General features: G+C 65.7%; 52 protein-coding genes and 2 tRNA genes (1 of these 54 only partly in view). 39 read left to right on the top strand and 15 right to left on the bottom strand.

Annotation, left to right across the window (positions count from 1 at the left end):
* The 25 genes from Y887_RS18400 to Y887_RS00305 all read left to right on the top strand — a co-directional run.
* The coding region (locus Y887_RS18400) for a tRNA ligase subunit PheS family protein (RefSeq protein WP_441004737.1) at positions 1–121 on the top strand (121 nt) is incomplete at its 5' end.
* 115 nt (positions 122–236) lie between these two features.
* Complete coding sequence (pheT, locus tag Y887_RS00190) at positions 237–2,615, top strand: phenylalanine--tRNA ligase subunit beta (RefSeq protein ID WP_046962430.1); 2,379 nt, start codon at positions 237–239, stop codon at positions 2,613–2,615.
* A 21-nt stretch (positions 2,616–2,636) separates the two neighbouring features.
* The gene (locus Y887_RS00195; RefSeq protein WP_002811076.1) at positions 2,637–2,936 is read left to right on the top strand and encodes an integration host factor subunit alpha; all 300 of its coding nucleotides are present in this window, start codon (positions 2,637–2,639) and stop codon (positions 2,934–2,936) included.
* The gene (locus Y887_RS00200; RefSeq protein WP_005995911.1) at positions 2,917–3,273 is read left to right on the top strand and encodes a MerR family transcriptional regulator; all 357 of its coding nucleotides are present in this window, start codon (positions 2,917–2,919) and stop codon (positions 3,271–3,273) included. Before Y887_RS00195 ends, Y887_RS00200 begins: the two co-directional genes overlap by 20 nt.
* Positions 3,274–3,334: 61 nt before the next feature.
* Positions 3,335–3,411 (top strand) — tRNA-Pro (locus tag Y887_RS00205).
* Between the two features lie 470 nt (positions 3,412–3,881).
* Complete coding sequence (locus Y887_RS00210; RefSeq protein WP_046962431.1) at positions 3,882–4,580, top strand: polysaccharide biosynthesis/export family protein; 699 nt, start codon at positions 3,882–3,884, stop codon at positions 4,578–4,580.
* Complete coding sequence (locus tag Y887_RS00215; RefSeq protein WP_084725880.1) at positions 4,562–6,001, top strand: GumC family protein; 1,440 nt, start codon at positions 4,562–4,564, stop codon at positions 5,999–6,001. The genes Y887_RS00210 and Y887_RS00215 overlap by 19 nt, the downstream gene beginning before the upstream one ends.
* A 244-nt stretch (positions 6,002–6,245) precedes the next feature.
* The gene (locus Y887_RS00220; protein ID WP_005995917.1) at positions 6,246–7,700 is read left to right on the top strand and encodes an undecaprenyl-phosphate glucose phosphotransferase; all 1,455 of its coding nucleotides are present in this window, start codon (positions 6,246–6,248) and stop codon (positions 7,698–7,700) included.
* Positions 7,701–7,794: 94 nt separating this feature from the next.
* Positions 7,795–9,084, top strand: coding sequence for a hypothetical protein (locus tag Y887_RS00225; RefSeq protein ID WP_052764915.1), 1,290 nt, complete (start codon positions 7,795–7,797; stop codon positions 9,082–9,084).
* On the top strand, positions 9,081–10,169 hold the full coding sequence (locus Y887_RS00230) for an acyltransferase family protein (RefSeq protein ID WP_046962434.1): 1,089 nt from the start codon (positions 9,081–9,083) through the stop codon (positions 10,167–10,169). Before Y887_RS00225 ends, Y887_RS00230 begins: the two co-directional genes overlap by 4 nt.
* Before the next feature lie 13 nt (positions 10,170–10,182).
* The gene (locus Y887_RS00235; RefSeq protein WP_046962435.1) at positions 10,183–11,271 is read left to right on the top strand and encodes an acyltransferase family protein; all 1,089 of its coding nucleotides are present in this window, start codon (positions 10,183–10,185) and stop codon (positions 11,269–11,271) included.
* Between the two features lie 67 nt (positions 11,272–11,338).
* Positions 11,339–12,481: a glycosyltransferase family 4 protein gene (locus Y887_RS00240; RefSeq protein WP_046962436.1), complete on the top strand. Its 1,143-nt coding sequence runs from the start codon at positions 11,339–11,341 to the stop codon at positions 12,479–12,481.
* On the top strand, positions 12,478–13,527 hold the full coding sequence (locus Y887_RS00245) for a glycosyltransferase (protein WP_046962437.1): 1,050 nt from the start codon (positions 12,478–12,480) through the stop codon (positions 13,525–13,527). The genes Y887_RS00240 and Y887_RS00245 overlap by 4 nt, the downstream gene beginning before the upstream one ends.
* On the top strand, positions 13,524–15,029 hold the full coding sequence (locus tag Y887_RS00250; protein ID WP_046962438.1) for a lipopolysaccharide biosynthesis protein: 1,506 nt from the start codon (positions 13,524–13,526) through the stop codon (positions 15,027–15,029). Before Y887_RS00245 ends, Y887_RS00250 begins: the two co-directional genes overlap by 4 nt.
* A 64-nt stretch (positions 15,030–15,093) precedes the next feature.
* A complete protein-coding gene (locus Y887_RS00255) occupies positions 15,094–16,299 on the top strand; it encodes a GumK N-terminal domain-containing glycosyltransferase (RefSeq protein ID WP_046962439.1) in 1,206 nt (401 codons plus the stop codon).
* Positions 16,300–16,339: 40 nt separating this feature from the next.
* On the top strand, positions 16,340–17,134 hold the full coding sequence (locus Y887_RS00260; protein WP_046962440.1) for a polysaccharide pyruvyl transferase family protein: 795 nt from the start codon (positions 16,340–16,342) through the stop codon (positions 17,132–17,134).
* 4 nt (positions 17,135–17,138) lie between these two features.
* Positions 17,139–17,933 (top strand): WecB/TagA/CpsF family glycosyltransferase, encoded by a 795-nt coding sequence (locus Y887_RS00265; RefSeq protein WP_046962441.1) that lies wholly within the window; start codon positions 17,139–17,141, stop codon positions 17,931–17,933.
* A gap of 35 nt (positions 17,934–17,968) precedes the next feature.
* On the top strand, positions 17,969–18,430 hold the full coding sequence (locus Y887_RS00270) for a cupin domain-containing protein (RefSeq protein WP_046962442.1): 462 nt from the start codon (positions 17,969–17,971) through the stop codon (positions 18,428–18,430).
* Positions 18,431–18,510: 80 nt separating this feature from the next.
* Positions 18,511–19,524, top strand: coding sequence for a TraB/GumN family protein (locus Y887_RS00275; RefSeq protein WP_046962443.1), 1,014 nt, complete (start codon positions 18,511–18,513; stop codon positions 19,522–19,524).
* A gap of 190 nt (positions 19,525–19,714) precedes the next feature.
* On the top strand, positions 19,715–20,746 hold the full coding sequence (locus Y887_RS00280; RefSeq protein ID WP_046962444.1) for a 3-oxoacyl-[acyl-carrier-protein] synthase III C-terminal domain-containing protein: 1,032 nt from the start codon (positions 19,715–19,717) through the stop codon (positions 20,744–20,746).
* A complete protein-coding gene (locus Y887_RS00285) occupies positions 20,746–21,594 on the top strand; it encodes an MBL fold metallo-hydrolase (RefSeq protein WP_046962445.1) in 849 nt (282 codons plus the stop codon). Before Y887_RS00280 ends, Y887_RS00285 begins: the two co-directional genes overlap by 1 nt.
* On the top strand, positions 21,591–22,550 hold the full coding sequence (locus tag Y887_RS00290; RefSeq protein ID WP_046962446.1) for an NAD-dependent epimerase/dehydratase family protein: 960 nt from the start codon (positions 21,591–21,593) through the stop codon (positions 22,548–22,550). Before Y887_RS00285 ends, Y887_RS00290 begins: the two co-directional genes overlap by 4 nt.
* Positions 22,541–23,695, top strand: a complete 1,155-nt coding sequence (locus Y887_RS00295; RefSeq protein ID WP_046962447.1) for a glycosyltransferase — start codon at positions 22,541–22,543, stop codon at positions 23,693–23,695. Before Y887_RS00290 ends, Y887_RS00295 begins: the two co-directional genes overlap by 10 nt.
* A complete protein-coding gene (locus tag Y887_RS00300; RefSeq protein WP_084725881.1) occupies positions 23,685–24,305 on the top strand; it encodes a hypothetical protein in 621 nt (206 codons plus the stop codon). Before Y887_RS00295 ends, Y887_RS00300 begins: the two co-directional genes overlap by 11 nt.
* Positions 24,274–25,530: a glycosyltransferase gene (locus tag Y887_RS00305; protein ID WP_046962448.1), complete on the top strand. Its 1,257-nt coding sequence runs from the start codon at positions 24,274–24,276 to the stop codon at positions 25,528–25,530. Before Y887_RS00300 ends, Y887_RS00305 begins: the two co-directional genes overlap by 32 nt.
* A 135-nt stretch (positions 25,531–25,665) precedes the next feature.
* Here Y887_RS00305 and dxs read toward each other — a convergent pair whose 3' ends face one another.
* From dxs to Y887_RS00330, 5 genes are all read right to left on the bottom strand, one after another.
* Entirely contained in the window at positions 25,666–27,582 is a 1,917-nt protein-coding gene (gene dxs, locus Y887_RS00310; protein ID WP_046962476.1) for a 1-deoxy-D-xylulose-5-phosphate synthase, read from the bottom strand.
* A 481-nt stretch (positions 27,583–28,063) separates the two neighbouring features.
* The gene (locus tag Y887_RS00315) at positions 28,064–28,720 is read right to left on the bottom strand and encodes an HNH endonuclease (RefSeq protein WP_046962449.1); all 657 of its coding nucleotides are present in this window, start codon (positions 28,718–28,720) and stop codon (positions 28,064–28,066) included.
* Between the two features lie 557 nt (positions 28,721–29,277).
* Positions 29,278–31,071 (bottom strand): acyl-CoA dehydrogenase C-terminal domain-containing protein, encoded by a 1,794-nt coding sequence (locus Y887_RS00320; protein WP_046962450.1) that lies wholly within the window; start codon positions 31,069–31,071, stop codon positions 29,278–29,280.
* A 38-nt stretch (positions 31,072–31,109) separates the two neighbouring features.
* The gene (locus Y887_RS00325; RefSeq protein ID WP_046962451.1) at positions 31,110–31,583 is read right to left on the bottom strand and encodes an LEA/WHy family protein; all 474 of its coding nucleotides are present in this window, start codon (positions 31,581–31,583) and stop codon (positions 31,110–31,112) included.
* A 108-nt stretch (positions 31,584–31,691) separates the two neighbouring features.
* A complete protein-coding gene (locus Y887_RS00330; RefSeq protein ID WP_046962477.1) occupies positions 31,692–32,228 on the bottom strand; it encodes a lipocalin family protein in 537 nt (178 codons plus the stop codon).
* Positions 32,229–32,408: 180 nt separating this feature from the next.
* On the opposite strand from Y887_RS00330, the gene Y887_RS00335 reads away from it, so the two are divergent.
* The 3 genes from Y887_RS00335 to Y887_RS19980 all read left to right on the top strand — a co-directional run bounded on the left by Y887_RS00335 (position 32,409) and on the right by Y887_RS19980 (position 33,606).
* Positions 32,409–32,484, top strand: a tRNA-Phe gene (locus tag Y887_RS00335).
* Positions 32,485–32,755: 271 nt separating this feature from the next.
* On the top strand, positions 32,756–33,031 hold the full coding sequence (locus Y887_RS00340) for a hypothetical protein (RefSeq protein ID WP_046962452.1): 276 nt from the start codon (positions 32,756–32,758) through the stop codon (positions 33,029–33,031).
* Between the two features lie 347 nt (positions 33,032–33,378).
* Positions 33,379–33,606 carry a hypothetical protein gene (locus Y887_RS19980; protein ID WP_146093431.1) on the top strand — a complete coding sequence of 76 codons (228 nt, stop codon included), beginning with the start codon at positions 33,379–33,381 and terminating at the stop codon, positions 33,604–33,606.
* Positions 33,607–33,640: 34 nt separating this feature from the next.
* On the opposite strand, the gene Y887_RS00345 is transcribed toward Y887_RS19980, so the two are convergent.
* Complete coding sequence (locus Y887_RS00345) at positions 33,641–35,104, bottom strand: S41 family peptidase (RefSeq protein ID WP_084725882.1); 1,464 nt, start codon at positions 35,102–35,104, stop codon at positions 33,641–33,643.
* A gap of 411 nt (positions 35,105–35,515) precedes the next feature.
* Between Y887_RS00345 and Y887_RS00350 the strand changes: the two genes are divergently transcribed.
* Positions 35,516–36,082, top strand: a complete 567-nt coding sequence (locus Y887_RS00350) for a hypothetical protein (RefSeq protein WP_104612212.1) — start codon at positions 35,516–35,518, stop codon at positions 36,080–36,082.
* A gap of 27 nt (positions 36,083–36,109) precedes the next feature.
* On the opposite strand, the gene Y887_RS00355 is transcribed toward Y887_RS00350, so the two are convergent.
* Entirely contained in the window at positions 36,110–36,769 is a 660-nt protein-coding gene (locus Y887_RS00355; RefSeq protein WP_046962478.1) for a class I SAM-dependent methyltransferase, read from the bottom strand.
* Between the two features lie 343 nt (positions 36,770–37,112).
* On the opposite strand from Y887_RS00355, the gene Y887_RS00360 reads away from it, so the two are divergent.
* The gene (locus Y887_RS00360) at positions 37,113–38,738 is read left to right on the top strand and encodes a hybrid sensor histidine kinase/response regulator (protein WP_046962455.1); all 1,626 of its coding nucleotides are present in this window, start codon (positions 37,113–37,115) and stop codon (positions 38,736–38,738) included.
* 218 nt (positions 38,739–38,956) lie between these two features.
* On the opposite strand, the gene Y887_RS00365 is transcribed toward Y887_RS00360, so the two are convergent.
* The 8 genes from Y887_RS00365 to Y887_RS00405 all read right to left on the bottom strand — a co-directional run bounded on the left by Y887_RS00365 (position 38,957) and on the right by Y887_RS00405 (position 45,204).
* A complete protein-coding gene (locus tag Y887_RS00365) occupies positions 38,957–39,403 on the bottom strand; it encodes a DUF6691 family protein (RefSeq protein WP_046962456.1) in 447 nt (148 codons plus the stop codon).
* A complete protein-coding gene (locus Y887_RS00370; RefSeq protein WP_046962457.1) occupies positions 39,400–39,840 on the bottom strand; it encodes a YeeE/YedE family protein in 441 nt (146 codons plus the stop codon). The genes Y887_RS00365 and Y887_RS00370 overlap by 4 nt, the downstream gene beginning before the upstream one ends.
* Position 39,841: 1 nt before the next feature.
* Complete coding sequence (locus Y887_RS00375; RefSeq protein WP_084725883.1) at positions 39,842–40,198, bottom strand: ArsR/SmtB family transcription factor; 357 nt, start codon at positions 40,196–40,198, stop codon at positions 39,842–39,844.
* A 389-nt stretch (positions 40,199–40,587) separates the two neighbouring features.
* Positions 40,588–40,863 carry a DUF3658 domain-containing protein gene (locus Y887_RS00380; protein WP_046962458.1) on the bottom strand — a complete coding sequence of 92 codons (276 nt, stop codon included), beginning with the start codon at positions 40,861–40,863 and terminating at the stop codon, positions 40,588–40,590.
* Between the two features lie 120 nt (positions 40,864–40,983).
* Entirely contained in the window at positions 40,984–41,262 is a 279-nt protein-coding gene (locus Y887_RS00385; RefSeq protein ID WP_046962459.1) for an oxidative damage protection protein, read from the bottom strand.
* A gap of 21 nt (positions 41,263–41,283) precedes the next feature.
* Positions 41,284–42,357: an A/G-specific adenine glycosylase gene (gene mutY / locus Y887_RS00390; protein ID WP_046962460.1), complete on the bottom strand. Its 1,074-nt coding sequence runs from the start codon at positions 42,355–42,357 to the stop codon at positions 41,284–41,286.
* A 326-nt stretch (positions 42,358–42,683) separates the two neighbouring features.
* Entirely contained in the window at positions 42,684–44,303 is a 1,620-nt protein-coding gene (ftsY, locus tag Y887_RS00400) for a signal recognition particle-docking protein FtsY (protein ID WP_046962462.1), read from the bottom strand.
* A gap of 184 nt (positions 44,304–44,487) precedes the next feature.
* Positions 44,488–45,204: an AraC family transcriptional regulator gene (locus Y887_RS00405; protein ID WP_084725884.1), complete on the bottom strand. Its 717-nt coding sequence runs from the start codon at positions 45,202–45,204 to the stop codon at positions 44,488–44,490.
* Between the two features lie 159 nt (positions 45,205–45,363).
* On the opposite strand from Y887_RS00405, the gene Y887_RS00410 reads away from it, so the two are divergent.
* The 9 genes from Y887_RS00410 to Y887_RS00450 all read left to right on the top strand — a co-directional run.
* Complete coding sequence (locus Y887_RS00410; RefSeq protein WP_046962463.1) at positions 45,364–46,302, top strand: proline racemase family protein; 939 nt, start codon at positions 45,364–45,366, stop codon at positions 46,300–46,302.
* Positions 46,302–47,528, top strand: a complete 1,227-nt coding sequence (locus Y887_RS00415; RefSeq protein ID WP_084725885.1) for an NAD(P)/FAD-dependent oxidoreductase — start codon at positions 46,302–46,304, stop codon at positions 47,526–47,528. Before Y887_RS00410 ends, Y887_RS00415 begins: the two co-directional genes overlap by 1 nt.
* Positions 47,525–47,770, top strand: a complete 246-nt coding sequence (locus tag Y887_RS00420; protein ID WP_046962464.1) for a 2Fe-2S iron-sulfur cluster-binding protein — start codon at positions 47,525–47,527, stop codon at positions 47,768–47,770. Before Y887_RS00415 ends, Y887_RS00420 begins: the two co-directional genes overlap by 4 nt.
* The gene (locus tag Y887_RS00425; RefSeq protein ID WP_046962465.1) at positions 47,763–49,076 is read left to right on the top strand and encodes an NAD(P)/FAD-dependent oxidoreductase; all 1,314 of its coding nucleotides are present in this window, start codon (positions 47,763–47,765) and stop codon (positions 49,074–49,076) included. The genes Y887_RS00420 and Y887_RS00425 overlap by 8 nt, the downstream gene beginning before the upstream one ends.
* Positions 49,073–49,981 (top strand): dihydrodipicolinate synthase family protein, encoded by a 909-nt coding sequence (locus Y887_RS00430; RefSeq protein WP_046962466.1) that lies wholly within the window; start codon positions 49,073–49,075, stop codon positions 49,979–49,981. The genes Y887_RS00425 and Y887_RS00430 overlap by 4 nt, the downstream gene beginning before the upstream one ends.
* Positions 49,982–50,171: 190 nt before the next feature.
* A complete protein-coding gene (locus tag Y887_RS00435; RefSeq protein ID WP_046962467.1) occupies positions 50,172–51,767 on the top strand; it encodes an aldehyde dehydrogenase family protein in 1,596 nt (531 codons plus the stop codon).
* Positions 51,764–52,963, top strand: a complete 1,200-nt coding sequence (locus Y887_RS00440) for a M24 family metallopeptidase (RefSeq protein ID WP_046962468.1) — start codon at positions 51,764–51,766, stop codon at positions 52,961–52,963. Before Y887_RS00435 ends, Y887_RS00440 begins: the two co-directional genes overlap by 4 nt.
* A gap of 115 nt (positions 52,964–53,078) precedes the next feature.
* A complete protein-coding gene (locus Y887_RS00445; protein ID WP_046962469.1) occupies positions 53,079–54,896 on the top strand; it encodes a DUF885 domain-containing protein in 1,818 nt (605 codons plus the stop codon).
* On the top strand, positions 54,893–56,577 hold the 5' portion of the coding sequence (locus Y887_RS00450; protein WP_046962470.1) for a DUF885 domain-containing protein. 187 nt of this gene lie beyond the right edge of the window; 1,685 of the gene's 1,872 nt are visible here — the first part of the coding sequence; it begins with the start codon at positions 54,893–54,895; its stop codon lies beyond the right edge, outside the window. Before Y887_RS00445 ends, Y887_RS00450 begins: the two co-directional genes overlap by 4 nt.

Here is a 56,577-nt window from a genome sequence, read left to right on the forward strand (position 1 = left end):
GCGCTACACCGGCTTTGCCTTCGGTCTGGGCGTGGAGCGCTTTGCGATGCTGCGCTATGGCGTGAACGACCTGCGCGCCTTCTTCGAAAACGACGTGCGCTTTCTCAGGCAGTTCGCCTGACGGCGGGGATTGGGGATTCGGGATTGGGGATGCGCAACGTCGCCCCGGTCCGCCCCGGACTCCGTCGACGCGTTTTAGCTAATCCCCAATCCCGAATCCCCAATCCCGGCCCCTCATGAAATTCTCTGAAAATTGGCTGCGTAGCCACGTTCCGATCCAGGCCTCGCGCGAGGAACTGGCCGCCACGCTGACGGCGATCGGCCTGGAAGTCGAAGACGTCACGCCGTTGGGCGAGGCGCTTGGTCAGGTGGTGGTGGCGCGCATCGTCGAAGCCGTGCGACACCCGGAAGCCGATCGCCTGCAGGTCTGCAGTGTCGATGCCGGGCAGGGCGAGTTGCTGCAGATCGTGTGTGGCGCGCCCAATGCGCGTGCCGGTCTGTTGGCGCCGCTGGCGCTGGTTGGCGCGCAGATTGGTGAGCTGACGATCAAGGCCGCAACCCTGCGCGGCGTGCCGTCCAACGGCATGCTGTGTTCGGCCAAGGAGCTGGGCCTGGATGGCGATGCGTCCGGGCTGTTCGAGTTGCCCGACGATGCGCCGGTAGGGCAGGCCCTGGCGGACTACCTGGGCTTGCCGGATGCCAGCATCGAAATCAAGCTCACCCCCAATCGCGCCGACTGTTTCAGCGTGCGTGGCATCGCCTTCGACGTGGCCGCAGCGTGCGCCAGCGAAGTGGTGGCATTCGATGCCGGGGCCGTTGCGTCGGTGTCCACGCGCACGCTCGCGGTGGAATTGAATGCCGGCAAGGAAGCGCCGCGCTACTGCGGGCGGGTGATCGAAGGCATCGACCCGCTGGCGAAGACGCCGGTGTGGCTGGCCGAGCGGCTGCGTCGCAGCGGCGTGCGCCCGGTGTCGTTGCTGGTGGATATCACCCAGTACGTGATGCTGGAACTGGGCCAGCCGATGCATGCGTTCGATCTGGATACCTTGCAGGGACCGATCGGGGTGCGTCGTTCGCGCAGTGGCGAGCAGTTGGCGCTGCTGGATGGGCGCCAGGTCACGCTGGACGACAGCTTCCTGACCATCACCGATGCCGACCGCCCGGTGGCGTTGGCCGGGCTGATGGGCGGGCTGGACACGCGCGTCACCGACGTCACGCGCAATGTCTTTCTGGAGTCGGCGTATTTCGATCCGGCCGCCATCATGGGCCGCGGCCGCAAGTTCGGCCTGCATACCGATGCGGGCCATCGCTTCGAGCGCGGCGTGGACCCGGCGTTGCCCGTGCAGGCGATCGAGGTCGCCACGCGTCTGGTGCTGGAACTGGCTGGCGGCACGCCGGGCCCGGTGGTGCACGCGCAATTGCCGGAGCATCTGCCGCAGCCGGCACGCATTGTGCTGCGTCGCGCACGCATCGCGCGCGTGCTCGGCATCCACATCGACGACGCCGATGTCGTGCGGATTCTGAGCGCGCTCGGCATGCAGCTCGATGCGGTGTCCGAAGGCTGGCGGGTCGTCGCGCCGAGCCGCCGGTTCGACATCGCCATCGAGGAAGACCTGATCGAAGAGCTGGCGCGCATCCACGGCTACGACCGGGTGCCGACCACGCTACCGGGTGGCGCAAGCCGGATCGCGATGCCCAGCGAAACCCAACTGGACGAGTTGAGCGTGCGCCGTCAGCTGGTGGCGCGCGAGCTGCAGGAGACCATCAATTACGCCTTTGTCGATGCCACCTTGCTGGAGCGCTGGCAGTTGACCGACGGCCTGGTGCCGTTGGCCAATCCGCTCAGTGCCGAGCTGGCCATCATGCGCCCGCGCCTGTTGCCTGGCCTGGTCGCCACATTGGGCCGCAACGCTGCCCGTCAGGCAGGCCGAGTGCGGCTGTTCGAGCTGGGCAAGGTGTTCGCCGCCGCCGCGCAGGCAGGCGCTGCTCCTCGCGAATCCCAGCATGTCGCCGCCGCGGTCTGTGGCGATGCGCTGGCGCTGCAATGGGGCGAGCCGGCGCGCAAGGTGGACTTCCACGATGTGAAAGGCGACCTGATGGCACTGGCAGCAGCCAGCGGCGCGGTGCTGGAGTTCCAGCCGTCGACGCAGCCGTTCGGGCATCCAGGCCGGTCGGCCGATATCTATCGCGATGGCGTGTGCATCGGCTGGATCGGCCAGGTGCATCCGCGCCTGACCAAGGCGCTGGAGATCGACGTGGACGTGATCGCGTTCGAACTGCAGCTGGAGCCGCTGGTGCGGCGGGCGCTGCCGCGTGCCGGCGAGCTGTCGCGGTACCCGTCGGTGCGTCGCGATCTGGCCTTCCTGGTGCCGGAAGCGGTCAGCTGGGCGGCGCTGTCGACCAGCGTGCAGGCCACGGTCGGCCCCTTGCTGCGCGAGGTGCAGCTGTTCGATCGCTACGTCGGGCAGGGGGTCGAGCCAGGTTTCAAGAGTCTGGCTATGGGCTTGATTTTGCAGGATAACTCGCGCACTCTCACCGACCGGGACGTGGACGCGGTCGTGACCGATGTGGTGGCCGTGATCGAGCGCGAGCACCGCGCCCGGATCCGGAGTTGAGGCGGTAACCAGGGGATTGGCATGGCATTGACGAAAGCGGAGATGGCCGAGCGTCTGTTCGACGAGGTCGGTCTGAACAAGCGCGAGGCGAAGGAATTTGTCGACGCGTTTTTCGATGTGCTGCGCGATGCGCTGGAGCAGGGGCGTCAGGTCAAGTTGTCGGGTTTCGGCAACTTCGATTTGCGGCGCAAGAACCAACGGCCCGGTCGCAATCCCAAGACCGGCGAGGAAATTCCGATCTCGGCCCGGACGGTGGTGACCTTCCGCCCTGGCCAGAAGCTCAAGGAACGGGTGGAGGCTTATGCTGGATCCGGGCAGTAATCGCGAACTACCGCCGATTCCGGCCAAGCGCTATTTCACCATTGGTGAGGTCAGCGAGCTGTGCGACGTCAAGCCGCATGTGCTGCGGTACTGGGAAACGGAATTTCCGAGCCTGGAGCCGGTCAAGCGGCGCGGCAACCGCCGTTACTACCAGCGCCACGATGTGCTGATGGTGCGGCAGATCCGCGGCCTGCTCTACGAGCAGGGCTATACCATCGGCGGTGCGCGTCTGCGCTTGGAGGGCGATGGCGCCAAAAGCGAGTCGGCGCTGAGCAATCAGATCATCAAGCAGGTGCGCATGGAGCTGGAAGAAGTGCTGCAGCTGCTGCGCCGCTAGGAAAACGTTTCACAAAGCCGCTATAATCGCAGGCCGTCCTCGCGACGGAATGCAGCATCTTCGGGGTATAGCGCAGCCTGGTAGCGCACTAGTCTGGGGGACTAGTGGTCGTCGGTTCGAATCCGGCTACCCCGACCAAACATCAAGCCCATGTCGGTTCGACATGGGCTTTTTTGTTGCGTCGCAGCATTGCATTTTTGTGTCCTGGCAGCGTTCGCTCGATATGCAGATCGGCATATCGCAGTGCAGCATGAACCGAAGGCTAGCGCCTGCTTTTTTCGGTTCAGTTCGCTATGGACGACGGTCACACAACGATGCTAAGTATCCGGAAACGCTCCAAATCATTAGTGATGGACTAGAACGTGGATCACGGTTTGTTAACGCGGTAACGACGAACTTGAATCAATAGGCCAACGCCGTCAAAAAAATGGCGTGCCGCGTCTTGCGATGCGATCGTTCTGTGCCATAGTGCAGTGCAACACGTCATACCTGTCGTGATCCCGATGTTCCTGGGATGAATCCTCTGTCGTACGTTCGTGCTGGCGTGTTGGCCGGTTGAATGCTGCGCGAGCTCCTGTCCCACCCAACCGAGGCAGCCAGCCACACGCATGAAGAAACTGATCGGACGATTTTGCCAAGGCCTCAGCCTGGCGTTGATCTGCTCGATGGCCCTGGGTGCCTGCAGCACCGGGAAGGACATGGCATCGTCACTGCCGCTTCCCGACCCGCTGGCAATGTCCGCGGTGCAGCCCGAGTATCGACTCTCCCCAGGCGACCTGTTGCTGGTGAAGGTGTTTCAGGTCGACGATCTGGAACGGCAGGTCCGCATCGATCAGAACGGCCACATCTCGCTGCCGTTGATCGGCGACGTCAACGCCGCCGGCATGGGTGTCGGCGAGCTGGAAAAGATGGTTGCCGATCGCTACCGCAGCGGCTACCTGCAAAATCCGCAGGTGTCGGTGTTCGTGCAGGAATCCAATGGCCGTCGCGTGACCGTGACCGGCGCCGTCACCGAGCCCGGCATCTATCCGGTGATCGGTGCCAATCTGACGCTGCAGCAGGCCGTGGCGCAGGCCAAGGGCGTCAGCACCGTGGCAAGCCGCGGCAACGTCATCGTGTTCCGCATGGTCAACGGCCAGAAGATGATCGCGCGCTTCGACCTGACCGAGATCGAGAAGGGCGCCAATCCGGACCCTGAGATCTACGGTGGCGATATCGTCGTGGTGTATCGCTCGGACGCGCGCGTCTGGTTGCGCACCATGCTGGAACTGACCCCCTTAGTGATGGTGTGGCGCGCTTACCGATGAGTATGAATTCCGACAATCGTTCCTCGCCGTCGCAGCGTCACGGGCATCTCGAACTGGCCGATGTGAGCTTGCTCGACTACTGGCGTGCCCTGGTGTCGCAGCGCTGGCTGATCATCATGATCACGATCGCCGCCGTGCTGTTGGCGCTGGTGATCACCTTCCTGATGCCGGAAAAGTATCGCGCCACCAGCACGCTGCAGATCGAACGCGATTCGCTCAATGTGGTGAACGTCGATAACCTGATGCCGGTCGAGTCGCCGCAGGATCGCGACTTCTACCAGACCCAGTATCAGCTGCTGCAGAGTCGTTCGCTGGCGCGTGCGGTGATTCGCGAGGCCAAGCTCGATCAGGAGCCGGCGTTCAAGCAGCAGGTCGAGGAAGCGCTGGAAAAGGCGGCGGCCAAGAATCCGGAAGCGGGCAAGTCGGTGGATTCGCGTCAGGCGATCATCGAGCGCAGCCTGACCGACACCTTGCTGGCAGGCCTGGTGGTCGAGCCGATCCTCAATTCGCGCCTGGTCTACGTCAACTACGATTCGCCGGACCCGGTGCTTGCGGCCAAGATCGCCAACACCTATCCGAAGGTGTTCATCGTGAGCACGCAGGAGCGCCGCATGAAGGCGTCTTCGTTCGCGACCAAGTTCCTCGCCGAGCGCCTGGAGCAGTTGCGCGACAAGGTGGAAGATTCGGAAAAGACGCTGGTTGCTTATTCCACCGATGAGCAGATCGTATCGGTGGGCGACGACAAGCCGTCGTTGCCGGCGCAGAACCTGACCGACCTCAACGCGATGCTGGCGTCGGCGCAGGACGCACGCATCAAGGCCGAGGCCGCCTGGCGTCAGGCCGCCACCGGCGATGCCATGTCGTTGCCTCAGGTGTTGAGCAGCCCGCTGATCCAGACCTTGCGCGGCGAGCAGGTGCGTTTGACCAGCGAATATCAGCAGAAGCTGTCGACCTTCAAGCCGGATTACCCGGAAATGCAGCGCCTGAAGGCGCAGATCGAAGAGTCGCGCCGCCAGATCAATGGTGAGGTGGTCAACGTCCGCCAGTCGCTCAAGGCGACCTATGACGCGTCGGTGCATCAGGAGCAGTTGCTCAACGAACGCATCGCCGGTCTGCGTACCAACGAGCTCGACCTGCAGAGCCGCAGCATTCGCTACAACATGCTCAAGCGCGACGTCGATACCAACCGTCAGCTCTACGATGCGCTCCTGCAGCGCTACAAGGAAATCGGTGTGGCGAGCAATGTCGGCGCCAACAACGTGACCATCGTCGACACTGCAGATGTGCCTACGTCGAAGACTTCGCCGAAACTCAAATTGAACCTCGCTTTGGGCTTCATCTTTGGCGTATTCCTTGGGTTGGCTGTGGCGCTTGTGCGTTACTTCCTGCGGGGTACTGGGCCGGAAACACGATTGAACTGACATCGTGATGTTGCAAAACAGTGGTTAATTAAAGTGACAACCGATTCAGCGTAGAAAAAGTGGGATCCCGTATGTTTCGGGCTCCCTCGTTTTGAAAGTTTGTCTCTGTTGAAACAAAGGGCTGTCGAGCGATCTGGGGTCGGTAGGTATTACCGCGGTGATCGTTCGACGGAGATGATTGAAAGCTCGCGTGCGATTCGTATGTTCCCCCGCATGCGCCGTATCGAGTTTGGAGGACATCCCCATGCTTTTGGCAGACTTGAGTAGCGCGACGTACACGACATCCTCGCCGCGATTGTTGTCCAAGTACTCGGCGGCCGCCGACCTGGTGCTGCGCGTGTTCGACCTGACCATGGTGGTCGTATCGGGCCTGATCGCCTACCGTATCGTGTTCGGCTCCTGGGTGCCTGCAGCGCCGTATCGGGTCGCGATCGCCACGACGCTGTTGTATTCGGTCATCTGCTTCGCGCTGTTCCCGCTGTATCGCAGCTGGCGCGGTCGCGGACTGTTGAGCGAGTTGATGGTGCTGGGTGGTGCCTTCGGCGGCGTATTTGCGCTGTTTGCGGTGCATGCACTGATCGTGCAGGTGGGCGAGCAGGTCTCGCGCGGCTGGATCGGCTTGTGGTTCGTCGGCGGACTGGCTTCGCTGGTCGCTGCACGTACGCTGCTGCGCGGCTTCCTGAACCACCTGCGTGCGCAGGGCGTGGACGTCCAGCGTGTGGTGGTCGTCGGCTTGCGTCATCCGGTGATGAAGATCAATCACTACCTGAGCCGCAATCCGTGGGTCGGCATGAATCTGGTCGGCTACTTCCGCACGCCGTACGACATCGCCGTGACCGAGCAGCGCCAGTCGCTGCCGTGCCTGGGCGAGCCGGACGCGCTGATCGACTACCTGAAGGAGAACCAGGTCGAGCAGGTGTGGATTTCGCTGCCGCTGGGCGAGCGCGATCACATCAAGCAGCTGCTGCAGCGTCTGGATCGTTACCCGATCAACGTGAAGCTGGTGCCCGACCTGTTCGACTTCGGCTTGTTGAACCAGTCCGGTGAGCAGATCGGCAATACGCCGGTGATCAACCTGCGCCAGGGCGGCGTCGACCGCGACAACTACTTCGTGGTGGCCAAGGCGCTGCAGGACAAGATCCTGGCCGTGATAGCGCTGATGGGCCTGTGGCCGCTGATGGCTGCGATTGCCGTCGGCGTCAAGATGAGCTCGCCGGGCCCGGTGTTCTTCCGCCAGCGTCGTCACGGCCTGGGCGGTCGCGAGTTCTACATGTTCAAGTTCCGCTCGATGCGCGTACATGACGATCATGGCACCACCATCCAGCAGGCGACCAAGAACGACACCCGCATTACCCGTTTCGGTGCGTTCCTGCGTCGTAGCAGCCTGGATGAGTTGCCGCAGATCTTCAATGTGTTGGGCGGCAGCATGTCGATCGTGGGCCCGCGCCCGCACGCTGCGCAGCACAACACGCACTATGAAAAGCTGATCAACCACTACATGCAGCGTCACTACGTCAAGCCGGGCATCACCGGTTGGGCGCAGGTCAATGGCTTCCGTGGCGAGACCCCGGAGCTGCGGACGATGAAGAAGCGTATCCAGTACGACCTGGATTACATCCGTCGCTGGTCGCTGTGGTTGGATATCCGCATCATCGTGCTCACTGCAGTGCGCGTGCTCGGACAGAAGACCGCGTACTGATGATGGCGGGGAGCGTGCGACCTGGCGCGTCAGGCGTCGCGGGCGGCTGCATTGCAGCCGCCCTTCTCAGGCAGGCGTGTGCATGCTGATTCGAATGAGCGAGGAAACCCGCGTTCGCTGGCATAACCTGCTGATCGAACTGACGCTGCTGGTCGGCGTGGGCTACAACCTGGTGCTGGCACTGATCAATGCGAATGTGTTCACCGTCCGTCCGGTGATCACCTACGCAGTCGAGTTCATCGTCTACGCGGCCTGCTTCGTACTGGGCCTCGGTTCGCTGAGCCGCAAGCGCATTGCCCTGATCGTCAGCGGGCTTGGGTTGATCGTCCTGCTGATGTTCGTGCGTTTCCTGGTGAACTGGCAGATCGATCCGAAATTCTTCCGCGATGCCCTGGTGGTGTTCGCGTTTGTGGTGCTGGGCTCCGCCTATACCGGGTCGGTGCCCAAGTTGTTCATCCGCATGACCATCATCGTCTCGCTGGTTGCCGCCTTCGAGCTGGCAATGCCAAGCGCCTATGGCGATCTGGTCAACCCGAAAAGCTTCTTCGTCAACGCACGCGGCATGAGCGCCGAAGGGTTCTGGAACGAAGACAGCAACCTGTTCGTCAGCGCCACGCGGCCGGGCGAGCGTAACTTCCTGCCCGGTTCCAATCTCCCGCGTGCCTCCTCGATGTTCATCGAGCCGGTGACGATGGGTAACTACATCTGCTTTTTCACCGCCATCTTGCTGGTGTTCTGGCGTTGGATGCGGCCGGCCGCGCTGATCCTGTCGGTGGGCCTGATCGGCTTCATGATCGTCGCCTCGGATGGGCGATTGGCGGCGGGCACCTGCGTGCTGATGGTCTTGCTGACGCCGCTATTGAAACGCCTGGATCAGCGATTGGCGTTTCTGGTGTTCCTGCTGGTGATCATGAGTGCGTGGCTGCTGGTGTGGATCACCGGAATCACGGCATACCAGGACACCACCATGGGCCGGGTGTTCTTCACCGTTTATTCGATGAACAACCTCTCGTTCGAGTCCTGGCTGGGGCTGGATTTTGCGCAGGCCTACCGTTACTTCGACAGCGGCATTTCGTACTTCATCGCCTCGCAGTCGATCGTCGGGGTGCTGGCATTCCTGTTGTCGTATTCCTTCCTGTTGCTGATGCCGAGCAAGGAAGGGCAGCTGTTCAAGAACCTGGCCATCTTTGCGTTTGCGCTGAGCCTGTTGGTGTCCAACGGCTACTTCTCGATCAAGACCTCGGCGCTGTGGTGGTTCGTGTGCGGCTGCCTGTGGCACATGCGTCCGACCTGGTCCGCGTCGACGGTCGCCACTGCTTCGATCAAGGATGATCCCACGGCTGATGGCGCGCAGTTGCCATTGCCTGCGGGAGCGGCGCGATGAGCTCGGCGACGGCAGCGCCGTCGTCGGTCGTGTCTGACGCGGGCGTGCGGATTGCCGCCGGTGGGAAGGCGCGCGATCCACGGATCGATGCGGCCAAGGCGATCGCGATCTTGCTGGTGGTGTTCTGCCATGCCAAGGGCGTGCCGCATGGCGTGACCTTGTTTGCCTACAGCTTCCACGTGCCGCTGTTTTTCCTGGTCTCGGGGTGGTTGGCCGCCGGCTATGCGTCGCGAACCACCAGCATCGCGCAGACGATCACCAAGCAGGCGCGCAGCCTGCTGTTGCCGTATGTCACGTTCTACCTGCTGGGCTATGCGTACTGGCTGTTGACCCGCAATATCGGCGAGAAGGCCGCGCGCTGGGGAAGTCATCCATGGTGGGAGCCGATCGTCTCGCTGTTCACCGGGATCGGTCCGGACCTGTATGTGCAGCCACCGCTGTGGTTCCTGCCCGTGATGCTGGTGACCGTGGTGAGCTATGTGTTGCTGCGACGCGTACTGCCGCCGTTGGCGATTGCGGCGGCGGCACTGGTGCTGGCGTGGTTCTGGATGAACTGGTTCCCGGCGCAGGGAGTGCGGCTTTTTTTCGGACTCGATGTGCTACCGGTGTCGTTATGCTTCTATGCGCTCGGTGCCTTGTTGATTTACGTGTCGCCGCGTCTACCGACCTCATTGCCGGTCAGTGCGTTGGTGACCGTTGCATTGGCGGTCGCGGTTGCGTGGTTGGCACAACGTAACGGGCGTATCGACGTCAACATGCTCGGCTTCGGCCGCGACCATGCGCTGTTCCTGCTCAGTGCGGTGCTGGGGTCGTTGATGGTGATCTGTGCGGCGCGGCTGGTGCAGAGCTGGGCGTGGGTGCAGTGGATCGGCCGCAACACCTTGCTGATCCTGTGCACGCACATGCTGGTGTTCTTCGTTCTGTCTGGCGTTGCGGCAGTAGCGGGCGGATTCGGTGCAGGGCGGCCGGGCCTGGGTTGGGCAGTGTTTGTGACGGTCTTCGCGCTGGTCGCCTGCGTGCCCATGCGCTGGGTATTGATGCGTTTCGCCCCCTGGGCTCTGGGTGCGCGCACGGTGGCGGCATGACCGGCGCCGCGGCATGACAACTGCTCCTTCTTTCCCGCACGCCGAGCACGACGAGCACGTGGCAACGCCCGGTCGGGCGCCGGCGCTGGCCCGCGATTGGCAGATCGATGCGGCAAAGGCGCTGGCCATCGTGCTGGTGGTGCTGGGGCACGCAAGCGGCATGCCGCCGGCCTACAAACTGTTTGCCTACAGTTTCCATGTCCCGTTGTTTTTCGTGCTCTCCGGCTGGGTCGGCGAACGTTTCGGGCGTCGCGGGTTGAATGTGTCGACGGTGAAAAAGCTGGCGCGGACGCTGTTGATCCCGTACCTGGCGTTTTTCCTGGTGGCCTATGGGCTATGGCTGCTGATGGCCGTGCTCAATCATGCATTTGGGCAGCCCGGCGCGCGCGCGTGGTGGGACCCGTTGCTTGGCGTGTTGTGGGCCAACGGCACGCGTCTCTACGTGTTGCCAGCGTTGTGGTTCTTGCCGGCCTTGTTTGTCACAACGCTGGCCTACATCGCACTGCGTGCGCGTTTGAGCACGACGGTGGTCGCCGCGCTCAGCTTGCCGATCGCATTGGCATGGGCGGGATGGTTTCCTTCGTTGCAGTTGCGCTTGCCGCTTGCGTTGGACGTGTTGCCGATCGCCCTGTTCTTCATCGCGGTGGGTGGCTGGCTGTCGCGCCTTGCCGATACCCTGCGCGCGCTCGGGGCATGGGTGTGGGCATTGGGTCTGCCCGTCGTCGCAACGGCATGGTGGCTGCTGGCCTCGGCGAACGGGCAGGTGGACGTGAACAACCTGCTGTTCGGGCAATCGGCCGCGCTGTTCCTGCTGGTGAGCCTGCTGGGGACTGCGATGACGCTGTGCGTCGCGTACTTCGTGCAGAACTGGCAGTGGGTGCAATGGATCGGCACCAACACCTTGCTGATTCTGTGTACGCATACGCTGGTGTTTCTGGTGGTCACCAGCGTGGTTGCACGCACCGGTGTGATCGATCGCGGCCTGATCGGAACCCCACTGTGGGCGATGGGGCTCAGCGCAGTTGCGATCGCCTGCGCGGTGCCGATGCGCGCGGTGCTGGTGCGTAGCGCGCCATGGATGTTGGGGTTGAAGAGTCAATGACGCAGTTCAAGAATCATCAGCTGTCGCGGCTCCTGCGTGCGCGCGGCTGGTACAGGAGATTGGCGTAATGAAAGTGGTGCATGTCGTCCGCCAATTCCATCCCTCGATCGGAGGCATGGAAGAGGTCGTTCTCAACGTTGCCCGCCAGCATCAGGCCAATAGCGCCGATACGGTGGAAGTAGTGACGCTGGATCGGGTGTTCACCGATCCGGATGCGCAGCTTGCGCCGCAGGAGATCCATCAAGGTCTGCCGATCCGGCGGATCGGCTATCGCGGTTCGTCGCGCTATCCGTTTGCGCCGTCGGTGCTGGGCGCGATTGGTTCGGCAGATGTGGTGCATCTGCACGGGATCGATTTTTTCTACGATTATCTGGCGTTGACCAAGCCGCTGCACGGCAAGCCGATGGTGGTGTCCACGCACGGTGGGTTCTTCCACACCGCGTATGCGTCGCGCATGAAACAGCTGTGGTTCCAGACCCTCACGCGTACCTCTGCATTGGCGTATGCGCGGGTGATCGCGACCAGCGAAAACGATGGCGACCTGTTTGCCAAGGTGGTATCGCCGGCCCGCTTGCGGGTGATCGAAAACGGTGTGGACGTGCAGAAATATGCGGGGCAGGGTGCAGCCACGCCGGGGCGGACGATGCTGTACTTCGGACGCTGGTCGGTCAACAAGGGGCTGATCGAGACGCTGGAGCTGCTGAAGGCCATGCGCGCGCGCGATCCGCAGTGGCAGCTGATCATCGCCGGCCGCGAATACGATTTGAACGAAGCCGACTTGCGCAAGGCGATCGCCGAGCGCGGGTTGCAGGACAAGGTGCAGCTGAGCATGTCGCCGTCGCAGGAACAGCTGCGCGCGTTGATGCAGCAGGCGCAGTTCTTCGTCTGTCTGTCGCGCCATGAAGGGTTTGGCATTGCTGCGGTGGAGGCGATGAGCGCGGGCCTGATTCCGATCCTCAGCGATATCCCGCCGTTCGTGCGGCTGGCCAGCGAGTCGGGGCAGGGGGTGATCGTCAACCGCGACAGGATCGAGGCGGCGGCCGACCAGGTGCAGGCGCTCGCACTGACGGCCGATGGCGACTTCGCAGCGCGTCGTGCGGCATCGATGGCCTATGTGAGCCGCTACGACTGGAAGCATGTGGTGGGTCGCTACATCGACGAGTACCACAGTGCACTTGGCACGCCGCGCCCGCAGGAGACGCTGCGATGAGCGCGCTTGCATCCGCACCGATGGCACGTGCGGCGGCCAAGCCGCAGGTCACGGTGTTGTTCTCCACCGAAAAACCCAATGCCAGCACCAACCCGTACCTGACCCAGCTCTACGATGCGCTGCCCGATGCGGTGCACCCGCGCTTCTTCTCGATGCGCGATGCCTTGCTGTCGCGCTACGACGTGCTGCATCTGCACTGGCCCGAATATCTTCTGCGCCATCCCAGCGCCTTAGGCACGCTGGCCAAGCAGCTTTGCGCGGCGTTGCTGCTGTTGAAGTTGCAGGTCACCGGCACGCCGGTGGTGCGCACCTTGCACAACCTGGCTCCGCACGAAGATCGCGGTTGGCGTGAGCGCAGCCTGTTGCGCTGGGTCGATCGCCTGACGCGTCGCTGGATCCGTATCAACGCCACCACGCCGGCGCGCCCCCCGTTTACCGACACCATCCTGCACGGCCACTACCGCGACTGGTTCGCGACGATGCCGCAAGGCACCACGGTACCGGGGCGGCTGCTGCACTTCGGGCTGATCCGTCCGTACAAGGGCGTGGAAACGCTGCTGGAGGTCATGCGCGAGGTCAGCGACCCACGCCTGAACCTGCGCATCGTCGGTAACCCGGCCACGCCGCAGATGCGCACGCTGGTCGAAGAGGCCAGCGCGCAGGATCCGCGTATCAGCGCATTGCTCGCCTATGTCGAAGAGCCGGTGCTGGCACGCGAGGTCAGCGAAGCCGAGCTGGTGGTGCTGCCATACCGGCAGATGCACAACTCCGGCACGCTGCTGCTGGCGTTGTCGTTGGCACGCCCGGTGCTGGCGCCGTGGAGCGAATCCAACGCGGCGATTGCCGAAGAAGTGGGGCCAGGCTGGGTGTTTCTCTACGAAGACGAGTTCGACGCGGCGCTGTTGACCGGCATGCTGGATAGGGTGCGCTGCGCACCGCGCGGGCCGGCGCCGGATCTGTCGCAACGCGATTGGCCGCGCATCGGGCAGCTGCATTACCGCACCTACCTCGAAGCGCTGGGCAGGGATGGGGACGCTGCACTGTGACCGCACAGACCCCCACCACGTCCTCTCCGACGCCGCCTCCGCAGCGCAGCCTCGGCTCGCGCGCTGCCGGCGGGGCAGCGGTGACCATGCTCGGCCAGTCGGCCAAGATGGTCGTGCAGTTCGGCGGCATCATCCTGCTGGCGCGGCTGCTGACGCCATACGACTACGGCTTGATGGCGATGGTCACCGCGATTGTCGGTGCCGCCGAGATCCTGCGCGATTTTGGTCTGTCCGCCGCCGCCGTGCAGGCCAAGCACGTCAGCCGCGAACAGCGCGACAACCTGTTCTGGATCAATAGCGGTATCGGCCTGGCGTTGTCGGTGTTGGTGTTCGCATCGGCGCATCTGATCGCCAACTTCTACAAAGAGCCGGCACTGGTCACGATCTCGCAAGCGCTTGCAGTGACGTTCCTGATCAACGGCATGACCACCCAATACCGCGCGCATCTGAGCCGTGGGCTGCGCTTTGGGCAGGTGGCACTGAGCGATGTGGGCTCGCAGGTGTTGGGGCTGGGTGCGGCCGTCGCCGCCGCACTGCTGGGCTGGGGTTATTGGGCGCTGGTGGTGCAACAAGTTGTGCAGGCGTTGGTCAACCTGGTGATCGCCGGCAGCTGCGCACGCTGGCTGCCCGGCGGCTATCAACGTTCCGCACCGATGCGCGATTTCATGAGTTTCGGCTGGAACCTGATGGCGGCGCAGTTGCTGGGATATGCCAGCCGCAATGTGGGGCAGGTGATCATCGGCTGGCGCACCGGGCCCGATGCGCTGGGTCTGTACAACCGCGCATTCCAACTGCTGATGATGCCGTTGAACCAGATCAACGCACCGGCGACCAGCGTGGCGTTGCCGGTGCTGTCGCAGTTGCAGGACGACCGCGAGCGTTTCAGTGCGTTTCTGCTGCGCGGGCAGACGGTGATGGTGCATCTGATCGTGGCGCTGTTCTCGTTCGCCTGTGCGGTGGCGATGCCGTTGATCGTACTGGTGCTGGGCGAACAATGGCGCGAGGCAGTGCCCTTGTTCCAGGTGCTTGCGTTGGGCGGTATTTTCCAGACTGCGTCCTACGCCACGTATTGGGTGTTCCTGGCGCGCGGTTTGATGCGCGAGCAGCTGCTGTTCTCGCTGGTCAGCCGCATCGTGCTGATCGCCTGCATCTTCGTCGGTTCGCGCTGGGGGGCGATGGGGGTGGCCATCGGTTATTCGTTCGGGCTGCTGGTGACCTGGCCGATGTCGCTGGTCTGGGTCGGCAAGATTTCCGATACACCGGTGGGCATGCTGTTCACCAACGCAGTACGCGCGATGGTGGCGTATGGCGTCGCCGGCGGCTGCGCGTATTACGCCTCGATCACCGTCGGCGGGCCGCTATGGCAGCAACTGGCCGCAGGAGCAGCGGCGATGGCTGCAGTTTGCCTGCTGATGCTGGGTATCTGGCCGTCCTTCCGTCGCGACGTGATCTCCATCGTCAACATCCGCAAATTGCTCAGTCAGGCCAAGGCGCGTCGATGAGATCGACATCGTCTTCGCCTGCATTCGGGCATGCTCTCTCTCACTCATCCATAGGACACGGCCCATGAGCGACACACCCGCCGCCGCTGCTTCCGGCATTCGCCGGCCTTGCTATCTGGTCTTGTCCGCACACGATTACCGCACGCCGCGCCGCGCCAACATCCACTTCATCACCGATCAGCTTGCGTTGCGCGGGACGACGCGATTCTTTTCGTTGCGTTACAGCCGGCTGTCGCGGATGAAGGGCGATATGCGGCTGCCGCTGGACGACACCGCCAACACCGTGGTGTCGCATAAGGGTGTGGAGTGCTATCTCTGGCGCACCACGGTGCATCCGTTCAATACGCGTCGGGCGTGGCTGCAGTCTGTCGAAGACGCGATGTTCCGCTGGTATGCCGCACATCCGCCCAAGCAGCTGCTGGACTGGATGCGCGAGGCGGATGTCATCGTGTTCGAAAGCGGCATTGCCGTGGCCTTCATCGAACTGGCCAAGCGCACCAATCCAAACGCCAAGCTGGTGTATCGCGCTTCCGATGGATTGAGCACGATCAATGTTGCCTCCTATATCGAACGCGAGTTCGACCGGGTTGCTCCCACCCTTGACGTCATCGCGCTGGTGTCGCCGGCCATGGCCGAAGAGATCGCAAGCCGCGATAACGTCTATCACGTCGGGCATGGCGTGGATCACAACCTGGATCAGCTGGGCGATCCGTCGCCGTATGGCGAAGGAATCCACGCGGTGGCGGTGGGGTCGATGCTGTTCGACCCGGAATTCTTCGTCGTTGCCAGCAAGGCGTTTCCACAGGTCACGTTTCATGTGATTGGGTCGGGCATGGGGCGCCACCCGGGCTATGGCGACAATGTCGTCGTCTATGGTGAAATGAAGCACGTCGAGACGATCGGCTATATCAAGCACGCGCGGTTCGGCATCGCGCCCTATGCGTCGGAACAGGTTCCGGTATATCTGGCCGATAGCTCGATGAAGCTGTTGCAGTACGACTTTTTCGGGTTGCCTGCGGTGTGTCCGAATGCAGTTGTCGGGCCGTACCAGCAGTCGCGCTTTGGTTACACGCCCGGCAATGCCGATTCGATCGTCGCTGCAATCGGGCAGGCGCTGGACGCGCCGCATGTGCGTTACCGCCAGTGTCTGAACTGGTCCGACACCACGGACCGTGTACTGGATCCAGCCGCGTATCCGGAAACCCGTTTGTATCCGCAGCACACCGGCGCAGCCGCGCGTGCTTCCTCGGAGGCCGCGCTCTCGCATTGATGCAGCGCACCTCGCCCGTTCAAGACAGGAGACCCCCTTTATGGCCAACGCTTTGCTGCAGAAGTGGATAGAACACGCAGAACGTCGCGCATTGTTCTGGTGGCAGCCGAAGAACGCTGGCGTCAACATGGGGGATCACCTGTCCAAGGTGATCGTGTCCTGTGTGCTTTCCCTGCAGGACAAGACGCTGATCGAGAAGCGCGATCTCAGCAAGAAGCTGATCGCGATCGGTTCGGTGCTGCACTTTGCCAAGGATGGCGACACCGTCTGGGGCAGCGGCATCAACGGCAAGATCCCGGCTGAGCGCAATACCTTCAGCACGCTCGACGTGCGGGCTGTGCGCGGGCCCAAGACGCGTCAGTTTCTGCTGGACCGTGGCATCGCGGTACCGGAAGTCTATGGCGACCCGGGTCTGCTGACCCCGATGTTTTTCCCGGCCGAGGCATTGGGCACGGTCGAAAAGCGTCCGTTCGCCATCGTTCCGCATTTCAACGAACCGGTCGAGAAGTACAGCGCCTACGCAGATCACCTGGTGTTTCCCAACGTCAAGCCGGCAACCTTCATGAGCCAGCTGCTGGGTGCCGAGCTGGTGGTCAGCAGTTCGCTGCACGGCCTCATTCTTGCCGAGGCGTACGGCATCCCGGCGGTGTATCTGGACTGGGGCAATGGCGAAGACCGTTTCAAGTACGACGATTACTACCACGGGACCGGGCGCATGCAGTGGCATGCGGGCAACAACGTCGAAGAATGTCTGGCACTGGGCGGCAACGGCGCATTCGATCTGGAAAAACTGCAGGCCGGTCTGCTGGCTGCATTCCCCTACGACCTTTGGTGATTCGATGATGCAGGGCCAGCACTTGGACAGCGAAACGGCGACCGTCGCCGCTGTCGACACACCGCCGGGCGTGGTGATTCCGCTGGGCGGGTTCCCGGTGTTGTCCACCACCCAGGAAGCATTCGCGCTGGATCTGTTCCACGCACTGGCAGCGCGACAGCCGCGTCGGGTGTTCTTCGCCAACACCAACTTCGTGGTGCAGTGTCAGGCGCTGCGGATGCGCATGCGCGAACCCAGCGTGCGCATCGTCAACGACGGCATCGGGATGGACCTGGCGGCACGGCTGATTCATGGGCGCCGCTTTGCCGGCAATCTCAACGGCACCGACCTGATTCCGTATCTGTGCCGGCACAGCGCGCAACCGCTCAAGTTCTTCCTGCTTGGCGGGCGGCCCGGCGTGGGCAAGACCGCCGCTGCCACCTTGACCGGCACGTTGGGGCAGCAGGTGGTGGGCATGTGCGACGGCTACGGCGAATTTGCCGCCGCAGGCGACGGCCTTGCCGAGCGCATCAACCGCTCCGGGGCCGATGTACTGCTGGTGGCGTTCGGCAACCCGTTGCAGGAGCGCTGGATTCTCGATCACAGCCAGGCGCTGCGCGTGCCATTGGTATTCGGTGTTGGTGCGTTGCTCGATTTTCTGTCGGGCACCGCCAAGCGTGCGCCGGACTGGGTACGCCGGCTGCATCTGGAATGGATGTATCGCCTGCTCAACGAGCCGCGTCGCCTTCTGAAGCGCTATAGCTGGGACCTGCTGGTGTTCTTCCGCACCTGTCTGCGCGCGGGCAAACACCTGCCCTGATGCGCAGAGGCGGCCTCCGGGATTAGCATGCACGCATGCATCCGACTGCCGCCGCCCTGATTCGCTCGCTCGACCTGTTGCCACATCCGGAGGGCGGGCACTTCCGCCGCGTGTATGCGTCCGAGCGTCAGGTCAGCGACAACAGCCTGATCCGCCCGGCGCTGACCGTCATTCGTTTTTTGCTCGCCGCCGGCGAATGCAGCGCCTGGCATCGCGTCGATGCCGAGGAAAGCTGGCATTGGCAACAAGGCGATGCGCTGGAATTGCTGATCTACGACGAAGCCAGCGGGCAACTGCAACGGCTGCTCCTGGACGCCGCCGAACGCGGCGAGCCAATGCATGTGGTGCCCGCAGGACAGTGGCAGGCGGCCCGTTCACTGGGCGACTTCACCCTGGTCGGTTGCACGGTGTCGCCGGGATTCGTATGGGAGGGATTCGCGCTGCTCGACCCCGCCTCGCCATTGGCCGATCACTTGGCAACGCTCGCCCCACGCTGATCGATCGCCGCCGAACGCTTCCCTAACGCGGCACTTGCGGGCTTGGCGTACTGTCCGCATCAAACAGGGGGCAACACGTGATGCGATACACGGCAACGTTATGGGGCGCCGGCTTGATGCTGGCATCGATGCTGGCGGCCGCCAGCGAGAGCGCGCCGCAGAAAGCGGCCGCACCACCGCCGGTGGTCGACCTGGAGGCGATGGTCGTGCGCGGCGTGCAGCCCGGCCCGGGCTTGTGGAAGGTCAGCAAGGGCGACCATGTGTTGTGGATCCTGGGCACCTTGTCGCCATTGCCCAAACGGCTGCAATGGCAATCGACCGAGGTGGAAACCATCATCGGCCAGTCCCAGCAGGTATTGATGGCGCCAACCGTGCAGATCGATGCGGACATGGGTTTCTTCGGCAAGCTGACCTTGCTGCCATCGGCAATGAAGGCGATGAAGAACGAAGACGGCCGCGAACTGCGCGAGGTGTTGCCTGCCGATCTGTATGCGCGTTGGAGCGTGGCCAAGGCGCGCTACATCGGCAGCGACCGTGGCGTGGAGCGCAAACGCCCGATGCTGGCGGCCGGCGAGTTGTATCAGGCCGCGATCAAGCGTTCCGGCCTTGCCCGTTCGCCGGTGATCTGGTCGGTGGTCGAACGCGCGGCCAAGCGCGCAGGCATCAAGCCCACGCCAACCGCGCTGGACTACAAGATCAAGGACCCGCGACAGGCGCTCAAGGAGTTCCGTACCGGCGGCATGGACGACGCCGCCTGTTTTCGCAGCATCCTGGTGACGGTGGAGCGTGATCTGCCGACCATGGTCGAGCGCGCCAATGCCTGGTCGGTGGGCGATATCGAGGCCTTGCGTCAATTGCCGCGCGAAGATCCGCAAGCGGCCTGCATGGGCGCGATGGCCAGCTCCGGCGCCGCCAGAAAGCGCGGCATCGACGATCTGGAGCGCCGCATGCGCGAGCATTGGCTCGGTATCGCCACCACTGCGCTGCAACGCAATCGCAGCACCTTCGCGGTGCTGCCGATCAGCCGCATGACCACGCCGGATGGCTATCTGGCGCGCTTGCAGGCGCTGGGATACGAGGTGGAGGCGCCTTGAGCGCATGAGCGCTTCGTCGGGTCGCCGGGGAGAGAATCAGCGAACGCGCGTGCCTCGCCGATGGCACCGCAGCCCCGTTGGCAGTTGCCAGGCAGCATGCGAGCGAGCAACTGTTTCGATCACCGATCACGCGCGCTGGCCGGCATCGCATCGCTGCGGCTCGGGTTAGGCCAGCCCAGGCTGCCACGGTATGCTGCGCGCCTTGTTCACTGAGAGCTCCGCGTTGAACGCATTGCCGCTGCGCATCCTCGGTACCGGACGCCACGTTCCGGCCAGGGAAGTCACTTCGCACGCGCTGGACGCGCGCTGGCAGTTGCCGGCCGGCACCACCTTTGCGCGCCTGGGTGTTGCCACGCGCCACTACGTGGGCGAGGGCGAAACCGCCTCGTCGATGGGGGCCTCGGCCGCGCAGCAGGCATTGGCCAACGCGGGCATCGACAGCAGCCAGATCGATTGCCTGATCTCTGCCTGCAGCGTGATGGAGCAGCCGATTCCTTGCCAGGCGGTGCTGATCCAGCGCGCCCTGGGGTTGGGCGATTCGGGCATTCCCGCGTTCGACGTCAATGCGACCTGCCTGAGTTTTGTGGTTGCGCTGGACATGGCCGCCAACGCACTGGCGCTGGGCCGCTATCAACGTGTGTTGATCGTCTCCAGCGAAGTGGCCTCGGCCGGGCTGGACGAGGCCGTACCGGCCACCGCCGGTCTGTTCGGCGATGGCGCCGCAGCCGTGGTGGTCGGGCGCAGCAGCGCCGATGACGGCTCGGCATTGCTGTGCAGTCGCCTGGCCAGCTACGGCAGCGGGGCGGAGGTGTGCCGCATTCGCGGCGGCGGCACCCGCGCAGCGCATGACAAGGACAGCGCAGCCGACGCGTCGCGCGCGTTCTGGATGGATGGGCGCAGCGCCTATCGCTTTGCAGCGCGCCATCTGCCGGCGTTCTGGGAACACTTGCTGCACGATGCCGGCCTCACCGCGGCGCAGCTGCGCTACCTGGTGCCGCATCAGGCTTCCGGCGGCGGCCTGGATCACGTGGTGCAGGCGCTGGGGCTACGCAGTGAGCAGGTCGTGCGCATCCTGCACGCCACCGGCAACCAGGTAGCCGCCTCGCTCCCGCATGCCTTGCATCACGCCTGTGTCGATCGGCAACTGCAGCGCGGCGACCTGGTCGCACTCCTTGGCACCGGCGCCGGTCTGGCGATCGGTGGCATGGTGTTGCGCTACTGATGCGCGTGCGCGTTTCTCTCGAGCTGTTGCGGGTCGGCCACTGCCGCCATTGCGAGCGCATGGTGCGTGCAGACGGCCATTGGCATGCGGTGGAGTTTCCCGCGTTGAGCGTGTTGATCCGGCACCCGCAGCGTGGAGCGATGCTCTACGACACCGGCTACGCCACGCATTTTTTCCGGGCCACCGATCCCTGGCCGGAGCGGCTGTATCGCTGGACCACCCCGGTGACCCTGCCTGCGCATGAAACCCTGCGCGCGCAGCTGGCACGTCGCGACGTGCAGCTGGACGAGATCGGTTGGTGCCTGATTTCGCATTTCCATGCCGACCATGTGGGCGGCCTGCGCGACCTGCCGAACGCGCGCTTCAGCTGTCTGCGTGCGGACTACGAGCAACTGCGCAATAGCTCGCGCCTGGGTGGATTGCGCCGTGCCTTGCTGCCGCAACTGCTTCCGGCGGATTTCGATCGACGCCTGCACTTTGCCGAACAGGCGCCGCAGCGCGAGCTGAGCGGCGCCTGGAAGGGCCTGGGTACGGCGTACGACCTGTTCGACGATGGCAGCGTGCTCGCGGTGCCGCTGCCGGGCCACGTACCCGGGCAAATGGGCGTGTGGTTACGCGACCAGCATGACCGCGAGGTGCTGCTCTGCGCAGATGCGGTGTGGTCGTCGGCCACCTGGGCACGGCTGCAGTGGCCGGCGTGGCCCACGCGCTTGCTGATGCACGATTGGAACGCATTCCAGCGCACCGTGCAGCAGTTGCACGGCTTGTCGCAGGCGCACCCGGAGCTGGCGATCCTGCCCTCGCACTGCCAACCCAGTCTTGACCGTTACCAACCGGAGTGGCGATGAGCCTGCGCATTCTCGTGACCGGCGCATCCGGTTTTGTGGGCGGCGCGTTCCTGCGCCGGTTCCAGGGGCAAGCCGGGGTGGAGATTCACGGCATCGGGCGTCGTGCCAGCGAGTTACCCAACTATCACCGCATCGATCTGAGCCAACCGTTTTCGCTGGATTGGCGGCCGGATGTGGTCATCCACGCGGCGGCATTGGCATCCCCGTGGGGGAGCCGTGCGCAGTTCCAGCTGCACAACGTGCAGGCCACCGCCAATGTCATCGATTTCTGCGTGCGCAACGGCTGCCCTCGCTTGCTGTATGTGTCTTCCAGCTCGGTGTTCTATCGCGAGGCGCATCAATACGATCTGGATGAAGACAGCCCCATCGGCCCGGGCTTCGTCAACACGTACGCGCACACAAAATACCTCGGCGAAACCTTGCTGGAACGCTATCCGGGGCAGGCATCGGTGCTGCGGCCGCGCGCGGTGTTCGGGCCGGGCGATACGGTATTGTTCCCGCGGGTGATCGCCGCTGCGCGCAAGGGTGCGTTGCCGCGCTTTGTCGGCCAGACCCAGCCGGTGATCGGCGATCTGATCTATATCGACACGCTCTGCGATTACCTCTACCGCGCGGCCACCGCACCGCAGCTGCAACGCGCCTACAACCTCACCAACGCGCAGCCGGTGGATCTGCAGCAGCTGTTACTGGACCTGCTCACGCGTCTGCAGCTGCCGTTGCCGCAGCGCGAGGTGCGCATCGCCACTGCGCTGCGCATGGCCAGCGTGGTGGAGGGTCTTTATCGTGTGCTGCGGTTGCGCGGCGAGCCGCCGATCACGCGGTTTGGTGTCGGCGCGTTTGCCTACTCCAAGACCTTCAACCCGCAGCGCACGCTTGCCGATCTGGGCGCGCCCAGCGTTGGCGTGGAAGAGGGCGTCGAGGCCTTCGTGCGCTGGCAGGCGGCGCAGTGGGCGTAGCCGTGCCGGCCCTGGCGGCGCTGTATCTGAGCCTGCTGCTGTTCAAGGCGGCTGCGGTGCTGTGGGTCATGCGCGAGGCGCGCGCGCGGCCAGCACCCACTCCTGCCGGTGGCCCGGCCGAGGTGGCGATCCTGCAGCCGATCCTTGGCGGTGACGCGCATTTGCACAGCGTGCTGGCGGCCAATCTGCAGGCGCTGGGACATGCGCATTTCTGGTGGCTGCTGGACGCGGACGATGCGGCGGGGAACGCGGTCGCAGACACGCTGGTGATGCAGTATCCGCAGGGGCGCATCACACGCATGCTGGTGCCTGCGGCGCCGGCCAACATCAATCCCAAGGCATGGAAGCTCGAGTACGCCCTGGCCCAGGTGCAGGCGCCGATCTGTCTGATCCTGGATGACGATGCGCAGTTGAGCGAACCGGCACTGTCGCAGCTGCTGCAGGAGCTGAGCCACGCCGACGTGGTGACCGCATTACCTTACTACTGCGATGGCGACACCTTCGCTGGCCGCCTGCTGTCGCAGTTCGTCAACAACAATGCAGCGCTCACCTATCTTGGCTGGCTGCCCTTCGCGGCGCCGTTGACCATCAACGGCATGTGCTACGCGGTACGCACCGAACAACTGCGCGCCTGGGGCGGTTTTGCGTCGTTGCTGGAACAGCTGACCGACGATCTGGCGTTCGCAACACTGGTGCGTGAGCGCGGTGGGCGCGTGTGCCAATCCACTGCACCGGTGGCGATGCGTACCGCGATGCCGGATCTTGTCAGTTACCTGCGTCAGATGCATCGGTGGATGTTGTTCGCGCTGATTCTGCTGCGCCGTCAGACATTGGGCGTGCGCAGCGCAATCTTTGTGTCGCAAGGGCTGCCGCCGCTGTTGCTGATGGCCTTGCTGCTGTCTGTCTGCGTGCAGCCAACGTGGCTGGCAATGGCGTGTGCGCTGACCACCGTGCTGCTGCGTGCCTTGCTGCTGTGCCTGGCGCAATGGCGCGTCACCGGGGCACTTCGCCACCGTGCATTGCTGTCGGTGTGCGCGGAGTGTCTGCAGCCGCTGCATCTGCTGCATGCAGCATTGGCGCGCACGATCCGCTGGCGCACCCGGCGTTACCGCGTGCTGCCGGACGGCCGTTTTCGTGCCGATTGACAGCGCCGCGCTGCAGATTGCCTTCCTCACCGGGCAAAGTGATCCGGAGCGCTGTGCATTGAGTGTGGAACAGCAGCACTTTCTGCAGCAACTGCAAGGCCCGGGCCGGCGGCTGATCGACTGCAATTATCCGTACCGCCCCGATGGAGCTGCGTATCGGCACACGCCGCTGTGGCGTGCCAGTGTGTCCAATCTGCGGCAGTACCTGGCAGCGCGCGCCGCACGCGTTGTGGATGCCGATCGCACGCGGGTTGTGGCGCTATTGGAGCAAGCGCCGATGACGGTGCTGTTGGCCGGCAGCTGCGGTCTGCAACTACTCACTGCGTTGCAGCTTCCGCAGGCGCTATGTGCACGTCTGGCGGTGTTCGCCTACGGCCCCGTCTGCACCGTGCCTGCGTCGTTCGGCCAGCTGCGGGTGCTGCAAGGACGGCGCGACTGGATTTCGCGCGCGCTGTTCGGCGCTGCGGTCGATCTGAGGCCTGCATGCGGGCATATGGATTACCTGGGTGATGCGGTGGTAGTTGCCGATTGCCGGGTCTTCATCGCGCAGCTCGAACACACCTTGCAGGGGAGGGCAGATGCGCATCGATCTGATCGCACCGCCGTATAGCGGGCACCTGCATCCGATCCTGGCGATCGCCAGTCAGCTGGCGCCGCATCATCAGGTGCAGGTCATCAGTACGCCGGCAGCGCAGGCGCGCATCCGTGCATGCGGGCTGATGGCAGTCAGCGTGCTGGATGCGCAAGCCGACCGGCTGTTGCTGGAGATCGCCAACCCGCCGCATGCGGTGGGCCACAACCCGTTGCGCCTGCGTCGACAACTGCACAATGCGCTTGGCTTGATGGCGCGAGTGGGGGATGCGCTGAAAGCGCGCTGGCGCGAGCGAAGGCCGGATCTGGTGATCGTCGATTTCACCTTGCCCAGCGCGGGACTGGCGGCGCAGGCGATGGGCATCGCGTGGTGGACCAGCATGCCGTCGCCGTGCGTGATCGAAACGGTCGACGGGCCTCCCGCATATTTCGGCGGTCTGCTCCCCGCATCAAGTGCAACGCAGCGCATCTGGCATGCACTGGCGCGGCGGCTGACGCGTGGCTTCAAACGCAGCTTGCACATGTGCTATCGGCGCCAGATGCGTGTTTGCGACTTGCCGGCGATGTATCGCAGCGATCGCAGCGAGGCGGTGTATTCGCCGCACTGCATTCTTGCCTTGGGTCTGCCGTCGTTCGAGTTGGCGCGGCGCTGGCCTGCGGCGATGCGCTTCGTCGGCCCGCAGCTGTGTACGCCGCCATCGACCGTTGCGCCGCCTGCGTTTGTCGCCGGGCGGCGGCATGTGCTGGTGACCCTAGGCACGCATCTGCACTGGGTCAAGCAACGCATGGATGCGGTACTGCGCGCGCTGGCGCCGCAGTTTCCGCAGGTGATTTTCCATTTCAGCGATGGCGATACCGCAGCGCCGCGGCAGCAGGCGCACGGCAACTATCAGCGGCTGCCGTATGTGGACTATGCGCAGCACCTGCAGCGTTATGCGCTGGTGGTGCACCACGGCGGCGCCGGCATTCTGTATGCCTGCCTGGCCGCAGGCTTGCCATCGATCGTGTACCCGCTGGACTACGACCAGTTCGACCACGCCGCGCGTCTGCAGGTTGCTGGCGCGGCGTGGTGGTTGCGCGAGCTGGATGGCTTGCCGGCACTGCTGCGCGAAGCGCTCGGCACGAGCGAGCTGCCGTCAGGCGTGCGTCGATTGCAGACGGAGCTGCACGCCATCGATGCGCAGGCGCGCATCGTGCGGCTGGTGGATGCGTTTGCGCAGACCGGTGCGGTGCCGCAGGTCTAGTGCGTGGCGCGCGAGATCGGTCGCGTGTTGCGTCAGGGCATCTACGTCAACAGAGCGCGTGAGTCAGCGTTGATACGGGCAGGCGATTCTCCAATCGCCTGCCACAACTACCGCCGCGTCTAACTACCGCGAGCCTCAGCCCGCAGCCGCATTCAACGACGGTGCCTTGCCGGCCATCAGCTGCGGCCAACGCTTGAGCACGGCGGCGCGGATGCCTGCATGGTCGATGCCGGCTTCGGCCAGCAGGTCTTCGCGGCTGGCGTGGTGCTGGAAGCTGTCCGGCAGGCCCAGGTGCAGCATGGGCATGGTGATGGCTTCGGCATTGAGCAGTTCGGCCACGCCCGAGCCGGCGCCACCGGCAACGACGTTGTCTTCGATGGTGACGAAGCCTTCGTGGCTGTTGGCCAGTTCCAGCAGCATGGCCTTGTCGAGCGGTTTGACGAAGCGCATGTTGACGACGGTCAGGCCAAGCTCGCGGCCGACCGCTTCTGCCGCATCCACGCTTGCGCCAAAACCCAGCAGTGCGATGCGTGTGCCGTCATGACGTAGCTGCGCCTTGCCGATCGGCAAGGCGGTGAGCGATGCGTCGAGCGCGCTGCCCGGGCCGGTGCCGCGTGGATAGCGCACTGCCGCCGGACCTTCGTAGCGCACGCCGGTGCTCAGCATCTGACGGCATTCGGCTTCGTCGGCCGGCGCCATCACCACCATGTGCGGCACGCAGCGCAGGAAGCTCAGATCCAGGTTTCCGGCGTGGGTGGCGCCATCGGGGCCGACCACGCCACCGCGGTCGATCGCGAACAGCACGTCGAGCTTCTGCACCGCCACGTCGTGCACCAGCTGGTCGTAGCCGCGTTGCAGGAAGGTGGAATAGATCGCCACCACGGGCTTGGCGCCCTGGGTCGCCATGCCGGCCGCCAACGTCACCGCGTGCTGCTCGGCGATCGCCACATCGAAGTAACGCTGCGGGTATTCCTTGCTGAAACGCACCAAGCCCGAACCTTCGCGCATTGCCGGGGTGATCACCAGCAGCTTGGGCTCGACGGCGGCCATGTCGCAGACCCAGTCGCTGAAGACATCGGTATAGGTTGGCTTCTTGGCGCCGGTCTTGGCCACCAGGCCCTTGCTCGGATCGAACGGGCCGACCGCGTGGTAACCGATCTGGTCGCCTTCGGCCAGCTCGTAGCCCTTGCCCTTGGTGGTGATGACGTGCAGCAGCTGCGGACCCTTGAGGGTCTTCAGGGTCTTGAGTGCGCCGACCAGACCGGGCAGGTCGTGGCCATCGATGGGGCCGGTGTAATGGAAGCCCATTTCCTCGAACAGCGTGGACGGCACGAACATGCCTTTCCAGTGTTCTTCCCAGCGCCGCACGAAGCGCGCAGTCGGGTTGTTCTTCTTGTCGCCGAGGATCTTCTTGCCGCCTTCGCGGATGGCGTTGAGGGTGCGGCTGCCGCTGGCGCGGCCGAGCATCTTGGTCAGCCCGCCCACCGCTTCGGAGATCGACATGCGGTTGTCGTTGAGGATCACCAGCAGGTTCGGTTCCGGGTCCATGCCACCGGCGTGGTTGAGCGCTTCGTAGACCATGCCGGCAGTCATCGCGCCATCGCCGATCACCGCCACGACCTTGCGATCGTCGCCATTGCGCTGCGCGGCAATGGCCATGCCGAGCGCGGCCGAGATCGAGGTGGACGAATGGCCCACGCCGAAAGTGTCGTAGATGCTTTCTTCGCGCTTGGGAAACGGCGCCACGCCGTCCCTCTGCTTGACCGTGTGGATCTGGTCGCGGCGCCCGGTCAGGATCTTGTGCGGATAGGTCTGATGGCCGACGTCCCACACCAGCTGATCGACCGGGGTCTGATACAGGTAGTGCAGGGCGACGGTGAGTTCGATCACGCCCAGGCCGGCTGCGAAGTGCCCGCCGCTTTTGCCGACCGATTCGATGAGATAGGCACGCAGCTCCTCGGCGATTGCCGCAAGCTCGGCTTCATCGAAGCTGCGCAGGTCGTCGGGGGTCTGGATGCGGGACAGACGCGGGTAGCGGGTGGAGTCGATCATCATCGTGTCAATGTTCTGAAGCCATATTGTCCTCCCCATGCGAAGGCCCGGCAAGCAAACCGGTTCAGCTGTCAGCGGGCGGTGATGGCCGGACGCGCCGTCGCTGCTGGCCTGCGCAGGCATTGCCGGGGCCTGCGGCAATCTGCCGCACCCTGGAGGCGGGATGTTCGGGTACCGCATCCAGTCCACCGGCGGCACATCGTGGGGATTGCTGATGCCGTCGTCGCCTCACGCGCTGGCCGGATGGGCGAGCGCGGGAGCGTGCTGTCGGTGGAAGCGGCGGCTTTTCGCTTGGTGGCGTGATCGGCGAAGGCGCCGCAGGTGGAATGCAAGGCAAGCCAGGTCAGGCGAGTCTTCGACTGATGACCACACCGGTCGCAGGCGCGTAAGTCGCTTGCCCGATCACGCAGCCATCAGCGCAGCGGCTGGCGTTGCGGGCGTGGTTCAGTGCGTCGTCGTGGGTGGCCGCACCCAGCCAGCCTTACAGCGACAACTTCGAACGCTTGGGCAATTGTGCGCGCAGGAAGGCCATCTGATCGGACAGGATGTTGCGGTTGGACAGGATCAGGTGCTCGATCCAACTCGGCCGGTAGGGTACTGCCAGCAGCGGCATGTGCGCCTGCTGCGGCGTGCGGTTGGCCTTGCGCGAGTTGCACTGGAAGCAGGCGGTGACCACGTTTTCCCAGCTGTCGCGCCCGCCCTTGGAGACCGGCATGACGTGGTCGCGGGTCAGATGCGGGCGGCTGAAGTGCTGGCCGCAATACATGCACAGCTGCGAATCGCGTGCGAACAACGCCGTGTTGCTGAGGGTTGGGGTCGGGTCCAGCGCACGCGAGCGGGCGTGGCCACGTGCGGCGATGATCGGGTGCAGTTCCAGCGTGCTGCGCTCGCCGGTCAGCCGCGAAATGCCGCCGTGGATCTGCATGCAGGGCTCGCCCAGCGTCCAGGACACCGCATCGCGTGCGTAGAGGCAGGCGGCATCTTGCCAGTTGATCCAGTCCAGCACGCGACCGTGCGCGTCGAGGGACAGCAGGCGCAAGGTGGGAAGTTGCTGGATCGCAGCGACAGCGCTGCCCGCGACCGGGGCAGAGATGCCTCCGGGGACGATCACATCACCTACGTGCGTGTCTGTCTCCATCGGGAAAACAGCTTATACCCGATCGTTGACAGTTTGTGTATCGCAGCGAACGGCTTTGGCGTGCGTCTTGCAATCAATGGGTCAGCAAGGCCCGGTTGGGCCGCGATACCGCCGTGCTGCGTGCGCAATCTTCGGGCGCGTCGAAGGCCTTGTTGTCCTGTAGGAGCGCATCTGGGCGCGACGTCTTGCTGGCCCGGTACTGCCTTGTCGCGGCCAGGTCCGCTCCTACGACAGTGGCGGAATCCCGCGATGTTTATCTGTAGGAGCGCACCTGGGCGCGACGTCTTGCTGATCGGTACTGCCTTGTCGCGGCCAGGTCCGCTCCTACGACAGTGGCGGAATCCCGCGATGTTTATCCGTAGGAGCGCACCTGGGCGCGACGTCTTGCTGATCGGTACTGCCTTGTCGCGGCCAGGTCCGCTCCTACGACAGTGGCGGAATCCTGCGATGTTTATCCGTAGGAGCGCACCTGGGCGCGACGCCTTGCTGGTCGGTACTGCCTTGTCGCGGCCAGGTCCGCTCCTGCGGTAGTTGCAGCCAGCGGTGATGGCGCTGGCTCAGGCGTCGCCGAACAACTCCGCTTCCAGCGTCATCAGCGGGGCGGCACCGCTGCGGATGGTGGCGGCGTGGGTCAATGTGCGCGGCAGGATGCGGGCGAAGTAGAAACGTGCGGTTTCGCGTTTGGCGCGCTTGAAATCGTCGCCATGTGCGGATGCATCCGCCGCCGCGACGCTGCGCGCCCACCAGTAAGCCAGCACCACGTAGCCGGAATAAAACAGATAGTCGTAGCTGGCGGCGCCCAGTTCGTCCGGATTGCGTGCGGCGCGGTCCAGTACATCGCGGGTCAACATGGCCCATTCGCTGCACTTGTCGCGCAAGGGCTTGATGAACTCGGCCAGTGCGGCATTGCCTTCCTGCGCATTGGCGAAGGTTTCCACATCGGCCAGGAACAGCTTGAGTCCGGCGGCCTGGCTGGCGGCGGTCTTGCGGCCGATCAGGTCCAGCGCCTGGATGCCGGTGGTGCCTTCATAAATGGTGGTGATGCGCGCGTCGCGGGCCAGCTGCTCCATGCCGTATTCGCGGATATAGCCGTGGCCGCCGAAGCACTGCAGCGCGTGGTAGGTGTTTTCGATCGACCATTCGGTCTGGCAGGCCTTGGAGATCGGGGTGAGGAAGCTCACCAGGGTCTCTGCATCGGCGCGTTCCTGTTCGCTGCCACCGCGGTGCGACACGTCGACCAGGCTGGCCGCGTGCAGCGCCAGCAGGCGGCTGCCTTCGGTCAGCGACTTGATGGTCAGCAGCATGCGGCGCACGTCCGGGTGCACGATGATCGGGTCGGCCGGCTTGTCGGGGAATTTGGCACCGCTGAGCGCGCGCGATTGCAGGCGCTCGCGGGTGTAGCGCAGGGCGTTCTGATAGGCACGCTCGGACAGGCCGATGCCCTGCAGGCCCACGCTCAGACGCGCGGTATTCATCATCGTAAACATCGCCTGCAGGCCCTTGTGCGGCTGGCCGACCAGGTAGCCCTGCGCGCCTTCGAAGTTCATCACGCAGGTCACCGAGCCCTTGATGCCCATCTTGTGCTCGATCGAGCCGCAGTGCAGCGTGTTGCGCTCGCCCACAGTGCCGTCGCGATCCACCTTGAACTTGGGGGTGACGAACAGCGAGATGCCCTTGGCGCCGGCAGGCGCGTCGGGCAGCTTGGCCAGCACCAGATGCACGATGTTGTCGGTGAGGTCGTGCTCGCCGGCGGTGATGAAGATCTTGGTGCCAGTGATGGCGTAGCTGCCGTCGGCATTGGGTTCGGCGCGGGTCTTGAGCAGGCCCAGGTCGGTGCCGCAATGCGGCTCGGTCAGGCACATGGTGCCGGTCCAGCGGCCGTCGGTCAGCGGCTTGAGGAACGCTTCCTGCTGCCACGCCTCGCCATGCTGGCGCAGCGCTTCGCTGGCGCCGTGCGAGAGCAGCGGGAAGTTGCCCCACGCCAGGTTGGCCGAGTTGATCATCTCGCTCAGCGGCACGCCCAGGGTGTGCGGCATGCCCTGGCCGCCGAACTCCGGCTCGGCGGTCAGGCCGTTCCAGCCGCCTGCCACGAACTGGTCGTAGGCCGCACGAAACCCCGGTGGGGTGGTGACCGCATGGGTGCTCTTGTCGAAGGCGCAGCCGATCTCATCGCCCACGCTGTTGAGCGGTGCCAGCACCTGGGTGGTGAAGCGGCCGGCTTCTTCGAGCACGGCGTCGACGATGTCGGCGCTGGCGTCGGCGTAGCCGAGCCGGGCGAACAAGGCTTCGGCGCCGAGCACATCGTGCAGGGCGAAGCGGAAGTCGGTCAGTGGGGCGCTGTAGCTGCTCATGCGGGATCCTTGCGAAGATGGTGCAGAAGGCGTGCGCGTCAGCGCAGCACGCCGTTGAGGCCGGGGGCCGGGCTGAGCGTGTTGCGCGATTGCACCGCGAACTCGCGTTGTTTCTTGTCCTGCGGGGTGGCCCACACCGTGCCCTTGAGCGTGTACGGCAGCGAGCGGCCGCCGGCAAGCACATCGGCCACGGTGATGCGGCCCAGCGAGGTGGGCTGCAGGGTGACGGTCACCATGTCGGCGGTTTCCGGGCCGATCGACATCCCCACCGCCTGGTCGAGCTTGCCGGCCACCTCTTCGCCGGCAGAAATTTCCAGCGCCACGCGCTCGAACTGCATCGGGATGCTGCTGTAGTTCTGCAGGCGCAAATCCACCGACCAGGAGCCGTCGGCACGCACGGTGAGCTGCTGGATGCTGGCCGCCGGCTCGGACACGCGGCGGACCGCGCCGCCGCAGGCGCTCAGCAGCAGGCCACAGGCCAGCGACACGATCAGAAGGCGATAGGCACGCATGTAAGTGGTCCTTGGCAGGTGTCAGGCGGCGCCAAGAATACTACGCAGTACGGACGCTGCCTTGCCGCCGCCGCCGCCGCTGCGCTGCCGGTCAGCCGATGCCCGGACTCACGGCAAGGGCGCTGCCACGATCAGGGGCGACAGGTCATAGCCCATCTGCGTGGCCTGCGCCTTGAGCTGCTCGAGCTGCGCGCGCGGCATCTGTGGCGAGCGCGACAGGATCCACAGGTATTTGCGATCCGGCTCGCCGACCACCGCCCACTGATAGTCAGGGTCGAGGGCGATCACCCAGTAGTCCGCCCAGACCAGCGGCAACCAACTCAACCATTCCGGCGCAAAGCGCACCTGCAACTGCCCGGCGTGGCCGGCGACCGGCTTCGCCACTCCCTCGGCCTGCGCCATGGTGCCATCGGCGGTGCGGCAGCCATTGCGCACGCCGATCAGTCCGTCGTCGCGCAAGGTGTAGCTGGCGGTGATGTCGCTGCGGCACTTCTTCTGGAACGACACCGGCAGGTGCGCGATTTCATGCCATTGCCCGGCATAGCGCGAGAGGTCCAGCTGCGTCACCGCACGCACCGGTTGCTGCGCAGACGCAGCAACCGGCAGCAGGACGAGGAACGACAACAGCAGGCGGGGCAGGCGCATGACGATCTCCGGTTGACGCGCGCAGGCTAGGCCATCGCCCCCGCCGCGCGGCGTGAACCGGCGCAAGAAATGCAGGCCCTGACGCCAGGCTGCAACAAAGTTCGTCACAACGCTTGCCCAAATTGCGCCTGCTCGCTATGATGCGCGTCCTCGCAACGCTGGCAGCAGTGTTGGGTTAGTGGCCGAGTAGCTCAGTTGGTAGAGCAGGGGATTGAAAATCCCCGTGTCGGCGGTTCGATTCCGTCCTCGGCCACCATTTCTTCAGTCTCGCAGCGCAAGTGGGTTGTTCCTTCGCGCTGATGACGACGGCAACATCTCCCTTCGATCTGATTGACTCTGCACTGGTTGCCAGTGCTTGCAGCTGGCTGTGCCGGTTGCTGTCTGTTTCGACGCCATGCGATGCGACTACCGGGAGGGGTTTCTGGCCTCTTTTTACGCGTCGTGCAGCGACAGGCGCATTGAGATGCGCAGGGCGGTCGGCGCGTGTTTCCACGTCACCTTCAACTCGGCATGGCGATACTTTGCGCATGACGCACAAGACACTTCGACGCACATTGATCCACGGGTATTGCGGCGAGTTCCGCGTGGAGACGATGGAAAGTCAGGCGCCCGGGCAGACGCGCTGGTCGTCGACCGCATTCGTCTATCACCGCGACCGCGCCGCACCGATCGCCACCATCGAAGGGGCGGGCGAGGGCGACTATCGCGGCGATGCGCGCGAACAGGCATTGCGCGTGGGGTCCTGTCTGGCGGATTTTCTCGACCCGAAGGAATACCGCGCCTGCGAACTGGATGGGCAGTAACGCCTTGTCGGTCGGCGCGTCGATGGCCCCCAGCCGTCCCTGCAGTCCGTCGCTTACCGTTCCGCTGGAGCAGCACCACGCAATGCAGTTGCATTTGCAGTCCTTCGCGCAGGATGCGGTCGCTGTCGCGGCCGACACGCCAGGCACGATCGTGAGCTTGCGCGCAGCCGGCAGCGACGTGCTGCTGCCCAGATAACGCCGCATCGCGCAGCACGCGGGCCTGGGTCGGATGCGCCGAGTTCCTCCAGCGCCACCGCACCGGCAGTGGCCGCACCGCCGCTCGAGATGTTGCAGCGCCGCGCGCAGGTGTTCTTCTTGCTGGCATGCAATGCATTCTGGTTTACGTCATGCCGTCATTGATTGATTGGCCTGCGCGCTTTTGCATGGCTGGGTTGCAATATGCTCACTTACTTGGACGCGATCGCAACCGCGCCAAGACAACCGCGCCAACAACGCAGTCAGCAAAGCTCTGGCAGTCGCTGGGCAGTTGTAGCCGCGCCATTGCCTTGCCATCGCCACTGGAGTGGCTGCATCCGGCGATCGATGCAACGCGGCATGATCGCAATCAGCGCTGATGTATTCACAGGCCTGCGGTGGAGCGGCGGAGAATCACTTGGTCAATCCGGCCGCGACCAAGCCGCGCAGCAATAGACCCTGACCGCCATCGTTCAAGTCCGCCGCATCGATCGCAAGCGGCACATCAAGCACGACGCCGATGGACTGGGTCGCGAACGGGTGCGTTCGGCTCGGGCGAAAACCGTCTGCCGCCACGCGATCAACGAGCGTCGCTTCGTCCATCTCGCCAACGCGCAGATCTTCCGTCGGATCGAAAATATAAAAACTCTCGCTGACAAGCGCGCGATATCCGGAATCGCCCAACGCCACACCCTGGCTTTCCGAATCCCGGCCGCCGCCGGCACCGATGGTGCGCTCGCCCATGATCGTGGCGCCGCTGGCCCATAGGTAGGTGGCCAACAATTCGCCGGCCGATCGGGTGCCTGCATCCACCAGCACGATGAGCGGCTTGTGCGAAGCGACGCTGCCGCAGCTGGCATCGTCCTGCAGCGCTTCCAGGCGCACGCTTCCCGGCGTTCCCGAGGCGCGCATCTCGTACGTCTTCACTGGCTTGCGTCCAGTGAGCGCCCAGGAAAATCCGCGAACTTCGCGGGCGAACCCACCCATGTTTCCGCGCAAGTCGATCAGCATGACATCCGAGCGCGCGGCAATGGCATCGTAGCGACCGATCAGTTCCCGGGTGACCGCACAAAACCCGGCCAACATGGCGGCGTCCGGGTCGTTGGTCTGCGGCGTTGCGGTCTCCCTGGCGTCCGCCGCCTGGGTGAACGTGGCGTTGTACTGCGGCGCAAACGCGCCCAGGCGAATGCTGCCCACCCTGGTGTTGCCGATTTGCGCAACCTCCGGCAGATCGGGCACGTCGACCGCCGATGCCAGCGTGCGCGCAAGCTCCTGGGTCATGGGCTGATAGTGCAGCGCCACCTGGCGCGGCGCCTGCGCAAACCTCTGCACGCGCAGTGCAACCGTCTTGCCGGCACCGGCCACCTGATGCGCCGCTGGCGTGCCCAGTGCGAGCGACAGGGCGGCTTCGGCTTGTCGCGCGCGCGTGTTGCCGCCGAACGTCAGGTCTGCCGCGCTTTTCAGCCATGCCGCCGTAGGTGTTCCGTTGATTTGCAGAACCGTGTCGCCTTGCGCGAGGCCGGTGATGCGCGCATCGAGGATGCGCCACACGATCATGTGACCATCGCTCGAGGTCCTGAACAGAACGCCCAGGGCCTCGGTCTTGCCGGCCTTGGCCCCGGTGAGCGCGACGTGCTGGTCCGCGAGGCCGACAAGGCGCCGCGAAACAGTGCTGGCTGTCGTTTCGGGCGCAAGTCTGGCGCTTGCAGCCCATGCGTCAGCGCTGCCCAGCACGTCTTCCGGATACGTGGCGCGGTAGCGCTCGACGTATCTCAACGAGGGGTAGTGGGTGCGCAGATACGCCCCGAGCTCTTCGGCCGACGCTGTGGCGCAAAGGCAGCATGTGGCGAGTACGAGACAGGCGATGAATCGTTTCATGGAGTTCCAAGAAGTGCGGTGCAGGGCTGTTGCCCGGTGGGGCGATGCGGGCTTGGCGCGCCTGCAGCGCGGCTTCGCCTGCGTCGATGATAAGTCGCGGTTGCGTGGTGATGGGGTGCTATACGGCACGGTGACCTCTGGCGCACGATGTCGAAAGCATCCACCGAGCGAGGCCGTGCAAGAGCGCGACTGAGCGCTGTCGTGCGGTAGGGGCGCCGTCTGTAGTTGGGTGGGTGGACTTACTGTCCGCTCCTGAGCGGCGCCCAGGTCGGCATCGTCATCGAGCGTGTGGTCGAGCCGCAGGCATCGCGCAACTGCAAGGATGGCCGGCTATGCTTGCGCGCTCGACGCAGACCAGATGAGGGAACGGCCATGACAATGCGATGCTGGTGGTGGACGGCGGCAATGGCAATGGCAATGGCGCTGCCAGCTGGCGCCGCCACGCTGCCCGCAGCCGCTGCCAACGTATTGCCTGCCGGTCAGTCGGTGATGCGTGTCGCCAGCGCAGATCTCACTGGCGATGGCCGGCAGGATTATGTGGTCGCATTGCGTGCATCCGCAGAACAGACGTTGCGTGCGGATGGCCGCGCGGCGCCGGCGCGGACCTTGCTGGTTCTGGTTGCGACCGCGGACGGTGGCGTTGTCGAAGCCGCACGCAACACGCGGGTGATCTTCAAGGCCGACGAGGGCGGGCAGTGCGATCCGTTTCTGGATGACGAACACGGCCTGGTGGCCAAGGGCGCCTACTTCACCGTGCAAAATGGCGTGGCCTGCGGCCAGCACTGGACCGACTACATCACCTTCCGCTACGACCGCACACGCCATGCATTCCTGTTCCACAAGCGCGTGATCGAAGCCTGGGAACTGAATACCGACGACACGCCCGACGCCGATGCGCTGCGCCTGAGCGAGCACAAGGAAATCAAGGCCGATCCGCGCAAGCCGGTGCTGCTCTCCGATTACACGCCTGCGCCCTGAGGCAAAGCATCCTCAGCTGCCTGCCGGCTACCAGTTGTCCATCTTGCGGCGATAGACGAACAGGCGCGGGGCCTTGGCCACCTGTGCCGAGGCCTGGCGTTCGCCGGCGATCAGCGAAAACCCGATATCGGCCAGCATGCGCGAAAGCGCATTGGCGTTGCCGCGGCCAGGGTCGCTGACCACGATCTCGCATGCCGGCTTGGCCAACCCCGGGATCAGCTTGGCCAGCATGGTGGCGTGGCGGGTTTCGTAGAGCACGTCGCTGGCGATGATCATGTCGAACTGGCCCATGTTCGAGGCGCACGCGTCCCAGTCGAGGCGGCGGTACGGCACCGAGTCCAGCGCGTTCAGCGCGGCGTTGTACGCCAGAAAGACCTCTGCCAGCGGATGGTGATCGCTGGCCACCACGTCGGCGCCGCGTTTGCGCAATACCAGGCTCGCCAGGCCCAGGCCGCAGCCCAGCTCGAGAATGCGCCTGCCTTCCACCGGCCGCGTCGCCATCGCTTCGGCCAGCAACCGGCCTGCCGGCCATACCTGGCCGAACAGGCTCCATTGCGCCGAGGAAATGCCGGCGTCGGCGGCTGCGTCGTCCGGGTCGGCAAATTGCTGCTTGTCCGTCAACGCGCGGATGACGTAGGTCTGCTGCCCGAAGGTCAGCTCGTGGATCTGGGTCTGATAGCCCGGCATGGTGGCGTCGCCTGGTCGCCAGGCGCGCACGCCGGCGTGGGGGAAGGCGCGCGCGACGCAACCGACACGGCGGGACGACGGCGCAGGAGCTGCGAACTGCATGGGCATGCTACGGCAAAGCCGCCTGGGCGCGCGCACGGGCCGGGCGGCACCGGCGTGCTGCGTTAAGCAGCTGCGTTGCCCGCACTGCGCGGCGACCCCGGAATGCGCCACTACGCAGGGCCGCTGCATTTGGTTGCATTGGCGCGCGCAGCCGTACCGGAAAGGCTCATCGATGTGAGGGATCAGCTCACCGCAGCCAATTAAACTGTCGCCACGGGGATGGCCCCGCGGAGAACATCACTTGAACGATACCCGTCACGGAGAGCTACGGGCGCCTCATATCAGCGAATCTCGCAGCCTGCCTGTGGAGAAGCATCGCTCGGATATCTTTTTTGCCGCGGTGGAAACCACGCGGATGCCGATGACGGTCACCGACCCGCACCTGCCCGACAATCCGATCGTGTTCGCCAACCGGGCGTTCCTGGAGATGACCGGGTATTCGGCCGAGGAGATCATCGGCAACAACTGCCGTTTCCTGCAGGGCCCGGAAACCGATCCGGCCAGCGTGCAGGACGTGCGCGAGTCCATCGAGCAACGCCGCGAATTTGCCACCGAGGTGCTGAATTACCGCAAGGATGGCTCGTCGTTCTGGAACGCGCTGTTCGTCTCGCCGGTGTTCGACGAGCAAGGCAACCTGGTCTACTTCTTCGGTTCGCAGCTGGATGTGAGCCGTCGCCGCGATGCCGAGGACGCCTTGCGCCAGGCGCAGAAGATGGAAGCGCTGGGGCAGTTGACCGGTGGCATCGCGCACGATTTCAACAATCTGCTGCAGGTGATGTCCGGGCATCTGGAAGTGATCCAGATGATGGTCTCCGGCGATGCCGCCAGGAATGCCGAACGCATCGCCTTCAGCGCCGAACATGCCGCAACCGCTGCGGCCAAGGCGGCCACCCTGACCCAGCAATTGCTGGCGTTTTCGCGCAAGCAGAAATTGCGGGGCCGGGTGGTCAATCTCAATGGCCTGGTGTCGGGCATGAACAACATGGCCGAGCGCACGCTGGGGGGCGGCATCAGCCTGCGGCAGTCGCTGGAAGAGGGGTTGTGGAACTGCCAGATCGACACCACCCAGGCCGAAGTGGCGCTGTTGAACGTGCTGATCAATGCGCGCGATGCGATGGCGCAGTCCGAGCGCAAGGAAGTGACCGTGCAGACCCAGAACGTGGAAATCACCAGCCACGATCTGGCCATGCATCACCAGTTGGCGCCGGGCCGCTACGTGAGCATTGCCGTCAGCGACACCGGCTCGGGCATGCCGCCGGAGGTGGCCAGCCGCGTCATGGAGCCGTTCTTTACCACCAAGGACGAGGGCCAGGGGACGGGGCTGGGTCTGTCGATGGTGTACGGCTTCGTCAAGCAGTCCGGCGGCACCGTGCGCATCTACAGCGAAGTGGGCGAAGGAACGACGGTGCGGCTGTATTTCCCCGCATCCAGCGAGTTCGAGAACGACCTGCAGGCCGTCAAGAGCCGTGCCATCGACAAGGGCGGCAGCGAAACCATCCTGGTGGTGGAAGACAAGCAGGACGTGGCGGTGGTGGCCAGGATGTTCCTGGAAAACGCCGGTTACCGCATCCTCTCTGCTGCCAGTGGGCGCGAGGCGATCGAGTTACTCGAGCAGCATCCGGAAGTGGATGCGCTGTTCACCGATCTGATCATGCCCGGCGGCATGAACGGCGTGGTGCTCGCGCGCGAAGCACGCCGCCTGCTGCCCAGGATCAAGGTGTTGCTCACGACCGGCTATGCCGACGCCAGCATCCAGCGCACCGACGTGGGCGGGGCCGAATTCGACGTGGTCAACAAGCCCTACACGCAAAAGGAATTGCTCAAGCGCATCCGCATGTTGCTGGACGGGCCGACCGGGGTGGGCTGAGGACGTCGTCATACCCGGTAACGCCGCCGCGCTGCGGTGGCGTTACCGATGCGGCCGGTATGGCCGCTTGGCTGCCGCTGCAAGACCGCACTGCTCGCGCAGCGTGACCGTGGAAGCACCATGGTCATCGGTACACCTGCGTTGGATCGCGTGCGCGAATGCACGCAAGCCTTGGCCGTGGTCTGCACTGCCGATGACCGGCGATGCAGTTGCGGCGGTTAGCGGCGCGATCTGCAATGCGGATCAGGTTCGGCGCGCCGTCGATACAGCAGGTGCAGCCGCATGCCGATCAGCATCGCCAACACGAACACCAGACTGGACGGCTGCAGTGCAGCCGCGCCCAGCAGTGCCGGCGCCGGGCATAGCCCCACCAATCCCCAGCCGATGCCGAACAGCGCGCTGCCCCATAGCAGTGGGCCGTCGATCTGCCGATGGCTGGGGAGCTGCAGCGATGCACCACGCAGTGTTCGACCACGCCGCCGCGCCCACCGGAACGCAGGCGCTGCGACGCCGATGGCGCCGAGCATCACCAACCCAAGCGATGGGTCCCAACGTCCGGCGACATCGAGAAAACCCAGGACCTTGGTCGGATCGGCCATGCCTGAGAGCAACAGGCCGGTCCCGAAGATCAGCCCGGCGATCGCGCTGCTGAGAACCCGATTCACCCAACGCCCCGCAACGTGGCGAGCAGGGCATGGGTGGCGATCGCCGCGCCCATGAACACGGCGGTGGCGACCAGCGAGCGGCGTGCGCCACGCGCGATGCCGCATACCCCATGCCCGCTGGTGCAGCCGCCGCCCATGCGCGCACCGAATCCCACCAGCACCCCTGCGCCGATCAACCACCACAATGTGGCTTGCGACTGCATGGAAGGCAGGGGCCGTACGACGGCCCACAGTGGCACGGCACCGAGCAACCCGAGCACGAACGCGCCCCGCCAATTGCGTTCATCGCGGCCCTGGCGCTGCAGCAAGCCGCCGACGATGCCACTGACGCCGGCAATGCGTCCCTCAAAGACCAATAGCCACGCGGCGGCAAGGCCGATCAAGCCGCCCCCGGCCAATGCGCTCAACGGGGTGAAACTGCTCCAGTCGACGACCATGTCAGTCTGGCTCCGCTGTGCCGCATACGCTGGCATACAGGGCCTGCATCACCGCAAGCACGTCGGCGCTGGCGAGGTGGTAATAGATGTATTTGCCCGCGCGACGGGTACCGACCAGGCCTTCGTCGCGCAGCACGCCCAGTTGCTGCGACAGCGTGGGCTGCACGATGGCCGTGGCCGCCTGCAGTTCGCCGACATTGCGCTCGCCCTGGGCCAGTTGGCAGAGCAACAGCAGGCGATCCTCGTTGGCCATGGCCTTGAGCAGGCTACAGGCGCGCCCGGCCGACGCGCGCAGGCGCTGCATGCTGGCAGGGTCGGCGCGAAATCGTGGCAGTGCGGGCGTGGCATGGGTCGGCATGCCTTTCAATCTACTTAAAAATAGAATGTGCTGCAATGGAGTGTGAGAGGCCGAGGGTGTGGCCGGCAGCCACCGGAACCTCACCCCCCGAGCTGCCACACCAGCAGAGATCGCAAGGCACGCAGGCGCTCGATCGCCGCTCGGCACGCGCGCAGCGCAGCGGGCGAATGCGCTGTGCCGCAACTCGGGCCTGGGGATCTGACACGGCCAGACAGCGCCGCGAGCAGTCGTCAGGCAGATGCGGGCGGTGCGCAGGACCGGGTGCGCGTGCGGGACATGCCGTACTGCGCGTCGGGCGCACTGTCTGGCGGTGAGCGTAGTCGTGTTGTCAGCCGCTCTTGGACGCTTGAAGTCGCGCGCTGTACGACGCAGTGGCCAAAGCGGATGCTTCAGCGGGGGTGTGGCGCGTGCGTGGCAAGGCGCACCTCGCCATGTCGCCAGTCGGTCATATCGCCCGCAGCCTCGAGCCGACCGCTGCGAACAAGGCCGGCAATACGCTGCGCAACCTGGTCGGCCGCATCCTCAACGTCGGCCAGATTCAACCGCTCGTCGGTGAGGGCTTTCGCAATCAGCATCGCGACCTTTTGCCACCGCGCGTCGACAGCACCGGTGATAAACGCATCGATTGCGCCCGGCTCACTGCCGGATGGGCCAGTGCTCGTCATCGTGCATCACCATTGCCTATTCCCGGGGCATGGCCACAGGATGCGCGCTCCCGCGTTGCAGCGACCGACTCCCGGCCTCGCTGCCACTCCGCACCCGCAACATCCCAGTGCGTGCGCCAACTATTCCTCGCCAAGCGGCGCCACATAGCCCTCGGGCTTATCGGCATTGCGCTCGAACAGGAACTTCTGCAGTTCGGCCTCGAGAAAGGCGCGATGCTTGGGGTCGCGCGGCGATAGCCGGTTTTCGTTGATCAGCATGGTCTGGTGCGCCAGCCATGCCTGCCACGCGCTCTTGCCGATCTGCGCAAAGATGCGCTGGCCGAGTTCGCCGGGATACGGCACAAAATCCAGGCCGTCGGTATCGCATTGCTGGTACTGGCAGAACACGGTGCGGGACATGCGAATTCCTTTGAGGCGTGCTTAGAGCGTGTCGAGCAACTTGCGGATCGGCGCCGGCAGGCCCAGCGCTCCGAGATCGGCGCGGGCGACCCAACGCAGATCGTCATTGTCGCGCACCGCCGCGCGCAGTGCGACCTTGCGCAGGCGCAACGGCTGCAGATGCAGGCGATAGTGGCTGAAGGTGTGCACGATCGGCGGCATCGCATCGGCGCGTTCGTAGCTGCCATCGATATGTTCGTCGAACCAGGCGCGCATGCTGCTGTCGGTGTCGGCCTGCGGCAGCGTCCACAGCGCGGCCCAGATGCCGGTGGGGGGGCGGCGCTGCAGCAGGATCTCGCCTTGGGCGTTTTCCAGCAGCAGCGCGGTCGCTTCGCGCTCGGGCAGGACCTTGCCCGGTTTGGGCGTCGGCAGCGCATCCACCAGGCCCTCGCGGCGGGCGACGCAGGTATCCTGCAGCGGGCACAGCACGCACGCCGGTTTGGCGCGGGTGCACAGGGTGGCGCCGAAATCCATCTGCGCCTGCGTGTAGTCGGCCAGGCGGCCGTCGGGCACATGCGCGACATGGGTTGTCGCCAGCTGCCACAGCTGCTTTTCGACGGCCGGCAGACCGGGATAGCCGGCAATGCCATGGAAACGCGTCATGACGCGTTTGACGTTGCCATCCATGATGGGGAAACGGTCGTTCCACGCCTGGCTCAGGATCGCACCGGCGGTGCTGCGGCCGATGCCGGGCAGCGCGAGCAATGCATCGAGGTCGCGTGGCAGCTCGCCATCGTGCAAGGCAACGCATTGCCTGGCGGCCGCATGCAGATTGCGTGCGCGTGCGTAGTAGCCCAGCCCGGCCCAGTGCGCCATCACCGTGTCGTTGTCGGCTGCCGCCAGATCGGCAAGTGCCGGAAAGCGTGCAACGAACTTCTGGAAGTACGGAATGACCACTGCAACTTGCGTCTGTTGCAGCATGATTTCCGACAGCCAGACGCGATACGGCGCGCGCGGATGCTGCCAGGGCAGGTCATGACGGCCGTGGCCGTCGAACCAGTGCAGCAACGGGGCGACAAAGGCGTCAGCGGATGAAGCGGCGAGATCTGCGGGCATGAGGTCTGCTGGCGGTAAAGGAGGGCGGTGCCGGTCACAGGCGCGATGTTGCGGTGGCGGGCTCAGCGCAGTGGAAACGCCATGCCGGCCAGGCACTGCTGGCAGAACAGGTCTCCGGCGCCAGCCCAGTGCGGCGCCTGAGGTGCGTGGTACCAAGACACCGCCGCATTGCTGCACTGTGTTGCACGTAGCGAGGCGGGCATGGGGCGCGCGAACTCCAGCACGCGTTTGGCATGCGACCGGCCGTGCGATACCTGCTGCACCGTGCGCCCGGCCTGCAGCAAGCTTGCTGACAGGGACTGCAGGTGCGGGCAGGCGTCAGCCACTCAGCTGCCCAAGGCTTCCGGCAGCAAGGCGTCGACGAAGGCGACCGGGTCGAACACGCGCAGATCTTCCGGGCGTTCGCCGATGCCGGCAAACCGGATCGGGATATTGAACTCGCGGGCCAGTGCGAACACCACGCCGCCCTTGGCGGTGCCATCGAGCTTGGTCACCACCAGGCCGGTGACGCCCACCGCAGCATGGAACTGGCGCAGCTGCGAGATGGCGTTCTGGCCGGTGGTGCCGTCGATGACCATCAGTACCTCGTGCGGTGCGGCAGCATCGATCTTGCCGAGCACGCGGCGGATCTTGCCCAGCTCGTTCATCAGCCCGGTCTGGGTATGCAGGCGGCCGGCGGTGTCGGCGATCAACACGTCGGTGCCGCGCGCCTTGGCGGCCTGCAAGGCGTCGAACGCCACCGAGGCGGCATCGGCGTTCTGCCCTTGCGCGATCACCGCCACGCCATTGCGATCGCCCCAGGCCTGCAGCTGCGCCACGGCGGCGGCGCGGAAGGTGTCGCCGGCGGCCAGCATCAGGCTATTGCCCTCATCCTTGAAGCGCTTGGCCAGCTTGCCGATGGTGGTGGTCTTGCCGACGCCGTTGACGCCGACGGTGAGCACCACGAACGGCTTGAGCGAGCGGTCGATCACCAGCGGTTTCGACACCGGCTGCAACAACGCGATGAGGTCGCTGCGCAGGGCCTTGAACATGGCCTGTGCGTCGACGAATTCGCGCGACCTCATGCGCTTGCGCAGGCCTTCGATCAAGGCGGTGGTGGCGCCGATGCCGACGTCGGCGGTGATCAGCGCGGTTTCGATTTCGTCGAGCAGATCGTCGTCGAGCTTGGGGTTACGCGAAAACAGGCCGCCGAAGCTGCGTGCGAAGGTGCTGTTGCGCAGCCGCTCGCGCCAGCCCGGTTTGCCGGCCGGTGCGGCAGGCAGCGCGTCGTGCTGGCCGACGATGCTGTCGGTGTCCTGCGTCGCAGGCGTCGGGTGGCCGACGCTGACCGGTGCGGTCACGGTCGGTGTCGCGCTTGCGGCAGGGACTGCGGCGGGCGGAGTGGACGCGGTCGGCGTTGCGGCAGGCGGCACCACCGCCGGCGGTGCGGCGACCGGCGCGGCAATCACCGGTGCCGACACCGACGGCGGGGTCGCCTGCGATGGCGTTGCAGGTTGTGCGGGGGGAGCGACAGGCGCGCTCGGCCCGCTTTGAGGCTGCACTACGACAGGCGCCACCACCACCGGGGTCGGCGCGGTGGGTGGGGCAGCCTGGGCCGGGTCCGGCAATGCCTGCAACGCAGACGGTGCGGCAGGTGTGGGTGTGGGGGGCGCACTCGGCACCGCGGCGATGCTCTGCGCCTGGCCGGTGCGGGCTGCAATGTCGCGTGCAAGCGCATCGGCCGGTGCCGCCGGCGCGGTAGTTTCTGCTGCCGGGGCAGGCGTGATGGGCGGCGCTGCGGCAGGCACTGTGCCGGGCTGCGCAGGCGGCATGGCCTCGACCGGCGCTGCGGGCGTGGCGGCCGAGGGTGCGGTGGGGAATGCGGCTGCCAGTTCTTCCAGGCTATAGCGCGAGGTGCGCGAGCTGTCGGGCGCGGTGGGCTTGTTGCGGCGGAAAAAACTGGCCATTGGCAACGCAGTAGGGGAAACCCGGAATTCTACCATCCGGGTCTCGGCCCACCTTGACGCGTCCTTCAGCGCCGTACTGATCCAAGGCGACCCGAACGCACTGCGACGGCGCTGCCAATCCTGCCGAATTCGGCATTTGTGCCAGCTATGTGTCAGGCTCCGATCGCAGCCTGCAACCAGCGCTTCACAGCTGACCCTTGAGCGCACGGTAATCGCGCGGGGTCATGCCGACGGTGGCCTTGAACTGGCGGGCAAACGCGCTCTGGTCGGCGAACCCGCAGCGCTGGCCGATGCTGGCGATGCTGTCGTCGCCGTACAGCAGGCGCATGGCCGACTCGATGCGCAGCTTGGTCAGCAGTTGCTGCGGGGTGACCTGGAACACGCGACGGAAGTGCCGCTCCAGCTGCGCGACCGAGAGCCCGGCCAGATCGGCCAGCGCCTGCACGCGCAGGTTGTCGCCGAAGTTGGACTGCATGTGGTCCATGACCTGGCTCAGCCGCTCATACGCCGAATGCCGGCTATCGGGCTGGCCCAGATCGCGCGAGATACCCACCACGCCGATCACCTCGTCCGCCTCGCACAGCGGGCGTTTGAAGGTCAGGCACCAGCCCGGCAAGCGGTTGGGATACAGATGCACCTCCAGCTGGTTGTCGATGAGCTCGCCCTGCAGCACGCGACGGTCCTGCATCATGTAGCTGCCGCCCAGCGGCAACGGAAATACTTCCAGCGGCGAGCGGCCGATGATCTCGCTGCGCAGCTTGCGCCCGAGCCGGCGCACCAGGGTGAGGTTGCAATGGGTGTAGCGGCCCTCGCTGTCCTTGATGAAGAACACCACGTCCGGCAGTGCATCGAACAGCGTCTGCATTTCCAGTGCGGGAAGGTTGAGGTCCATCAGGGTCATGGTAGAGGTCACGATTTGACGGCTGCACGGTGGTGCAACCCAGGCTTGATCCTAGCGTAAACGCGCGGCTGTGAAGCGGGTCGGCGATTGTGCAGATTTCCGCATTTTCACTTCGCATTGAACGCTAGTCGTCCGCGGCCGGCAATGGGAGCATGAGCCATGCACACCATCGACGTCATCGACTCTCATACGGCCGGCGAACCTACCCGCGTGGTCCTGGCCGGTTTCCCCGATCTGGGCGATGGCGACCTGGCGCAGTGCCGCGAACGCTTCCGGCAGGACTTCGACCACTGGCGCAGCGCAGTCGCCTGCGAACCGCGCGGCTCGGACACCATGGTCGGCGCCTTGCTGCTGCCGGCGCGCGACCCTGCCGCCTGCACCGGGGTGATCTTCTTCAATAACGTCGGCTACCTGGGCATGTGCGGGCACGGCACCATCGGCGTGGTGCGCACGCTGGCCGAGCTGGGGCGCATCGCGCCTGGCCAGCACCGTATCGAAACCCCGGTGGGCACCGTTGGAGTGGAACTGGCCGACGATGGCACGGTGTCGGTGGACAACGTCGAGAGTTACCGCGCGGCCGCCGCTGTGGAAGTGGACGTGCCGGGCCATGGCCGGGTGCGCGGCGATGTGGCCTGGGGCGGCAACTGGTTTTTCATCACCGAGCAGGCGCCGTGCCCGCTCGACCTGGCGCATCAGCGCGAGCTCACTGCCTATACCGAAGCGATCCGGCTGGCGCTGGAAGCGGCCGGCATCACCGGCGAGGCCGGCGGTGAAATCGACCATATCGAAGTCAATGGCGCCGCCCCCGACGGCAGCGGCGTGGCGCGCAACTTCGTGCTATGCCCCGGGCTGGCGTACGATCGCTCGCCCTGCGGCACCGGCACCAGCGCCAAGCTGGCCTGCCTGGCCGCGGACGGCAAGCTGGGCGAAGGCGAGCGCTGGGTGCAGCAAGGCATTCTGGGCAGCGCGTTCGAGGGCAGTTATCGCCTGAGCGGCCGCGGCATCGCGCCACGCATCAGCGGGCAGGCGTACATCACCGCGCGCTCGCAGCTGATCGTCGATCCGGCCGATCCGTTCGCCTGGGGCATCGTGGCCTGATGCAGGCGTCGCCGCCCGCCCCGGATGCGTTGGCTGCGCCGTCGAGCGGTTCTGCGGCGGCTGCATCGCATCGCGCTGCCAGCGCGGAGGCGACACCATCTGCCGCCTCCACGCGGCGCAGCTACGACCTGATCGTGATCGGCGCCGGCATCGTCGGCGCGGCCTGTGCCGAAGCCGCGGCAGGCGAGGGCCTGCGCGTGGCGATCATCGAGCCGGGACCGATCGGCGGCGGTTCGACCGCCGCGGCGATGGGGCATCTGGTGGCGATGGACGACGACCCGGCCGAGCTGGCGTTATCGGCGTATTCGCTGCGCTTGTGGGAGCGCTTCGCGCAATTGAGCGAGGCCGAATTCAGTCGCTGCGGCACGCTGTGGGTGGCACGCGATGCGCGCGAACTGGCAGCGGTGCCGGCCAAGATCGCGCGGCTGGCGGCGGCCGACCTGCACGCAGAAGCCATCGATGCGCAGCAGCTGTATGCCCTGGAACCGCAGCTGGTGGCCGGGCTGGCCGGCGGCATGCGGGTGCCCGACGAGGCGGTGGTGTATCCGCCGCGGGTGGCGCGGCACCTGGTGAGCCTGGCCTGCAAGGCCGGTACGCAGCTGTTTGCCGGCCGTCGGGTGACGCAGCTGCAAACCCGGGGCGTGTGCCTGGACGATGGCCAGCTGCTGTCCGGGCCGGTGCTGGTCGCCAGCGGTGTCGCCTTGCCGGGGTTGCTGCCCGAGCTGGCGTTGCGCCCGCGCAAGGGCCATCTGGTCATCACCGACCGGCATCCGGGCTTGATCCGGCATCAACTGCTGGAGCTGGGCTATGCCGATTCGGCGCATGGCGCCGACGACACCAGCGTGGCCTTCAATGTGCAGCCGCGGCCGACCGGGCAGATCCTGATCGGCTCCTCGCGCCAGTTCGGCGAACACGATCGCGCGCTGTCGATGCCGGTGCTGCAGCGGATGTTGCAGCGGGCATTTGCGTATCTGCCGGTGTTGCGCGAGCTGCAGGCGATCCGGGTATGGACGGGTCTGCGTCCGGCCACCCCGGACGGGCGCCCGTATCTCGGGGCGGTGCCCGGCCGGGCCGACGTGTGGGTGGCAGCGGGGCATGAAGGGCTGGGGGTCACCACGGCGCTGGGGAGCGCACGGGTGATCGTGGACAGCCTGCTCGGGCGCACGCCGGCCATCGACCCGGCGCCGTATGCGCCGGCGCGCGCCATGCAGGGGGCTGCGGCATGAGCGCCATGGTTCGCCTGTACGTGGATGCGCAGCCGGTGGACGTGCCGGCCGGCGCCAGCGTGGCCGCCGCGGTGGCGCAGGCGACGCTGCAGTTTCGCCAGTCCAGCAGTGGCCAGCCGCGGTCGCCGTTATGCGGCATGGGCGTGTGTTTTGAATGCCGCGTCCGCATCGACGGTATTGCGCAGCAACGCGCCTGCCTGGTGGATGCGCACGAGGGCATGCAGGTGCGCACCGATGGCTGAGCGCGTGCTGCATTTCGATGTGCTGGTGATCGGTGCCGGACCGGCCGGTCTGGCGGCGGCGCAGGCGGCCGCCGGCCATGGCGCGCGCGTGGGCGTGGTGGACATGCAGCCGCGTGCGGGCGGGCAGGTGTGGCGCAGCGACGTGCACCACGGTGCGCCGGCCGATGCGCGCGCGCTGCTGCGGCAGGTGCAGGGCAATGCCGCGATCCGCCTGTTGACCGGCACGCAGATCCTGCTGGCGCAGTCGGGCTGGCTCTTGGCCGATGGCCCGGATGGCGCGCTGCAATTGCATTACGCCGCGCTGGTGCTGGCCACCGGCGCGCGCGAATTGCTGTTGCCGTTTCCGGGCTGGACCTTGCCCGGCGTCACCGGCGCAGGCGCGGCGCAGGCGCTGGCCAAACAAGGTTGGCCGTTGCGCGGCAAGCGCGTGCTGGTCGCCGGCAGCGGGCCGTTGCTGCTGGCCAGTGCGGCCACCTTGCAGCGACATGGCGCGCAGGTGCTGGGCATCCACGAGCAGACCAGCGCAGCAGCGTTGCGCGCCTTCGCTGCGCAGTTGTGGCGCTGGCCGGGCAAGGCCGCGCAGGCGGCGGCGCTGCGCTTGCAGTTGCATCGCGTTGCCTATCGCGCCGGCAGCGTGGTGGTGGCCGCCCATGGCAATACGCAACTGCGCGAGGTGGAGCTCGACGGACCCGATGGCCTTACCCGCGTGGCGTGCGACCAGCTCGCCGTGGGCTACGGCCTGGTGCCCAACACCGAGCTGGCGCAGCTGCTGGGGTGCCAGTTGGACCCGTGCGGCGCGCATCGGCAGATCCAGGTCGATGCGTTGCTGCGCACCAGTGTCGTGCAGATCTTCGCGGCCGGCGAAGCCTGCGGCATCGGCGGGCGCGATTGTGCGCTGGTCGAAGGTGCGATGGCCGGGCATATGGCCGCCGGCGCACCCGAGCATGCAACGCGGCTGCAGCCGCGTCGGCGTGCCGTTCGCGCGTTCGCGCAGTTGCTGCAACAGCAGTTCGCACTGCATCCGCGCATCCGCGCGCTGGCGCAACCGGACACGCTGGTCTGCCGCTGCGAAGACGTGCCGCTGGGCGCGCTGGACGCGTTTGACGATGCACGCGACGCCAAGCTGGCCTCGCGCTGCGGCATGGGCGCCTGTCAGGGCCGCATCTGCGGCAGCGCACTGGCCGAACTTGGCCGTTGCCCGCCCGCTCTTTCCACCGACGCCGGCCGCCGGCCGCCGTTGTTCCCGGTCCGCCTCGCGGCGCTGGCCGACTCGTTCACTTCCGACTCGCAAGGGAATCATCCATGAGCATCGCTACGTTCTGGCACGGCGTGTTGCCGGCCATCACCACCCCGTTCACCGCCTCCGGTGAGATCGATCACGACTTCCTCGGCAAGCACGCCAACCAGCTGGTGGATGCCGGCTGCACCGCGATCGTGCCGCTGGGCTCGTTGGGCGAAGCGGCCACCCTGAGCGTGGACGACAAGCTGGCGATCCTGCGCACCCTGGTCACTGCCTTGAACGGCCGCGTGCCGGTGGTGCCGGGCATCGCCAGCCTGGCGACCGGCGAAGCGGTGGCGCTGGCCAAGGCCGCCAAGGAGATCGGATGCGGCGGCTTGATGGTGCTGCCGCCCTACGTCTACTCCACCGACTGGCGCGAGATGGGCGCGCATGTGCGCGCGGTGATCGGCGCGACCGATCTGCCGGTGATCCTGTACAACAACCCGGTCGCCTACAAGACCGATTTCGGCCCGGCCCAGATCGCCGAGCTGGCGGCCGAATTCCCCAACCTGCAGGCAGTGAAGGAATCCTCCGGCGACGTGCGCCGCTTCGCCGCGCTGCAGGAATTGCTGGGCGATCGGCTGGCGCTGCTGGTCGGCATGGACGATGCCATCGTCGAAGGCCTGAGCATGGGCGCCAAGGGCTGGATCGCCGGCCTGGTCAACGCCTATCCCGCCGAATCGGTGCGGCTGTTCGAGCTGGCACGCGACGGCGGGTACCCGGCCGCCAAGGAGTTGTACAACTGGTTCCTGCCGCTGCTGCGCCTGGATACCGTGCCCACCTTCGTGCAGCTGATCAAACTGGTGCAGGCAAAGGTCGGCCTAGGCAGCGAGCATGTGCGCGCACCGCGGCTGGTGGTGGCCGGCGCCGAGCGCGAGGCTGCGCTCAAGGTGATCGACCATGCGATTGCCACCGCGCCTACGTTGTCCTGATCACGCAGGCACCATGACGCTGCGCCACACGCCGATCTGTCAGCGTGTCGCGCAACCACGTCGCCGTGTGCGCAGCGACGTGCGCTGATCGATGCAGATGTCGCGTTTGATGCGGCATCCGCATCGGCCCCTTGGTCGGCCGCTGCCGCACGCTGCGCACAGGTCGATTCCATGCAATGAAGGTGCCGCAATGAACGAGACGATCCAACCCATCCTGCTGGCCGGCCAATGGCAGCCCAGCCATGCTGCGACGGGCAGTTTCCGCGCCGCCAACCCGGCGACGGGCGAGGCGATCGGGCCGCTGTTTCCGGTCAGCAGTGCCGACGACATCGAAACCGCGCTCACTGCCGCGCAAGCGGTCGCCGCCGAGCTGGCTGCCGCACCGGTCGAGCGCATTGCCGCGTTTCTGGACGCGTACGCCGATGCGCTGGATGCCGATGCCGACACCCTGGTCGCACTCGCGCATGCAGAAACCGCATTGCCGGCGCCCACGCGCCTGCGCGGCAACGAGCTGCCGCGCACCAGCGGCCAGTTGCGCCAGGCCGCAAACGCGGTGCGCAGCTACAGCTGGACCACCCCCATCATCGACAGCGCCGCCGATCTGCGCTCGCATCTGGCGCCACTGGGCAAACCGGTGCTGGTGTTTGGCCCCAATAATTTCCCGTTTGCGTTCAATGCGATCGCCGGCAGCGATTTCGCCTCGGCCATTGCCGCGCGCAACCCGGTGATCGCCAAGGCGCATCCGCTGCATCCGGCCACCAGCCAGCGCATGGCGCAGCTCGCGCACACAGCCTTGCTTGCGGCGGGCCCGCCGGCAGCGGCGGTGCAGTTGCTGTATCACTTCGACAACGCCGTCGGCGTGCGGCTGGCCGGCGATGCGCGCCTGGGCGCGATCGGGTTTACCGGTAGCCGCGCGGGCGGGCTGGCGTTGAAGGCCGCTGCCGATGCGGCTGGCGTACCGTTCTATGCCGAGCTTTCGAGCGTCAACCCGGTGTTCCTGTTGCCGGGCGCGCTGGCCGAGCGCGGCGATGCCCTGGCGCAGGAATTTTTTGCCTCGTGCACCCTGGGCAGCGGCCAGTTCTGCACCAATCCCGGCGTGGTGGTGGTGCCGCACGGCGCGGCAGGCGATGCGTTCGTGGCCGCGACCACGGCGCACTTCGAAGCCGCCATGCCGATGGTGCTGTTTTCCAGCGCAGGCGTGGAAGGCGTGCAACACGGTGTGGCAGCGCTGCGCGCTGCCGGCGCCGCGCTGCTTGCCGGCGGGCATACCGGCGAAGACGGCTATCGCTACGCGCCGACCTTGTTGAGCGTGGATGGGCAGGCCTTCCTCGCCAGTCCGCATGCGCTGCAGGCCGAGGCCTTCGGCCCGGTGAGCCTGCTGGTGCGCGCGCGCGATATCGCGCAGATGACGCAAATCGCCGCTGCATTCGAGGGCAACCTCACCGGCACCTTGTATCGCGCTGTCGATGGCAGCGACGATGCGGCCTGGCAGGCCATCGCGCCGGTGCTGCGGGCGCGGGTGGGGCGCTTGATCAACAGCAAGATGCCGACGGGCGTGGCGGTGAGCGCGGCGCAAAACCACGGTGGCCCGTTCCCGAGCACCGGACATCCGGGATTCACTGCGGTGGGCATGCCGGGCGCGATCCGCCGCTTCGCCGCCCTGCACAGCTACGACGCCGTGCCCGATGCCTTGCTGCCGCCGGAACTGCGCCAGCGCAATCCAGGCGGCGTCGCGCGGCTGGTCGATGGGCAGTGGAGTACGGCCGATCTTGGAGCGGGCACATGAGCGCGCAGATCGGTGGCCTGTCGCTGGAACAGGCGCATGCGCAACTGGCGCCGTGGGCGCAGCGGGCCGCGCCGATCGCCGCGGCCGAGTACGCGCAGCGCATCGAACGCGCACGTGAGCTGATGCGCGCGCACGGCGTGGATGCGTTGTTGATCGGCGCCGGCACCTCGCTGCGGTATTTCACCGGCGTGCCGTGGGGGGCCAGCGAGCGGCTGGTCGCCGCGTTGCTGACCCTGCAGGGCGATCCGGTGCTGCTCTGCCCGGCGTTCGAGGAAGGCTCGCTGGATGCGGTACTGCAGGTTCCGGTCGCGAAATATCTGTGGGAAGAACACGAAGACCCCTACGCACTGGCGGTGCAGGCGATGGACGATCGCCATGCGCACGCGCTGGCATTGGACCCGGGCATCGCCTTCGCCGTACATACCGGCCTGCGTGCGCATCTGGGCACGGCCATCCGCGATGCCGGCGCCATCATCGATGGCTGCCGCATGTGCAAGTCGCCGGCCGAACTGGCGCTGATGCAGCAGGCCTGCGACATGACCTTGCTGGTGCAGCGGCTGGCCGCCGGCATCGCGCACGAGGGGATCGGCACCGATCAGCTGGTGCGCTTCATCGATCAGGCGCATCGCGCGCTGGGCGCGGACAACGGCTCGACCTTCTGCATCGTACAATTCGGCCATGCCACCGCATTTCCGCACGGCATTCCCGGCGTGCAGCAGCTGCGCGAAGGCGAGCTGGTGCTGATCGACACCGGTTGCACCGTGCAGGGCTACCACTCCGATATCACCCGCACCTGGAGTTACGGAACGCCCAGCGATGCGCAACGGCGCATCTGGGACCTGGAGCAGGCCGCGCAGGCAGCGGCGTTTGCAGCGATCCGCCCGGGCGTGGCCTGCGAGGCCGTGGACCAGGCCGCACGCACGGTGCTGGAGGCAGCCGGACTCGGCCCCGACTATCGCTTGCCGGGCTTGCCGCATCGCACCGGCCATGGCTGCGGCCTGGCGATCCATGAAGCGCCGTATCTGGTGCGCGGCAATGCGCAGCCGCTGCGGCCGGGCATGTGTGCCAGCAACGAGCCGATGATCGTGGTGCCCGGTGCGTTCGGGGTGCGCCTGGAAGACCACTTTCATGTCACCGAGACCGGCGCGCAGTGGTTTACGCCGCCGTCGCCGGCGATCGACCAACCGTTTGCCTGAGCCCGGATAGGCTCACCGATCCGTAGGAGCGCACCCGGGCGCGACGGGCATTGCCGATAACGCCGTCGCGCTCAGGCGCGCTCCTACAGCCGCCACTGCATCTTGGAGCAACTGCATGAACCACCTGCGTCCTGTCGCCATCGGCCTGCTGGCTGCCGCCTTGTTCACTGCCTGCAAGCCGGCGTCGCCGGCGACGGAAACGGCGGTTGCGGCCACCTCCGCACCGACCGGCGAACAGGCCGCCACCGCCTTCGATGCGCTGCTGGACAAACAGTGGCAATACCAGCTGCAGCACAACCCCGAGTTCGCCAGCATCATCGGCGACAAGCGCTATAACGACCGCTGGAGCGATTACTCGCTGGAGGCCGTACAGGCCGACCGCAGCGCCACCGCCGAGCTGCTCACGCAATTCGAAGCGATCGACAGCAAGACGCTGGACGAGCAACGCCAGCTCAGCCTGCAGATGATGCTCGGCCAGCTGCGCGACAAGCTCGAAGGCATCGACCTGAAGACCTATGCGATGCCGCTGGAGCCGATCGGCGGCATCCAGCTGGGGCTGGCCGGTTACGGCGATGCGTTTCCGTTCGAGAACGCCAAGGATTATCAGGACTACATCAAGCGCCTGCAGGCGATCCCGGCGGTGATCGATCAGGTGATCGCGGTGTCGCGGCAGGGCGCGAAGGAAGGACTGGTGCAGCCGCGGTATCTGCTGGAGCGCCTGCCCGAGCAGATCGACAAGATCGCTGCGTTGACCGGCGAGCAAAGCCCGTTCGCCTCGCCGCTGAAAAAGCTCGATGCCGCCGTGCCGGCCGATCAGCGCGACGCGTTGCGTCAACAACTGCTCGCCGCGATCGAGCAACAGGTGCGTCCGGCCTACGCCAAGCTGGCCGCGTTCGTGCGCGACGAATACGCCGCGCAAGGGCGCGCGCAGGAAGGCGTGTGGTCGCTGCCCGATGGCGAGCGCCGCTATCGCTACGCCATCCATACCCAGACCACCACCGACATGGCACCTGAGCAGATCCATCAGATCGGCCTGCAGGAAGTGGCGCGTATCGAAGGCGAGATGGCGGTGATCGCCAAGGCGCAGGGCTTTGCAGACCTGGCCAGCTTCCGCAAGGCGGTGGACACCGACAAGCGCCACTTCGCCAGCTCCGGCGAACAGATCCTGCAGCAGTACCGCCAGTACATCGCCGCGATGGAGCCGGAGTTACCCAAGCTGTTCGGTCATTTGCCGAAGACGCCACTGGAAGTGCAGGCGATGCCGGCGTTCCGGCGTGCTGCGCCCGGGGCCGAATACTGGCAAAGCAATCCGGAAGGCACCAAGCCGGCCATCGTGAAGGTCAACACCAGCGACTATGCCAGCCGTACGCTGGTCAATATCGAAACCACCGCCTATCACGAAGGCGTGCCCGGTCATCACCTGCAGATCTCGCTTGCCCAGACGCTGCCATTACCGCCGTTCCGCCAGCAGGCCGCCTATAACGCCTATATCGAAGGCTGGGCGCTGTACGCCGAACGCCTGGGCAAGGAGATCGGTTTCTTCAAGGACCCGTACAACGACTACGGCCGGCTGTCCGGCGAGTTGCTGCGCGCCAACCGCCTGGTGCTCGATACCGGGGTGCATTACAAGCGCTGGAATCGCCAGCAGATGGTGGACTTTTTCCACGCCCATCCGTCCGACGACGAGCCCAGCATCCAGTCCGAAACCGATCGCTACATCGTATGGCCGGGGCAGGCGCTGGGTTACAAGCTCGGACAGCTGCAGATCCTGGCGCTGCGTGCCGAAGCGGAGAAAGAACTCGGCGACCGCTTCGAGGTACGCGCCTTCCACGATGCGGTGCTCGGTGGCGGCGCAATGCCGTTGGCGATGTTGCAGCAGCGCGTGCGGCAGTGCATTGCGCAGGCCAAGGCAGCGCCGGAGGCACGCGGATGAAGACCACCAGCAGCGTCTGGCGCGCGAGCGCATTGAGCGTATTGATTGCAGCCACTCTGGGCGGCACCGTGTCGCAGGCACAGGCCGCAGCACCCGCACCTGCAGCAAGCACGCAGGACAGTGCGGCGGCACGCTTCAAGGCGCTGTACACGCGCGAATGGCGCTGGCGCCAGGCGCAACTCTCCGGCGCGGTGGACGAAGACAATCAGGCCACGCAGGAGCAGCAGGCCGATCATCTGCCCAAGGTGGATGTGGCCACGCAAAACCAGCGCACCGCGTACTGGCAGACGGCGTTGGCCGAGCTGGATGCGATTCCTGCAGCGCAGTTGTCGGCCGAGGAGCAGGTGAGCTACCAGGTGTACCGGCAGCAGCTGCAGGTGCTGCTGGATCAGCAACGCTTTCGTGCCTGGGAAATGCCGTTCAACAGCGACTCTGCGTTCTGGAGCGACCTGGGCTTCAGCGCGCAGGCCACCCTGCGCACGCGCGAGGACTACCAGCGCTATCTGAAGATGCTGGCCGATATCCCGCGTTACTTCGCCGAGCACACCGAGAACATGCGTGCCGGTCTGGCGCGGGGATTCAGCCAACCCAAGGTCACGCTGACCGGGCGCGATGTGTCCATCGCCGACGTGGCGCAGGCCAAGGGGCAGGCCAATCCGTTCTACGCGCCGTTCAAGACGATGCCTGCCACGCTGCCGGCCCAGGTACAGGCGCAGTTGCGTGCGCAGGCGCTGCAAACCATCGATGCGCAGGTGGTGCCCGCCTATGCACGATTGCTGGACTTCATCCGCACCGAGTACCAGCCACGGGCACGGCCCACGCTTGCCGGTGAGGCCTTGCCCGATGGCAAGGCCTACTACCGCGCGCAGATCCGCGAGTTCACCACGCTGGAGTTGAGCCCGGACCAGATCCATCAGATCGGCCTGGAAGAAGTCGCCAAGCTGCGCAAGCAGATGGATGCCACCATCGCCGAGAGCGGCTTCAAGCCGCCGGCCGGACAGGCGGTGTTTCCGGCGTTCCTGCACTTTCTGCGGACCGACCCGCAGTTCTATGCCAAGACGCCGGAGGACCTGCTCAAACAAGCCGCGTGGATCGCCAAGCAGGTGGATGCCAAGGTGGGCGATTACATCGGCCGGCTGCCGCGCCGCCGTTTCGCGATCAAGCCGGTGCCACCGGAGTTGGCGCCGTTCTACACCGGTGGCCGCGGCGGTCCGGGCATCTACCTGGTCAATACCTACAACCTGCCGTCGCGGCCGTTGTACAACCTGACCGCGTTGACGTTGCACGAGTCCTCGCCCGGCCATGCGCTGCAGATGCCGCTGGCGGCAGAAGCGCAGGGGCTGCCGGAGTTTCGCCGCTATAGCTTCATTTCCGCCTACGGCGAAGGCTGGGCGCTGTATTCGGAGTACCTGGGCCAGGAAATGGGCATGTACGACACGCCCTATGATCGCTTCGGCTATCTCACCTACCAGATGTGGCGCGCCTGCCGGCTGGTGATCGACACCGGGATCCACCACAAGGGCTGGACGCGCGAGCAGGCGCAAGCGTACCTGCGCGACAACACCGCCTTGAGCGAGCACGAAGTCACCACCGAGGTGGACCGCTATATCGCCTGGCCCGGGCAGGCGCTGTCGTATTACCTGGGCGAGTTGAAGATTCTGGAGCTGCGCCGCAAGGCCGA

The organism is Xanthomonas pisi DSM 18956 (assembly GCF_001010415.1).
GTDB classification, from domain to species: Bacteria; Pseudomonadota; Gammaproteobacteria; order Xanthomonadales; family Xanthomonadaceae; genus Xanthomonas; species Xanthomonas pisi.

What these genes read in the sequence shown, in the direction of transcription:
- pheT (WP_046962430.1), top strand. Translation starts at nt 237, where the DNA reads ATGAAATTCTCTGAAAATTGGCTGCGTAGCCACGTTCCGATCCAGGCC.
- Y887_RS00195 (WP_002811076.1), top strand. Translation starts at nt 2,637, where the DNA reads ATGGCATTGACGAAAGCGGAGATGGCCGAGCGTCTGTTCGACGAGGTC.
- Y887_RS00200 (WP_005995911.1), top strand. Translation starts at nt 2,917, where the DNA reads ATGCTGGATCCGGGCAGTAATCGCGAACTACCGCCGATTCCGGCCAAG.
- Y887_RS00210 (WP_046962431.1), top strand. Translation starts at nt 3,882, where the DNA reads ATGAAGAAACTGATCGGACGATTTTGCCAAGGCCTCAGCCTGGCGTTG.
- Y887_RS00220 (WP_005995917.1), top strand. Translation starts at nt 6,246, where the DNA reads ATGCTTTTGGCAGACTTGAGTAGCGCGACGTACACGACATCCTCGCCG.
- Y887_RS00225 (WP_052764915.1), top strand. Translation starts at nt 7,795, where the DNA reads ATGAGCGAGGAAACCCGCGTTCGCTGGCATAACCTGCTGATCGAACTG.
- Y887_RS00230 (WP_046962434.1), top strand. Translation starts at nt 9,081, where the DNA reads ATGAGCTCGGCGACGGCAGCGCCGTCGTCGGTCGTGTCTGACGCGGGC.
- Y887_RS00235 (WP_046962435.1), top strand. Translation starts at nt 10,183, where the DNA reads ATGACAACTGCTCCTTCTTTCCCGCACGCCGAGCACGACGAGCACGTG.
- Y887_RS00240 (WP_046962436.1), top strand. Translation starts at nt 11,339, where the DNA reads ATGAAAGTGGTGCATGTCGTCCGCCAATTCCATCCCTCGATCGGAGGC.
- Y887_RS00245 (WP_046962437.1), top strand. Translation starts at nt 12,478, where the DNA reads ATGAGCGCGCTTGCATCCGCACCGATGGCACGTGCGGCGGCCAAGCCG.
- Y887_RS00255 (WP_046962439.1), top strand. Translation starts at nt 15,094, where the DNA reads ATGAGCGACACACCCGCCGCCGCTGCTTCCGGCATTCGCCGGCCTTGC.
- Y887_RS00260 (WP_046962440.1), top strand. Translation starts at nt 16,340, where the DNA reads ATGGCCAACGCTTTGCTGCAGAAGTGGATAGAACACGCAGAACGTCGC.
- Y887_RS00265 (WP_046962441.1), top strand. Translation starts at nt 17,139, where the DNA reads ATGATGCAGGGCCAGCACTTGGACAGCGAAACGGCGACCGTCGCCGCT.
- Y887_RS00270 (WP_046962442.1), top strand. Translation starts at nt 17,969, where the DNA reads ATGCATCCGACTGCCGCCGCCCTGATTCGCTCGCTCGACCTGTTGCCA.
- Y887_RS00275 (WP_046962443.1), top strand. Translation starts at nt 18,511, where the DNA reads ATGCGATACACGGCAACGTTATGGGGCGCCGGCTTGATGCTGGCATCG.
- Y887_RS00280 (WP_046962444.1), top strand. Translation starts at nt 19,715, where the DNA reads ATGCTGCGCGCCTTGTTCACTGAGAGCTCCGCGTTGAACGCATTGCCG.
- Y887_RS00285 (WP_046962445.1), top strand. Translation starts at nt 20,746, where the DNA reads ATGCGCGTGCGCGTTTCTCTCGAGCTGTTGCGGGTCGGCCACTGCCGC.
- Y887_RS00290 (WP_046962446.1), top strand. Translation starts at nt 21,591, where the DNA reads ATGAGCCTGCGCATTCTCGTGACCGGCGCATCCGGTTTTGTGGGCGGC.
- Y887_RS00305 (WP_046962448.1), top strand. Translation starts at nt 24,274, where the DNA reads ATGCGCATCGATCTGATCGCACCGCCGTATAGCGGGCACCTGCATCCG.
- dxs (WP_046962476.1), bottom strand. Translation starts at nt 27,582, where the DNA reads ATGATCGACTCCACCCGCTACCCGCGTCTGTCCCGCATCCAGACCCCC.
- Y887_RS00315 (WP_046962449.1), bottom strand. Translation starts at nt 28,720, where the DNA reads ATGGAGACAGACACGCACGTAGGTGATGTGATCGTCCCCGGAGGCATC.
- Y887_RS00320 (WP_046962450.1), bottom strand. Translation starts at nt 31,071, where the DNA reads ATGAGCAGCTACAGCGCCCCACTGACCGACTTCCGCTTCGCCCTGCAC.
- Y887_RS00325 (WP_046962451.1), bottom strand. Translation starts at nt 31,583, where the DNA reads ATGCGTGCCTATCGCCTTCTGATCGTGTCGCTGGCCTGTGGCCTGCTG.
- Y887_RS00330 (WP_046962477.1), bottom strand. Translation starts at nt 32,228, where the DNA reads ATGCGCCTGCCCCGCCTGCTGTTGTCGTTCCTCGTCCTGCTGCCGGTT.
- Y887_RS00340 (WP_046962452.1), top strand. Translation starts at nt 32,756, where the DNA reads ATGACGCACAAGACACTTCGACGCACATTGATCCACGGGTATTGCGGC.
- Y887_RS19980 (WP_146093431.1), top strand. Translation starts at nt 33,379, where the DNA reads ATGCCGTCATTGATTGATTGGCCTGCGCGCTTTTGCATGGCTGGGTTG.
- Y887_RS00345 (WP_084725882.1), bottom strand. Translation starts at nt 35,104, where the DNA reads ATGAAACGATTCATCGCCTGTCTCGTACTCGCCACATGCTGCCTTTGC.
- Y887_RS00350 (WP_104612212.1), top strand. Translation starts at nt 35,516, where the DNA reads ATGGCAATGGCGCTGCCAGCTGGCGCCGCCACGCTGCCCGCAGCCGCT.
- Y887_RS00355 (WP_046962478.1), bottom strand. Translation starts at nt 36,769, where the DNA reads ATGCCGGGCTATCAGACCCAGATCCACGAGCTGACCTTCGGGCAGCAG.
- Y887_RS00370 (WP_046962457.1), bottom strand. Translation starts at nt 39,840, where the DNA reads ATGGTCGTCGACTGGAGCAGTTTCACCCCGTTGAGCGCATTGGCCGGG.
- Y887_RS00375 (WP_084725883.1), bottom strand. Translation starts at nt 40,198, where the DNA reads ATGCCGACCCATGCCACGCCCGCACTGCCACGATTTCGCGCCGACCCT.
- Y887_RS00380 (WP_046962458.1), bottom strand. Translation starts at nt 40,863, where the DNA reads ATGACGAGCACTGGCCCATCCGGCAGTGAGCCGGGCGCAATCGATGCG.
- Y887_RS00385 (WP_046962459.1), bottom strand. Translation starts at nt 41,262, where the DNA reads ATGTCCCGCACCGTGTTCTGCCAGTACCAGCAATGCGATACCGACGGC.
- mutY (WP_046962460.1), bottom strand. Translation starts at nt 42,357, where the DNA reads ATGCCCGCAGATCTCGCCGCTTCATCCGCTGACGCCTTTGTCGCCCCG.
- ftsY (WP_046962462.1), bottom strand. Translation starts at nt 44,303, where the DNA reads ATGGCCAGTTTTTTCCGCCGCAACAAGCCCACCGCGCCCGACAGCTCG.
- Y887_RS00405 (WP_084725884.1), bottom strand. Translation starts at nt 45,204, where the DNA reads ATGACCCTGATGGACCTCAACCTTCCCGCACTGGAAATGCAGACGCTG.
- Y887_RS00410 (WP_046962463.1), top strand. Translation starts at nt 45,364, where the DNA reads ATGCACACCATCGACGTCATCGACTCTCATACGGCCGGCGAACCTACC.
- Y887_RS00415 (WP_084725885.1), top strand. Translation starts at nt 46,302, where the DNA reads ATGCAGGCGTCGCCGCCCGCCCCGGATGCGTTGGCTGCGCCGTCGAGC.
- Y887_RS00420 (WP_046962464.1), top strand. Translation starts at nt 47,525, where the DNA reads ATGAGCGCCATGGTTCGCCTGTACGTGGATGCGCAGCCGGTGGACGTG.
- Y887_RS00425 (WP_046962465.1), top strand. Translation starts at nt 47,763, where the DNA reads ATGGCTGAGCGCGTGCTGCATTTCGATGTGCTGGTGATCGGTGCCGGA.
- Y887_RS00430 (WP_046962466.1), top strand. Translation starts at nt 49,073, where the DNA reads ATGAGCATCGCTACGTTCTGGCACGGCGTGTTGCCGGCCATCACCACC.
- Y887_RS00435 (WP_046962467.1), top strand. Translation starts at nt 50,172, where the DNA reads ATGAACGAGACGATCCAACCCATCCTGCTGGCCGGCCAATGGCAGCCC.
- Y887_RS00440 (WP_046962468.1), top strand. Translation starts at nt 51,764, where the DNA reads ATGAGCGCGCAGATCGGTGGCCTGTCGCTGGAACAGGCGCATGCGCAA.
- Y887_RS00445 (WP_046962469.1), top strand. Translation starts at nt 53,079, where the DNA reads ATGAACCACCTGCGTCCTGTCGCCATCGGCCTGCTGGCTGCCGCCTTG.